We start from the raw sequence: 55804 nt of genomic DNA on the forward strand, positions 1-55804 counted from the left end.
CGATCTACACAGAAGAGCGGGCATGCCATGGTGGACGAGGCCAAACCTGGGAACGACAGTGCAAGCCACGACTACAGGGCTGACATGTCGGCACGAGATATGGTTGAACGAGCCGTCCTGTCGATCGCCCGTTTGTTGGGTCGGCGGGTTGCTCGGGAGCATTTCGAGGAATTGCAGGCGGCCAACGATAACAAGCTTCATCCTCTTGAGAAAACACCTTCAGAAGGGGAGGATGGGGACGGCGGCGGACAATAGCAATGAGAGGCAGAGGAGCGGTCCATGACCCGTGTCGCGCTGTACGCACGTTACTCATCCGACAACCAGCGCGAAGCCTCTATCGAGGATCAGCTGCGGCTTTGCCGGGAGCACGCGGCCAGGGAGAGGTGGACTGTCGTTGGAACATATGCCGATGCCGCGATACCCGCTCAAGCATCATCCGTCGACCAGACGTCCAGCGGCTTCTCGCCGATGGTCAAAGCGGGCAATTTGAGATTGTTCTAACCGAGGCACTCGATCGCCTGTCACGCGACCAGGAAGACGTAGCCGGCCTCTTCAAGCGGCTGCGCTTTGCAGGTGTCAGGATCGTCACTCTCTCTGAGGGCGCCGTAGACGAACTGCACGTGGGCCTGAAAGGAACGATGAACGCGTTGTTCCTGCGCGATCTTGCCGCCAAGATCAGGCGGGGCCAAAGCGGTCGCATATTGAACGGCTACAACGCCGGCGGCCTCTCCTATGGCTATCGCGTGGTCAAAAAGCTCGATGAACGCGGCGAACCGATCCGCGGTCTGCGCGAGATCGATGAGGATCAAGCCGAGGTCGTGCGTCGGATTTTTCGGGAGTTCGCTGCTGGTCAATCGGCGCGCACGATAGCTGCAGGGCTCAACAAGGAAGGTATCCCATCACCCTTTGGGGGTACGTGGGGCGCCTCGACCATCAATGGCAATCTCAAGCGGAGAAGCGGCTTTCTCTACAACGAAGCCTATATCGGGCTGCTCGTCTTCAATCGTCTCCAAATGCGCAAAGATCCTGAGACTGGGAAGCGCATCTCGCGGCCGAATCTGCCGGAAACCTGGCAGGTCGTTGAAGTGCCGCATCTGCGTATCATCGACGATGAACTGTGGGATGCGGTGCAAGCCCGCAAGAAACTTTATGGAGGCATGAAGCTCCATCACCGCCGACGGCCGAAGCACATGTTCTCGGGGCTTGTGCGGTGCGGCCGCTGTGGCGCTTCCTATACGGTGAAGAACAGAGACCAGCTTGCTTGTGCCGCGCACCGTGAGAAAGGCACTTGTACCAATAACAGGACGATCCGTGTTGGCGAGCTTGAGAAGCGTGTGCTTGAAGGCATCCAGCGGCGCTTGCTGGCGCCGGATGCCATTGCGGGTTTCCTTGCTGAATATCATGCTGAGCATAAGCGACTGAACGCCATGAACCGCGAGCGGCAAAGGGAAGTCGAAAGGCGGCATGCCGGCATCGACAGGCAGATCGCTAACATCGTCGATGCCATCGCTGACGGTGTCGCGACGACAAGCATGAAATCGAAGCTGCTGGACCTCGAGCGCGAAAAGGAGAATCTAGCTCGAGAACTACAGGCGATGGCGGCCGCAGAAAGCATTGTAGAGTTTCATCCGGCAGCGGTGACGGTTTACCGTCGGCAAGTATCCGAGCTCCAGGACGCGTTGCAATCCGATGAGTGTGAGCGGCACGAGGCGGCGAGGATCATCCGCTCGCTGGTCACGGGGATCGAGATCATACCGACGGAGGGTAGGGGACAGGTTGAGCTGAAAGTCCGCGGTGCGCTGGCTGAGCTTCTCAACCTGCCAAATCGCAAGCCGGGAGAGGCGCTTAACGCTGCAGTGATGGTAGCGGGAGAGGGACTTGAACCCCCGACCCCAGGATTATGATTCCCGTGCTCTAACCAACTGAGCTACCCCGCCAGGGCGGCGAAGGCCCGAAATCCAGCTTAAATCGGCAGGCATATCGGCGCGTTCGCCAAGGTCGCGCGGATATAAGGTTGCGAGGCCAAGCCTGTCAAGCATCGAAGTGGCTGCCGCGCCGGCATATTGCTGGCGCCGAAAGCTTTGCCGGGCAGACATTTGGGCGCACAGGCCGGGGTTGAGTTCAGCGAGGCACGTCGCTATGTCTCGGCCACGAAAGTCATGGTCATGAATTGATGAAACCGCGCATTGCAGTCCTCGGTTGCGGATACTGGGGCAGCAACCACATCCGCACCCTAAAGGCGCTCGGCGCGCTGCATGCGGTTTCGGACGTCAACCCCGCGCGCGCGGAGGGTTTTGCCAGCGAGCAGGATTGCCTGGCGATAGAGCCGGAGGCGCTGTTTGCCCGCGACGATGTCGACGCCATCGTCATGGCGCTGCCGCCGCAGTTCCATGCCGACATGGCGGTGCGCGCCGTGCTCGGCGGCAAGGACGTGCTGGTGGAGAAGCCGATCGCGCTGACGGTGGCCGATGCCGAACGCTCGGTGCAGGCGGCCGCCGATAATGGCCGTGTCTTCATGGTCGGCCACGTACTGCGCTTTCATCCCGCCTTCGAGACGCTGAAGGCGCTGATCGACAATGGCGAACTCGGCGAAGTCCGCTACATCCATTCGCATCGGCTCGGCCTCGGCAAGTTCCACACCGAAAACGACGCGCTATGGGACCTGGCGCCGCACGATCTGTCGATGATCCTGGCCATCACCGGCACCGAACCGGTCGAAGTGCGCGGCGAAGGCGCCGCTCTTCTCGACAATCTCAGCGACTTTGCGCATCTGCACATGCGCTTTCCCAACGGCCTGCGCGGCCATCTGTTCGCCTCGCGGCTCAATCCTTACCGCGAACGGCGGCTGACCGTTGTCGGCACCAAGGCGATGGCGGTGTTCGACGATGTCGAGCCGTGGGAGCGCAAGCTTGCCGTCTATCGCCACGCGGTGTGGCAGGATAGCGGCCGATGGGCGTTCACCGCCAACGAGCCGTCCTATGTCGCGGTCGGTGAGGGCATGCCGCTGACGCGCGAGCTGGAGCATTTCATCCACTGCATCGAGACGCGGGCCGAACCGCGCACCAGCGGCGAGGAGGCCATCCGCGTGCTGCGCATCCTGACCGCGGGCACCGTCGCCCATACAAGGCCCTAAGAGAAAACGCCGTCTATTCGGCGGGAACCCGCGCCGGCTGGACGGCAAGCCGCGTCAGCATCGCCTCGGCCTCCGCGCCGCGCTCGGAGCGCTCGATGAAGCCGCCGCCGAACACGCGCGCCTCGTTGCCATCGTCGGAATAGAGCACGCAAGCCTGACCGGGCGCGATGCCGGATTCGCCGTCTACCAGTTCCACCGAAGTGACACCGGCGCGGTGATGCAGCACGGCCGGGCGCGGCGGCCGCGTCGAGCGCACCTTGGCGAAAAGCTCAAGCCCGGCCGCCGGGATAGCGGTCAGCGGGCCATCGCCCAGCCAGTTCATGTTGCGCAAGAAGATCTTGTGGGTCTCCAGCGCCTCGCGCGGGCCGACGACGACGCGGGCCCGGTCGGCGTCGAGATGAACGACGTAGAGCGGCTCGCCCGAGGCGATGCCGATGCCGCGGCGCTGACCGACGGTGTAGCGCAAAATGCCCTCGTGGCGGCCAAGCACGCGCCCGTCTATATGGACGATGTCGCCCGGATTGGCGGCAGCCGGCTTCAGCTTGGCGATGATGCCGGAATACTTGCCCTGCGGCACGAAGCAGATGTCCTGGCTGTCCTGCTTGGCCGCAACCGTCAGTCCCATCTCCTCGGCGATGGCGCGAACCTCAGGCTTCGACAGGCCGCCGAGCGGAAAACGCAGATAGTCGATCTGTGCCTGGGTGGTGGCGAACAGGAAGTAGCTCTGGTCGCGGTCGGCGTCGACCGGCCGGTAAAGAGCGCGGTGGGCGCCATTGGCGCCGGAACGGATGTAGTGGCCGGTCGCCAGCGCGTCGGCGCCGAGTTCCTTGGCGGTCGCAAGAAGGTCGGCGAATTTCACCGTCTGATTGCAGGAAACGCAAGGGATCGGCGTTTCGCCGGCGACATAGCTCTCGGCGAACGGGTCGATCACCGCCTTGCGGAAGCGCTCCTCGTAATCGAGGACGTAATGCGGGATGGCGAGCGTCTCGGAGACGCGGCGGGCATCGTCGATGTCCTGGCCGGCGCAGCATGAGCCGGCCCGGTGCGTTGCCGCGCCGTGGTCATAAAGCTGCAGCGTGACACCGACGACGTCGTAGCCCTCGCGCTTCAGGAGGCCGGCAACGACCGACGAATCGACACCGCCCGACATGGCGACGACGACGCGGGTGTTTTCGGGGCGTCCGGGAAGATCGAGGCTGTTCATGGTTCTTTCGTTCTGCGCGGCGCTTCAATGCCAATGGCCGGAATATAGGTCAAGCGTCTCGGCTGCGCCAGCTTTGCCGGGCCGGCTCATTTTTCCTGCCGGGTTCAATGCGCTTGCCGGCAGATGTTTCAAATGCCGATGAAAAGGCTAACGCCGCGTTCATGATCCTTACCTAACCATTAGGGTCTGCTTAGGCAAATTTTAAAGCTGTGGCGGTAATGTGGTGGGGATTGGGTCTTTGAGTTTTTTGTAGAGAGTACGATGACCGATCTAATTAGACCGCGAGTCAAATATGTTATCGGGCCGGACGGCAGCCCACTTACCATCGCCGATCTGCCGCCGACGAACACACGTCGCTGGGTTATCCGGCGCAAGGCGGAAGTGGTGGCGGCGGTGCGTGGCGGGCTTTTGAGCCTCGAAGAGGCATGCCAGCGCTACAAGCTCACCACCGAGGAATTCCTGTCCTGGCAAGCGTCGATCGACGAATACGGCCTTGCCGGCCTGCGCACCACGCGCATCCAGCAATACCGGCATTAGGCCGATAAGGGCGCTGATCAGCGCCCTTACGTCTGCGAGGGTCGACGATCTGCAATTTCAGACCGTCAGCACCACCTTGCCGATCGGCCTGGTGGCGAGAAAGGCATGGGCGGCACCGGCCTGTTCGAGCGGAAACGCCTTTGCCACGTGGACGGCCAGCTTTTTCGCGTCGATCAATTTGCCGAGCTCCACCAGAGCGGCACGGTCGGGCACTACGGACATGCGCTCGACGCGGATGCCTCGCGTCCTGGCCTTTGCCTTGGTGGCATCGCTGACATCGAGCAGCGACACCAGAACGCCGCCGGCCGTGAGCACTTTCAGTGATTGCTCCGCATGCACGCCGCCGAACGGGTCCAGAACCAGATCGATGTCGCGGGCCTTCGCGGTGAAATCGTCCCTTGTGTAGTCGATCACCTCGTCGGCGCCGAGCGAGCGGACGAAATCGAGCTTTTCCGGGCTGGCGGTCGCGACGACGTAAGCGCCGTGCGCCTTGGCGATCTGCACCGCCAGGTGGCCGACGCCGCCGGCTCCGGCGTGGATCAGCACGCGCTTGCCAGAATCGAGCCGGCCATGGCGGACAAGGCCTTGCCAGGCCGTCAGGCCGGCCAGCGGCAGCGCGGCGGCTTGCGCGTGATCTATGCCTTCAGGTTTCGGCGCAAGCTCATCAGCCGGGACAGCGGCGAGTTCGGCGTAGGCTGCCGCCTGTTTGGGAAAGCGCGGCATGCCGAACACGGCATCGCCGACCTTGAGGCCGGAGACGCCGGAGCCCAGCGCCTCGACAGTCCCCGAAACATCCCAGCCAAGGACAAAAGGCGGCTCGCCAAGCAGCGGATAGTGGCCGCCGCGCACTGCGCCATCGACCGGGTTGATGCCGGCCGCCTCGATGCGGACGAGCACTTCGCCGGCCTCGGGGCGGGGCGATCGGCAATGACGAGGACGTCGGGTCCGCCGAAGGAATTCTGGATAATGGCACGCATGGAAGGCTCTCCTGCTGGTTTTGATGTGACACTATCATTTGGATAGTTATTTTCTCTTGTCTAGTATGTACCTTTTTGATATATACGCACCTCATGGATAGTGAAGATGTTTCCCCTTTTGGCTATGACGCCTTTCGGCGGTCGTGCCCGTCACACGCCGTGCTCGAGACGCTCGCCAGCAAATGGGTCTACCTGGTGATCTGTGCGCTGCGCCGGGGCCGGCTCCGCAACGGCGAATTGGCGCGCAAGCTCGAAGGCATCACGCCGAAAATGCTGACGCAGACGCTGCGTATCCTGGAACGCGACGGGCTTGTGCGGCGCGAGGTTTTCCCGGTCATTCCGCCGCGTGTCGAATATGAGCTGACCGAACTTGGCCAGAACCTGGCAGGACTGCTCAATCAGATCAGAGCCTGGTCGGAGCAGCATGTGCCCGACATCAAAAATGCGCGCGCACGGGCGGCGGAACAGCAAGTAGATCTGGATGCCTGAGGCGGGCACAGTCGGTGCGCAGCAATAGCGCACAAGCGCGACGCGCGTTAGAGTCTTGTTTTCAGCCGATCATGGCGCTGCGGCCGCCGGCTTCCGTGTCGCGCGCCTTGGTGTCGCGCGATTCCAGCATCTCGGCCTTGGAAAGCTCCGCTTCGGCTTCGCTCAGCAATGATTCGGCGACATTTCGCTGCTGGGCGAGGTCGCTTTGCGAATTTCTAAGGTTGTCGCGGCGCAGACGTGCCGCCTTGGCGAAGGTCGGATAAGCAAAGTGATTGATGTCGGTGATGCCGGCCTTCTTCTCTTCGGCAGCAATCTGAAGTTCCAGCTCGACGGCCATGCGCTCGAATTCGGCGATCATCATGTCGAGCTGCAGCAGCTGCCGCCGCTTCTCGCTCACCTGAAATTGCTTCAGCCGAACGAGGTTTTCACGTGACTTCATGATTCGGTACTCCCGGAAACGCACACCTGCACATATCGTCCAATTCACCCGGCAAGGCCCAGGCTTGACCCGTTTCCACCGGCTTTCCCCGAACTATGGGAAACAAACTCCTAAAGTTTTTTGCCGGCGGTAACCATTCGTTTACGGGCATTGTTAATCATACGGCTCAGGACTTAAGGGCGGGTAAAAATTCTGCTTCTCGTCGGGAAACCCGGCCAACGAGTCCGAAGAGTCGCTTAGTCTGGCTTATTAATGTGCTGCATTAACGGTTTGGGTCTGTGATTCGTTATTGGATTCAACAAGGTGTAGAAAGGGGTTAAAAAATCTGATACCGTCATGGACGGGGAATTAGGTTTTATTAACCATTCGATGGCAGCCTCTGCTCAGGCAATCACTGCTCCGGTCCTGGACGGGTCGTGAAATGGTCCGGCAGCAGAAAAGGGGAATGAAATGCGCGTTCTGCTGATAGAAGACGACAGTGCAACCGCACAAAGCATCGAGCTGATGCTGAAATCGGAAAGTTTCAATGTCTATACGACCGACCTTGGCGAAGAGGGCGTCGATCTAGGCAAGCTTTACGATTACGACATCATTCTCCTCGACCTCAATCTCCCCGACATGTCGGGCTATGAAGTTTTGAGAACACTTCGCCTGTCCAAGGTGAAGACGCCGATCCTCATCCTCTCCGGCATGGCCGGCATCGAGGACAAGGTGCGCGGCCTCGGCTTCGGCGCCGACGATTACATGACCAAGCCCTTTCACAAGGACGAACTGGTCGCCCGCATCCATGCCATCGTGCGGCGTTCCAAGGGCCACGCCCAGTCGGTCATCACCACCGGCGACCTGGTGGTCAATCTCGATGCCAAGACCGTTGAGGTCGGTGGCCAGCGCGTGCATCTGACCGGCAAGGAATATCAGATGCTGGAACTGCTCTCGCTGCGCAAGGGCACCACGCTGACCAAGGAAATGTTCCTCAACCATCTCTATGGCGGCATGGATGAGCCGGAGCTGAAGATCATCGACGTCTTCATCTGCAAGCTGCGCAAGAAGCTTGACGCCGCGTCTGGCGGGCAGAATTACATCGAGACCGTCTGGGGCCGCGGCTATGTGCTGCGTGAGCCCGAAGATATCCGCGTCAGCGCCTGAACTAGGGGCGTGATCCCAAGGTGGGCGCCGATTTTTTCGGAAAAGAACCCGGCAAAACAACAAGATAGAGCCGATCCGATTTTCGTCGGAATGGAACAGCTCTGATCAGGCGGCAATCTTCAAGGCGCGGAAGCACTCGAGCAGTTGCGGCCGGTTGAACGGCTTCAGCAGGTAGCCCTGGGCGCCGGCTCGTTTTGCCCGCATGATCGCCCCGACATCGACCTCGACCAGCGAAATCAAAACCTGCGGCAATACCGGGCTTTCCATGGCGCGCAGGCGGCGGATGAGGTCCTGCGCCTGCATGTCCGGCAAGGCGCCGTCGATGACGATGATATCAGGCATGTCGGCCGCGCACATCTCGATCGCCTCGTGGCCGCTGGCGGCTTCGATCACCATCATGCCGGAACCGCCCAGGATACGCCTTGCGACCTTCCTGATGACGCTCGAATTGTCGACGAACATGCAGCGTTTCATTCCGGGACCCTCTTTGCCATGCGGCGAACCGGCAGCGTCGTGGCATCTGCCGGGGAACATAGGCCGATCTGGTAAAGAAGCCGAAAAGCCGTTAGGTAAAATTTTCCTGAAGGTGTTTTAAGTGAAATCTTCTTTCGCAATGCTTCACGCAATCAATCCGCAAGCCCGCCCACAGATGTTAGGACAACGCCGCAAATATGACTTGAGAAAAATACTTTCCCCGCTCTTTAGGAGAACTTCAGGCTGCGGAAAGGACGATCTCGTCGGCGGTCGCATGGATCGAAATCGTCATGTTGGCTTCGCGGGCCAGGAGCAGCGTGTAATAGGGCTGCACCGAATGCGCGTCGATCGGCTCTTCCGGCCTGTGGCCGGAATGCAATTCCAGGAATTTGGGCGGCACGCGCAGCATCGGGCCGCTCGCCGCGAGCGCAAAGCGCGGCTCGGTCTCGAGGTTCTCCAGCGTGACCACCAGCCTGCCGCCGCGCGGAATGGCGGCGTTAGCGACGAGGATGAGATTGAGCAGCAGCTTGACCTTGTTCTTGGGCAACAGTGCGCGGGTTCCGTTCCAGATCAGTTCCGGCTTCTCGTTCTTCAGGAAGGCGATGGCCACGGCCTCGGCGTCCCCGGTGTCGATCAGCATGCCGGCGGAACCGGCGGCACCGAAGGCGATGCGGGCGAATTGCAGGCGGGCGGAGGCGTTTTTGGCGCTTTGGCGGATCAGCTTCATGGCGTCTTCGTCGGCGCCGCCTTCGTCGAGCAGCTCAAGCCCGTTGTTTATGGCACCGACCGGCGAAATGATGTCGTGGCAGACCCGGCTGCACAGCAGCGCTGCCAGATCGGGTGCGGAAAGGGTGAAAAGCTCGGCCATCGGCAAAAATCCCTGCAAATTTCACAACACAATGACCGGGCGATCATGATCACGCCTGTCCACACGAATCACGCTCTCTCCCAAGCATTCTGAATACACAGCGCTTGTGCGTGCAGCAACAAATCCGAAATCATGATTGTCGAAAATGGCGTGTTCACGCAGCAGGGTGCTGCGCGGGCGATGTGAAAACAGCCTTCGAACCGCCATCTTCATGTGGGAGTTTAATGGTTGAAAAAGGATTACGGCATAGTTTGCCCCTAACAGTCATCCTTAACGGCCGCCAAAGAGCCGTACGGGTGCGAGGCGTCGGCGAAAGTGCTCCCTGACGGAGATTGGAAGCATGGTTTCCCGATTCTACGACCGGACTTTTTTCCGTGTCATCTCAATGACGATCGCGCTCATCGGCCTTGTCGCCTTTTCGGCATCGGCGGCGCGGGCGCAGGAATACACCGCGCAGGAGATCGTCGATTCCGGTCATAAATTCTTCGGCGCTACATCGGGCGGGCTCGCCACCGTCGTCGAGAAGATTTTCGCCACCTATGGCCTGCCGAACGGCTATCTGCTCGGCGAAGAGGGGTCCGGGGCGCTGATCGGTGGCCTGACCTATGGCGAAGGCACGCTCTACACCAAGAATGCCGGCGACCACAAAGTGTTCTGGCAAGGCCCGTCGCTCGGCTGGGATTTCGGCGGCGAGGGCTCGCGCGTCATGATGCTGGTCTACAATCTCGACGATGTGAGCAGCCTCTATAATCGTTTTGGCGGCGTCGCCGGCTCCGCCTATGTCGTCGCCGGCGTCGGCTTCAACGTGCTGAAGAACAACAATGTGCTGCTCGTGCCGATCCGTACCGGCGTCGGCGCTCGTCTCGGCGTCAATCTCGGCTACCTCAAGCTCACCCAGCGCGCGACCTGGAATCCGTTCTGACCTGCATGATGGCGCCACTGCGATTGGAGCTGTGATCCCACGGTCTGAGCTTTGCCGCGGCATACTCTTGCCGTGGCGCCGGATTTCCGTCATGCGAAGATGGCAAAGTCGACCTTTGGCGGTTGCCATGCACAACGGATAGTCATCTTGGTCCAGTCGATCCTGTTCTTTGTTCTCGGCTTTCTCTGCGCGGGCTTTCTGGCGCTGATGATTGCTCCGGCCGTGTGGCGGCGGGCGGTGGCGCTGACGCGCAAGCGCGTCGAGGGCTCGATGCCGTTGACGCTGGCCGAGATCCAGGCGGACAAGGATCGCGTCCGCGCCGAGTTCGCCGTTTCGGTGCGCCGGCTTGAAATGACCGTCAAATCATTGCGCGAGAAGGCCGCCGAGCAGCTGGTCGAGATCGGCCGCGACCGCGAAGCCCTGAAGGAATTGGCGGCCGAGCGACAGGACAAGAACCGGGTCGTCGCCGATCTTACAGCCAGGGGCGAGGAGCTTCGCAAGCGCGATGAGCAGCTGCAGCAGCTGTCGGAACGGCTTGCGGAGACCGAGCGCGCCCTCGAAAAGCGCGGGCTCGAACTGCGGAAACTGGAGCACATGTATGACGACGCCAGTTTTTCATCCAGCAGCCGGCAGATCGAGCTGGTGGCGCGCGAATCCGAGCTGCAGAAGTTGGCAAGCGACATTTCGCTGCTGCGCGGCCAGCGCAAGGAGGCGGACAGGCGCAGCCAGGAATTGGCAGCCGAAAGCAAGGTTTTGCGGGACGCGCTGAAGGCCGAGAAGAAAAGAACCGGCGACCTGGAAAAGAAGGTCGAACGCCTGCTCGCCTCGCTGGCCGATCGCGAGGACAGGCTGGAGCGCCGCGAAAAGGAACTGGTGCGCCTTCGCGAAAAGCCGAAAGGAGCTGAAAGCCCGCCTGCGGTGCGCCTTGCCGGGGTGCGAGGCAGCCAGGTCAGCGGGACCGCCAACGGCGACGAGATCGAAAAGGCAACCGCCAAGCTCGATGCCGAACGCGAGCGGCTGGAGGCCAGGCTGACATCGCTGGCACGCGAGAACAGGCGGCTGAAGGCGGACCTTGCCGCCTCTGAAACGCCGAAATCACAGGCCGGAGACGATACCGGCCGCGCCAGCGCGGCATTGCGTGAAGAGATGAACGATCTGGCGGCGCAAGTCGTGGCCTTGACGGCAAAGCTCGACGGGCCGGATTCACCGATCGCCCGGGCGCTTGCAGCGCCTGAGGATACGCGGCAGGGGAGCGGCGGACGCAGCCTTGCCGATCGGGTGCGGGCGCTGCAGAAGGCCGCTTCGACCGACTGAGATTCCGCAAGCGCAAGCGCGGGGCGCCCCGGCTCTAAAGCACGTCGCATTCGACCGGCCTCATCGGACGCGCTTTAAGTTCTTGTTTGATGCATGTCGTTATCGCAAAACCGCTGCACACTTTTGCGCGACATGCATTAGGCTCCGGAAAAATGATGAAGCGCGATGGCTGACGCGGCGGCGACGTTCAGGCTGTCGAAGCCCTGCGCCATACCGATCCGCAGCGTCTGCAGGCGGGCAAGCAGGCTTTCCGGCAGGCCTTCGCCCTCGGTGCCGAGATAGAGCGCCAGCCGCTCGTTTCTCTTGGCATCGCGAATGTCGATCTGCCCGCGCGGCGACAAGGCGAATTGACTGAAGCCTTGCCGGTCGAGCATTGCGGTGCAGCCGGCGGTATCGGCAAAGCAGGCGAAGGGGACTTTCAAGGCCGCGCCCACCGAGACGCGGATTGCCTTGCGGTACAGCGGATCGCAGCAGGTCGGATCGAGAAGCACGGCATCCGCGCCGAAGGCGGCGGCATTGCGGAAGATCGATCCCATATTGTCATGATTGGCGATACCGACCAGCACCACGATCAGCGCGCGGGCGGGCAGTGCGCCGAGCAAAGCTTCAGCGGAGACGGCCGCGCCCTTGCGGCCGATCGCCAATATGCCGCGATGCATGTGGAATCCGGCAATCCTGTCCATGACTTCGCCGGGTGCGACATAGATCGGAAGCCCGGCAGGCGCCTTGCGCAGGACGTCATCGAGGCCGGCCAGCCGGTTCTCGAGCACCAGCACCGATTCTGCCTCGAAGCGCCGGGCGGCAAGCAGCGTGTCGAGCACCACCTTGCCTTCGGCGACGAAACGGCCTTGCCGGCCGGCAAGATCTCGCTCCCGGATGTCGAGATAGGCGGCGACGCGAGGATCCTGCGGGTCGTCTATGCGGATCGGATTCATGGCTTCCTCGGCGGACCTGGCGTCGGCCGCGAATCGGGATTCGGATTCGGAAGGCATGATGCCGGATCCGAAGCTCTGACCGTATCTCAGCGTCCAAATGGATGCACGCCGTTCTAACGGTCAAATCCAATCACTAGGCGCCGGGCGGAGACGCCCTGCCTGGCCTCCTGGCGGCACGGCGATATTTGATTTCCGCGGCACGGCTCTTCGGCCAAGCCGCTTCAATGCAGAATTTCGATGGGCGAAGGAACCACACAGGGCCATGCCGCGTCATAGAAGCGGGCTCCTGCTGCGGTCCTGGGAGGACATCGATGATCAGGCTCCTCCTCGTCTTTGCCGCCACGCTTGCCCTCGCATGCGGCGTGGCTCGCGCGGCCAAGCTCGATCCAGCCACCGTCAATCAGGCCCAATTCACTATCGGCGAACCGAAGGGTGTCGATCCGATGCTGCTGAAGGCGCAGATCCTTCTGGATCGGGCCCGCTTCTCGCCGGGCCTGATCGACGGGCGCCTTTCCCAGAACTTCGCCAAGGCCGTCGCCGCGTTTCAGGCGGCAAACGGACTTCCGCCCGAGGGCAAGCTCAGTCCACAAACCTGGAGCAAACTCATCGCAACCTCCGCCAGGCCGGTGCTGGTGACCTATGAGGTGATGCGCAAGGATGTGCGCGGACCTTTCACCAGGCGTATTCCGGCTCGCTTGGAGAGGATGGCCCGCTTGCGGCGGCTCGGCTACCGCAATGCGGTGGAGAGGTTGGCCGAGCGCTTCCACGTCAGCGACCAATTGCTGCGAATGCTCAATGCGGGCACCAGCCTCAGGAAACCAGGCAGGACGTTGGTGGTGCCTGACGTCGGCAGAGGCGACCCTCCCGCCGGCGTCGCCACCGTCGAGGTCGACAAGGGCGCTCGCCTGGTGCGTGTGCTCGACCGTGCCGGCAAATGGCTGGCGGTCTACCCCGCCTCGATTGGGAGCGAGGAGAAGCCGGCGCCAAGCGGCATGGCGGAGGTCAGGCGGGTGGTGCACAACCCTACCTATCATTACGATCCGGACTTCGCTTTCAAGGGAGTCAAGACCAAGCGGCCCTTCACCATCGCTGCCGGGCCGAACAACCCCGTGGGATCGGTCTGGATCGATCTCTCCATCGAAAGCTACGGCATCCACGGCACGCCCGAACCGGGCAAGATCGGCACGACCTTTTCGCATGGCTGCATCCGGTTGACCAATTGGGATGCCGAAGACCTTGCCTCCATGGTGCAGCCGGGCACGAAGGTCGAGTTCAAGGACGAGATTGCGCAGGCCGCCGACGAGCGCGTTCAGTAGCAAAGCGGACTTGGCAGCAAAGCGGACTTGGCAGCAAAGCGGATTTGGCGGGGCATTCTCCGCCTCGGCCGCTCAGGTCCCGGCGCGACGCAGCCGGTGAGCCATCTGCGACAGTTCACCTTCGCCGAAAATGCCGTCCAGCATGTGCAGCAATTCGCGCACGGCCGCGGACTTGCAGGAATAATAGATCATTTGCCGGTCGCGGCGGGTCTCGACAAGGTCGGAAGCCCTGAGCTTGGCCAGATGCTGTGACAGGGCGGATTGGCTGAGCGATACCTTCTCGGCTATGGCGCCGACCGACATCTCGCCCTCGGCCAGATAGCTCATGATCAACAAACGTTTTTCGTTGCCCATCAGCGTCAGAAACGCAGCCGCGGTTCCGGCGTTGGCGACTAGTTTGTTCGAGACCATAGATCCCCCATGCCTTCTTGCTCATCCGCCGCTATGGGGGCAATAGCGTCGGATTCCATAGACTTTCCCTATAGATGCACGCCAGCGATTCAGCGTCACTCGCAAAGGTAGAACATTTCGCTCAAATCTCAAGGCTTGCTTTCCACGCAAGCCGATTAACTGTGCGGCTGTGATTAATTTGCCGATCGGGCCGCCTTGGCCATGTCAACCAGGACAGGCCTGAGGTCGCGCGCCGCTCTCAGCGGCTCGGGGAAGAAAACCCGACAGACATTGTCGCCCGATATGAGATCCATCCCGTCGGCGTCGAACCCGGTGACGATCCAGCCGTCACTCTCGGCCCCGCCGAAATGACTTGCGTAGAGGGCAATCGCATCGAGATGGTCGGCGTTCATGTGGTCGAGCGCCGATTGCTCCCCGGCGGCAAGCTCTTCGACGATCGCTCCCGTCGCGACCAGATCGGTGCGGTCGAGCAGATAGGCCTTGCCGAAGCCGCCGTTCAGGCTGGCGCGCTCCGGTTCGAGCCGGAAGATCGAGAAGTCGCCGAGCCCGGCATAGAGTTTTGCCTTGGGGTTGCGGTTGAGGTAGCGCCGCTCGGCGCGGGCGCGTTCGTTCGATCTGCGTTCGAGCCGCACGGCGCGGCAGACGAGCGTCAATCGCGGATGCGCCAGCGGATCGCCCTTGCCGGGTTCGCCGACGAGCAACGAGCAGCGCGGGTCGGCAAGGATGGCGCCGGTATGGGCGGACAGCATCGATACCAGGATCAATGGCGTGCCGTCGATGTCTGTGGCGACGCCGACCCGGCTGGCCAGCGGCGAACCGGTTCCTGGTTCGAGCACTGCCAACGCGCCGAAACGGGCGCTGCGGATCAGCGTCTTTGCCAGCCTGATCGCCTCGGTATCGGTCGCGCGGATCACGTCTTTCCTGGGTTCGTCCAAGGCATCACCGTCGCATTTATTTCGGCGCCATGCGGATGGCGCCGTCGAGGCGAATGGTCTCGCCGTTGAGCATCTGGTTCTCGATGATGTGCAAGGCAAGTGCCGCGTATTCCGAAGGCTCGCCCAAACGGGAAGGGAAGGGCACAGCGGCGCCGAGCGAATCCTGCACCTCCTGCGGCATGCCGGCCATCATCGGCGTCCTGAAGATGCCGGGTGCGATGGTGCAGACGCGAATGCCGGAGCGGGCGAGATCGCGCGCCACCGGCAGCGTCATGCCGACGACGCCGGCCTTGGACGCGGAATAGGCGGCCTGGCCGATCTGGCCGTCATAGGCTGCGACCGATGCGGTGTTGATAATGACGCCGCGCTCGCCGCCCTGCAGCGGTTCGAGCCTGGCGGTCCGGTCGGCGACTAGGCGGATCATGTTGAAGGTGCCGATCAGATTGACCTCGATCACCTTGCGGTATTGATCGAGCGGATGCGGTCCGTCCTTGCCGATCGTCTTCATGCCGACAACGGTGCCGGCGCAATTGACCAGGATGCGCGGTCCGCCAAGTTTTGCCGCGACTTCCGCGACTGCGGCGGCACCGCTCTCGGCGTCGCTCACATCGCATCGGACGGCGATGCCGCCGATGTCAGCCGCCACCTTGGCCGCACGCTCGATACCGAGATCGAGGACGGCAACCCTGGCGCCGCCGGCGGCAAGAGCGCGCGCCGTCGCCTCGCCAAGGCCGGAGCCGCCACCGGTGACGATCGCAATCTGGCCGTTCGGGTTCATCTCGACGTCCTCCTCCGTGCCCAGACTATGCCGCCAAGCCACCGTGCGACAGCACCGGCACGGTCATGCCATCGCGGCGATGTGCGCGGCAACCCTTGCCTGGTCGGCGTGGCAAACCTCGCCCGCCAGCCTCGCCAACGCGCCAGGCACGATCTCGTGCGCCAAAAGCCGGTCGGGGTCGACCGGACGCGGCATCGAGATCTGTCCGCGCCCCAGCCTTATGAAGCCGAGCGGGCCGTAGTAGGGTTCGTCGCCGACCAGCATCACCGCCGGCGCGCCGGCCTTGGCGGCGGCTTCCAGCGCGATTGCCACCAGCCGGCGGCCGATGCCGAAATTTTTGAAGGCCGGCCGAACAGCGAGCGGCCCGAGCATCAGCGCGCGGCCAGCGCCGGCGGCGATGCGCGTCATCCGTACCGAGGCGACGACGATTGTGCCATCGACGGCCACGAAGGACAAAGCCCGTTCATGCGGGCCACCTTGGCGGATCTTGTAGGCGGCGAGCACGAAACGACCTGGCCCGAAGGCCTCGTCATTGATGGCTTCGATTTCAGGATCGTGCGCCGGAGTTTCCGGCAGGTATTTCACGTCGGCCAGGTATTTCAAGTCGGCAAGGCTCATGGTCTTTGCGTTCCGGTATGCGAGGAAAGGTTTGCTGCAAGCGGCAGCGTTCGCCAGTCAGCGCTTCATCAAGCGCGGGCGCTCTTTCGTCGTCGGTCGAACCGGATCATGGCAAAGTCGAACATGCGGATGTCCGCTAGCACCAATTTTCAGCCGCCGCAATCGGCCCGCGCAGCCGACGCGCACTCGACGACGCAGCCGTTGACGATCTGTTCAGCATCGGGGATTTCCGCGGCGCCGCTTGGTGCCCTACATCGAGCAGGAACGCGAAAGGATATTGCATGGGATTGCTAGTCGAAGGCCAATGGCAGGACCGCTGGCACGATAGCGGGGAGAGCGGCGGCAGGTTCGTGCGGGCACAGTCGCAGTGGCGCGACTGGGTGACCCGCGACGGCACGCCGGCCGAAGGGCGAAAACGCGGCTTCAAGGCCGAGCCCGGCCGCTATCACCTCTATGTCTCGCTCGCCTGCCCGTGGGCGCATCGGACGCTGATCTTTCGCGTGCTCAAAAAACTCGAGGACGTGATTTCCGTCTCGGTCGTCCATCATTTCATGGGCGCCGACGGCTGGACGTTCGTGGCCGAGGACGGCGCCACCGGCGATACGCTGTACGGCCTCGATTTCCTGCACCAGATCTACACCAGGGCCGATCCCGGCTATTCGGGCCGGGTCACCGTTCCGGTGCTGTGGGACAAACGCGAGCAGACCATCGTTTCCAACGAATCCTCCGAGATCATCCGCATGCTCAATTCGGCCTTCGACGAATGGGGCGATGCCAGGCTCGATTTTTATCCGCAACCGTTGCGCGGCGAGATCGATGCGATCAATGCGCTGGTCTATCCCGCGGTCAACAATGGCGTCTACCGTGCCGGCTTCGCCACCACGCAGGCAGCCTACGAGGAGGCGTTCGGCGAATTGTTCTCGGCGCTCGACACGCTGGAGAACCGTCTGTCAAGGCAGCGCTATCTCGTCGGCGGCCGCATCACCGAGGCGGACTGGCGGCTGTTCACGACACTGGTCCGCTTCGACCCGGTCTATGTCAGCCATTTCAAGTGCAATCTGCGCCGCATCGCCGACTATCCGAACCTGTCGAATTACCTGCGCGATCTCTACCAGGTGCCGGGCGTCGCCGGCACGGTGAATTTGCACCACATCAAGGCGCATTATTACGGCAGCCACGAGACCATCAACCCGACGCGCATCGTGCCGGTCGGGCCGGAGCTGGACTACGGCGCGCCGCATGACCGGGACAGGTTCAGGGAGGCGGCGTGATCTACCAGTAGGGCGATATCGCCGCGCCATCAAAAACCTCGGCAATCCGCCGCAAAGTTGCCGGTGTCGTGCCCACCGGCAAGCGGTCGAGCGAGAAGAAGCCGGCTTCGGCGATCTCGCGGTCGGGCAGCTTAGGGCTTGGCTGGTCGAACTCCTCGACCAGATAGAGGCCGACATGGTCGCGGCGGCTGGCGCGGCGGTTGAAATGCAGGGATTTCAGCACCGGCGGTCCGGTCAGCGCGATGTTGCCTTCCTCGAAGAGTTCGCGTGTCAGCGCTTCGATCATCGTCTCGCCCAACTCGACGCCACCGCCGGGCAGGTGCCAGCCCGGGACATAGGTGTGGCGGATGAGGAAGACGGAATTGGAGGGGCGGTCGTGGATCAAGCCGCGCACGCCGAGCGTCATCGGCCGCCGCAGTACGAAATACAGGTGAAACAGCCTTGCCCTGAAGCCCGGCCAGCCGGTCTGACGCAGGGCTTGCTCCGGATCTGGCGTCGTCATCGTCAGCGAAACCGTGAGTGGAAAGCCGCGCGCGCCTCGCCTATGAAGAAAAGATGTTCAGGCTCGCGCATATTTCCGATGTCCATCTGGGGCCGCTTCCCGATGTAACCTATCGCGATCTCGCCTCCAAGCGCGTGGTCGGTTACGTCAATTGGCAGCGCAACCGCCGCCGCTACATGCATGATGCCGTCATCGACACGATCGTCGCCGACATGAAGGCCAGCGGGCCGGACCATCTCGCCATCACCGGCGACCTGGTCAATCTGGCGCTCGACGGTGAGCTCGAGATGGCCAAGCACTGGCTGGAGACGTTGGGCTCGCCCAACGACGTGTCGGTCGTGCCGGGAAACCATGATGCCTATGTGCCGGGCGCCTTCGACAAGACCTGCCGGTCGTGGGCGGCCTGGATGACCGGCGACGGCGTCAATACGCCGGTCGACCGCAACACCTTTCCGTATCTGCGCGTACGCGGCAATGTTGCGTTGGTCGGCGTCTCGACGGCGCGCGCCACGGCTCCGTTCATGGCCAACGGCTTCTTTCTGGAGGGCCAGGCGGAACGGCTGCGCGGCATGCTCGACGCCACGGGCAAACGCGGCCTGTTCCGGGTGATCATGATCCACCACCCGCCGGTGCGCGGCGCCGTTTCGCAGAACAAGCGGCTGTTCGGCATCTCGCGCTTCCACAAGGTTCTTCACCGGCATGGTGCCGAGCTTGTGCTGCACGGCCATTCGCATGTGCCGTCGATGTTCTTCATCGGCGCCCGCAAGATCAAAATTCCGGTGGTCGGGGTCGCCGCGGCGGGGCAGGCGCCCGGCAGTTCGCATGCGCCGGCGCAATACAATCTGCTCGACATCGACGGTGAAAAGGACAATTGGCGGATCAGGCTGACGCGCCGCGGCCTGACCGGGCCGGCATTGCCGCCCAGCGACCTGCAGACAATGGAGCTTGGCGTGGGGGCCGAGGCGTCGATGGCCAGAGCAGTTCCAGGAAAAGTGTGAAGCGGTTTTCGGTCCGGAGTTGCGTCAAAACATAGAGATAGAGCGGTTCAGCGTCTCCGTGAAACGCTGAACGGCTTTTTAGAAGCTGATTTTCATCGCGACGATGCGGTCCCAGAACAGTACGAGCGAAATCGCCAGGCCGACCAGGGCGCCGGCGGCGATCAGGCCGAGGCCGGAAAAGAACGCCGACCAGCCGTTGCTGCGCGCAGCGATCTGCAGCGGCGGCTCGGCCTCCGCCACCAGGGCGCGTTTCAGGCCGGCGACGGCTTGCTCGATGCCGCCTTCCATCATTCTCTGGCGTTCGACAACGCGCTCGGCGACATAGCGCGTCACCTGGTCGGCAACGACCTTCATGTCGGTCGATTCGGCGAGGACGACGCGGCCAATGCGCGTGTCCTTGAGAAAGCGGTAGGTGCGACGGTCGCGTCCCATGGCGACATGGCTGACGGCGTCGATCCACAGCCGTGGCTGCAGGCCGGACGAGACGGCGAAGTCGAAACTGTCCATGTCGGTGGGCACGTCGGCGAAGACCGACGCGAGTTCGGCGGCAAGCAGATCGAGCCGCATGCGATGCGCTTCGCGCATGTCGACGACGACGTCGTCGCGGTCGGCGAAGGCGTTTTTGACGTCGCGAATGGCATCGGACAGTTTTCGCGACTGATCGATCTGGGTGATGTTCTCGCCTGCGTCCTTCATCGGCGTTGCCTCGCGGGTTTGGTTAACACCGAATTAACACAGCCGCCGGCAAAATGCACTTGCGAGATCGATGGGCCGGCAAGGGGTTCGCTGGATGAGCACAAGCGCCGCCGCCGTGCCTGCGCCAAGACCGATCAGCTCGCCGCAGCGGCGAATCCTGGACGAAGTCGCCTGCTGCGGCGCCGCATATTGCGACGGACGGCCTCGACGACCAGGCCGGGCGCTTCCTGGACCAGCATATGGCCGGCTTCCAGCACGTGGTGCAGATGAAAATGCTTCGGCACGCTGTCCGCCTGGCTGACGGGCAGCATCGCGTCGTCGGTTCCCCAAACCACCATGATTGGCATATTCAGCGTTTCAAGCCGCTCGTTCGGGATGACGCCTTGCCGATCATCCCTGGTCATGGCGGCTGCGAGCTCGACAAGTGTACGCAACTGGCCGGGCCGCCGGCGCATCTCGCTGACGAGTTCGACCCTATGCTGCGGCAGCCGGCTTTGCGGTCCCGACATGGCGGCAAGACAGGCGCGGATTTCATCCATGCCGGCAGCGGCGGCGTAGCGACGCAGCAGCGGACCATTGATCTCAGGACCGAAACCGCCCGGCGCCAGCAGCGTCAGCGACGCCATTCTTTCGGGCTCGCTCAATGCCATCAGGGCGGCCACCGCGCCGCCCATCGAATGACCGACGAGATGGGCCCGCTTTATCCCGCGAGCGGAAAGATCCGCAAGGACGGCACTGGCTGCAATCCTGGCCGGACCGCCGCCCGGAAAATCGAGCGACAGCCCATGTCCCGGCAGATCATAGGCCAGGGTCCGCGCGCCGGGCGCCAGAGACTCGGCCATATCGCGCCAGTCGTCGTGGCAGCCACCGAAACCATGCAGGAAGGCAATCGTTGTCGGGCCGGTGCCCCGTTCGGCGGCGTAAAGGGAAGGGATCATGCAAACTTTATGGCTTGGTGCCGGAATCAATCAGGATGCCGGGGCGGTCTTATGCGGGGATCAGTCTTTTGCGGGGGTCAGACTTATGTGGAGATCAGCCTATGCGGGATCAGACCTATGGGGCATCAGATTGGCCGGTTCAAATTGTGTCTGAATTGCGCTTTGGCCGTCCGGATGGCCAGTAAAATCTTCGCGATCACCTGACGTCGTGCACGCGCCGGGAGACGTCAGCTGGCGCCGCCAAGCCCGGCGGCACGCAGGGCCTCCACCAGCCGGTTGGTCAGATCGGCGGGATATCTTCGCTCGACGAAGGTTGTGCGCGGATCGGCTGCGAATTTCGGAAATTTGGTGGTCAGTTCCTGCAGCAGCCTGCTCGCCAGCTTCTCGCGGCCGGCAGCCTTGGCGCCGATCAGCCGCGCCGCCAGATAATGCGATTTCATTTCAGTCGTTCGCAAGCCGTCGCTGGCAAGCGTGGCCCTGTTCATGTCGCCCATCATGAACTCTCCGGCGAACAGCCCGTAATCCCACCATGTCGGATGGGCGCTGGCGATGTCCACCGCGTGAGCAAGGATCGGGGCGCCCTCGCTGTACTTGCCGGCGAAAACCAGCCCGTAGCCGAAGGCGGCGGCCATTGCGAGATCGTAGGGATTGAGCTCATAGGCCTTGCGCATCCAGCGGATCGATTCCGCGGAATCGCCCATGCGCGAATTGAGGTAACCAAGGGCGCGGTGCGCGTAGGGGCTGGTCGGGCCCATCTGGATGGCGCGATGGGCAAACGTCATGGCTTTGTCGATCGTCGCGTCGGCGGGGTAGGGATAGTGGTCGGTGACCGCTTCGAGATGCAAGGACGCGAGTTCCGAATAGACGAGCGACGACTTCGCCTCCCGGTTGGCAAGATCTTCGAGGCAGCGGTAGGCGGCTTCGTGCGTCTGGGCATTCTGGTCGAGATAATATTTGCCGTTGAGCACCAGACACGCCGTCAGCCCGGTCTGGATGCCGCTCTGCTCGATGTAGTTGTAGATCGTGCCCGAGGCGGGAAGAGCCGAGGTCAAAATGCCGGAGATCTGGTCCTCGATGGCGGTGTTCGCGCTGTCGCCGGCGGTCAGGTTGCGTGAGAGCAGCACGCGGCCGGTCGCCACGCTTTGCAGCTCGAGCATGATGTCGCCGCTACGCGGCCCGGGCAGGACATCGAATACGAAGCTGGCGGCGTCGGTTACTGGATCGGGCGGGCTGTCGGCATCACGGCCGATGAAATTGATGGTATCGAAGCCGCTGAGGCCGGCGCGCAGCGATGCGGCGACACGGCGAGCCAGGTCGCTGTCGGCCTTGATGGCGATGTAGACCTGGGGGAGGTTTTCAACCGGAGGCGCTGCTATGCTGCCGGTCGCCACCGCGGTCTCGACCGCCGTGTCGCCACCGGTCAGCAATACCACGCTACCCTGGCGAAGGATCAGCACACCCATCATGAGGATGACCAGCGCGATCGCCAGCCAGAAGAACTGCAAATGGCGTTGCAGCGAAGGAGCAGCAGGGGCGACGGCTGGAACGCTCAGCAATGCGGCCGGATGTGCCCGGTTGCGGGCGTCCTCCAGCGATCCGGGCGGGGCGGTCGTCGCCGCTTCCTCTGTTGCCAGCTCCGGCTTGCTTTCTGCCTTGGGCTCCACCTCCGCCGGCAAGCGAATGGCGTTGAGTTCGTAGGACGGAACATAGCCGCCGCGCGGAATGGCGATGCGGACCGGTTCGGCAACGCCCTCATTGGCGAAATACTGCTGCAGAAGCTCGCGCAGCCTGCCGGCCTGCACCCGCACCACCGCATCGGTCGACGGATCGAAATCGCCGTCCTTGCCGAACACGTCCATCGCGATGGAGAAGCCCTTGAGCCTGTCGGCTTCGCCTGCCTGCTCGCGCTCGACCAGGTAGCGGAGCAGCTTGCGCGCGCGCTCGGATCGTCCGAACGTTTCGCTGGCAAGCAATCGCTCCAGCGTTTCGCGCACTGCGGGGGCGGCAGGCGTGGTATGCTGCAAGTGTCGATCCCTTCGAATTCGGCACAGGTTGAGGTACAATCATATCGCGCTGGCGGCGCCTTACAAGCATGTGCTTATGGTGCGATAGCGTACCCACCGGATAAAATTTCCGGTGGGCTGATGCGCGGGCCTGGCAGTCCCGGCTAGCCGCCCTTTCGGCCGACGATGCGGTTGGCGGCCGAAACCACGGCTTCGAGCGACGCGGCGACGATGTTGGTGTTGATGCCGGCGCCGAACAGCTTGCCGCCCGGATGTTCCATCTCGACATAGGAAATGGCCGAGGCATTCGAGCCGCGCTGCATGGAATGCTCGGAATAATCGAGCACCGACATCGGCACCCCGACATGGCGCGACAGCGCATCGACGAAGCCGTCGATCGGGCCGGTGCCGGTGCCCGATATGGTCACCTCCTTGCCCCTGTCGAGGATCACCGCTTCAACCACGCGCCGGCCCCTGACCTCGGTGTCGGGGTAGGTGTGGTGGTCGAGGAACTTCAGCCGCGCGCCGGGCTGGTCGACATAGGTGTCGAGGAAGCGCTCGTAGATGCGCCTGGCCGGCACCTCCTTGCCTTCGGCGTCGGTGATCGCCTGGATGGCCTGGCTGAACTCGATCTGCAGGTTGCGCGGCAGGTTGAGGCCGTAATCCGCATGCAGCACATAGGCGATGCCGCCCTTGCCGGACTGCGAGTTGATGCGGATGATGGCTTCATAGCTGCGGCCGACATCGGCCGGGTCGATCGGCAGATAGGGCACCTCCCAGTGCGGCGTGTTGGCCTTGCGCAGCGCCTTCATGCCCTTGTTGATAGCGTCCTGGTGCGAGCCGGAAAAGGCGGTGTAGACGAGCTCGCCGACATAGGGATGGCGCTCGGGGATCTTCAGCTGGTTGGAGTATTCGTAGACGTCCTTCATGCGGTTGATGTCGGAGCAGTCGAGCCCGGGATCGACGCCTTGCGTGTACATGTTGAGCGCCAGCGTCACGATGTCGACATTGCCGGTGCGCTCGCCATTGCCGAACAGCGTGCCTTCGACGCGGTCGGCGCCCGCCATCAGGCCGAGTTCGGTGGTGGCGATGCCGGTGCCGCGGTCATTGTGCGGATGCAGCGAGATCAACAGGTTCTCGCGGTTGTCGAGCTTGCGGCACATCCATTCGATGCGGTCGGCGTAGATGTTGGGCGTTGACATCTCGACCGTGGAGGGCAGGTTGATGATCAGCTTGTTCTCCGCCGTCGGCTTGACGATCTCGGTGACCGCGTTGCAGATCTCCAGCGCCACTTCGAGCTCGGTGCCGGTAAAGCTCTCCGGCGAATATTCGAAACGGTAGCCGCCGCCGGCCTTGGCCGCCATGTCGGTGATCATCTTGGCCGCATCGGTGGCGATGCGCTTGATGCCGGCGACGTCCTTCTCGAAGACGACGCGGCGCTGCAATTCGCTGGTCGAGTTATAGAAATGGACGATCGGGTTGGTGGCGCCCTTCAGCGCCTCGAAAGTGCGGGTGATCAGTTCCGGCCGGCACTGCACCAGCACCTGCAGCGAGACGTCGGCGGGCACGTTGCCTTGTTCGATGCACCAGCGGGCGAAATCGAAGTCGGTCTGCGAGGCCGACGGGAAGCCGATCTCGATCTCCTTGAAGCCCATGTCGAGCAGCAGGGCGAACATGCGCGCCTTGCGTTCCTGGCCCATCGGATCGATCAGCGCCTGGTTGCCGTCGCGCAGGTCGACCGAGCACCAGATCGGCGCCTTGTCGATCACTTTCGAAGGCCAGGTGCGATCGGCAAGACCGACGGTCGGATAGGGCTGGTACTTGCGGGCAGCATCCGGCATGCCCCGCGCGGGCTTGGCGGTTTCCTCTACATTCAGACGGATATCTTCTCGTGCGTTCATCGTCTTTTCTCCCGGCGGCTCGCGGATCCAGCTTCAGGCGGATTGGTGGCGAGCGGCGCCTTTACCAGAATTTCGTTCGCTTGATGTGACGTGCCAATTTGTGACTGGCCAAGGAGCGTGCGCGTGAGCGGCGAATTCGACCGCCGGGCGCTCCTTCAGCGAACCCGGCGATCGCCGATAAGGCCGAGAAGCAGCAGGGAGGAGGCAAGCGCGCGAACGGTCTGACCGGCAATGCCGGTCGGACGGGACGCAAAAGAGGTGGCGCGCGGGCTCATGGCGGATTTCATACAGGAGCGGGCAAAGCGAGGCAAGTGGGGGCCTCGCTGTCGCAGAAGCTGCCGATCCAGCCTCAAGACCGGGGTTCCGCGCCGTCGCGAAATGGGAGAGAGGTGGTCGCCCACGGGTCTTGCCTTCGGCAAGCCCGAAGACAGGCTCCGCGGCCGGAGAGGGGGCCTTCGTAGGGCGCAGTCCCCTCTCCGTCTCGGCTTCGCCGAGCCACCTATCCCGATTTTTCCTGATTACAGCAACTTTGTTCTTGCTTTGTGCCGGCAGCTATGCTACTAACTTGCGTATGGTGCTGACTGGCGCCGAGGACCCGCTGTCGAGGCGGGTTTTTTATTTCACGGTTTTGGCGTCACCTTTCGCGGACCCAGCCGCTCACCTGATCCAGTTGCTCTTCCCCGAGCCCGGCAAATGCGCCAGAGTCGATTGTCGGCGGGGTGCGATGGCTCGCCGCCGGGAGGGATCGTCCATGAACTTCGTGTTCTTCTCGCCGCATTTTCCAGCCAATGGCGCCGATTTCTGCGACCGGCTGAAGAAGGCCGGCGCCACCGTGCTCGGCATTGGCGACGCCCCGTTCGATGCGCTGGACGGCAAATTGAAGGCAGCCCTTTCGGAATATTACCGCATCGACGACATGGAGGAGTACGATCCGGTGTTCCGGGCGATCGGCCACTTCATCCACAAATGGGGCCGCGTCGACCGGTTCGAATCGCTCAACGAGCATTGGCTGGAGCTGGAAGCCAATATCCGCACCGACTTCAACATCTTCGGCACCAAGCTCGACTTCGTCAAGAATTTGAAACGCAAGAGCCGCATGCGGGCGTTCTTCCGCAAGAGCGGCGTCGAAACCATCCCGCAACGCAAATGCTCCGACCGCGCCGGCGCCATGACCTTCATCCGACGTGTCGGCTATCCCGTGGTGGTGAAGCCGGATTCCGGCTCCGGCGCCTCGAACACTTTCAAAATCTCCAACGCCGGCGAACTCGACAGCTTCTTCAGGGACAAGCCGGAAGGCGTCAGCTTCGTCATGGAGCAATTCATCGAAGGACTGGTGGTGACCTATGACGGGCTGGTCAACCGCGACGGCGAGGTGGTGCTGGCCGCCAGCCACCGCTACGACCAGAGCGTCATGGAGGTGGTCAACCGCGACCGCCATATGAGCTATGTCTGTTTTCCCGAGATCAGCCGGGCGGTCGAGGAGGCCGGCAGGAAAATCCTCAAGGCGTTCGACGTGCGCGAGCGCTTCTTCCACATCGAGCTGTTCGAAACCAGGGACGACCGGGTCATCGCGCTGGAGGTCAACATGCGGCCGCCTGGCGCCTGGATGACCGATGCCATCAATTACACCTTCGATATCGATGTTTATGCCGCCTGGGCCGACATGGTGGTCAAGGACGCCGCCGGCGGCCCTTACAGGGGCAAGTATTTCACCGCCTATGCCAGCCGCAAGCGGCACCTCAACTATGTGCACAGCCATGCCGACGTGCTGGCCACCCATGGCGACATGATCGTCCATCATCACGCCATCGAGGAGGTTTTCAGCCGCGCCATGGGAAACTACGCCTATCAGCTGCGCTCCACCGACCCGAAGGCGCTGCGCCGGGCGGTCGACTACATCCATGCGGAAAAGGCGTGAGGCGATGGACGTTTCCTACCACAAGGGTTTTGGCCGCAACCTCGGCCGCGACATGGAATACAAGCGCTACGGCCATGCCGGCCGACCCGTGGTTGTGTTCCCGACTTCGCAAGGGCGGTTCTACCAGTTCGAGGATTCCGGCGCCGTCTCGGCTCTCGCCGAGTTCGTCGACACCGGTCGCATCCAGTTGTTCACGCTGGACGGCATCGATGCGGAATCCTTCTTCGACCGCCATGCCGAGCCGGCCCATCGCATCGCCCGGCATGAAGCGTATTTCCGCTATGTGCGCGAGGAGGCGCTGCCGGAACTCCTGTCTGTCGCAGCCGAGGCCAATGGCGGGCGTACGCTGAAGCCGCTGTTTTGCGGCTGCTCGATGGGCGGCTACCATTCGTCGAATTTCGTCTTCCGCTTTCCGGAACTGGCCAGCGGCGTCATCGCGCTGTCGGGGGTTTACTCGACCCACGATTTCTTCGGCAATGCGCTCGACGGACAGATTTTCTTCAACTCGCCGCTCGACTACCTGCCGGGTATCGTCGATCCGGGGCTGCTCGTCAGGCTGAAGGCGCTGCGGCTGATCTTCTGCTGCGGGCAGGGTGCCTGGGAGGAACGGATGCTGGCCGATACGCAGGCGCTGGAACAGATCCTGCGTGACAAGTCGATTCCGGCCTGGGTCGACTATTGGGGCGGCGATGTCGCGCATGACTGGCCGTGGTGGCACAAGCAACTGGTCTATTTCTTCGCTCGCTGGCTGGACGACGATCTGATGCACCGGCTGGATTAGATTACCGTAGACTCATAAGCGCAGCCACAGTCGCCTTGAGAAGATGTCGTTCAGCACGCGGCGATCATCCACACGCGGCACGCCTGGCGGCTTGTTGGGCAGGAGCGGCTCGATCACGCCACTCGAAGTCGGGCAGGTCGTATCGGCTCATGCCGACGCTGAATCGGCTCGGACGCCACAAGAGAAGCCTCGAATGGCAATCCGCGCAAATTTGCGCTACGAGGCAGGTGCCAGCGTGACGGAATTGGTAAACGTATCACCACAGTGATCCTGAGCCTCTTGGTTCAGGTGCGGGTTCGATCCCTGCCGCTGGCGACGCCCCGTTTTACGAGTTCACGACCTATTGCATGTCGATATCTAGGTGATGCGGCCTGCAAATGGACTTCCCTTCAGCCTGATTTAAAAACATGACTACACTTATCATCTTTTAGTGGAAACGCCAGGCCGGCTGTGGCATTCCGGCGTGGCGAGGACGCCGTATGGCGATCTCGAATTCAACGGCATCGAAAGGCTGAGCGATGGAGCAATTGAGTGCGCAAACCCGGATCAGCGGTGCCGCCATCCGGTCGGTGATGGACAGGCTGCGCGCCGAGCACGGCGAATCCGAGATCGATACCGGCTTTGCCGATCATTGGGAATTTCGCACGCACTACGGCTCGTTGAAGGCGACGCTCGGTGACGACAACGTGCTGATCCGCGTCGCGGCCGAGGATGAAACCTGCCTGTCCTACATGAAGATGGCGGTCGCCGGCCATTTTTCGCAACATCTCGGCACGACCAGGGGCATCGCCTGGCAGGGCGACGGCAGCGATGCCGGCACGCCGGTGTTCTTCCGCGAGATCACGGTGCTGTCCTCGACGCGGATTTCTCCGCATATGCAGCGCGTCCGCTTCACCGGCAACGATCTCGGCCGCTTTGGCCGTGGCGGCCTGCATGTGCGGCTGCTGCTGCCGCCGCGCGGCAGGCTGCCGGTGTGGCCGTCGATGGGCGCCGACGGCCTGATGGTCTGGCCGTCGGGCAAGGACGCGCTCGTCGTGCGGGTCTACACGATCCGGGCACTGGACGCCGCAAGCGGCTGGCTGGATGTCGATTTCGTCCTCCACCCCGGTATGGAGACGCCGGCGGCCGCTTTCGCCGAAAAGGCAGTTGCCGGCGAGATCATCGGCATGATCGGACCGGGCGGAGGCGGCGTGCCCGAGGCGCAAAACCTGCTGCTGCTCGGCGACGACACCGCGCTTCCGGCGATCGGCAGGATCCTGGAGCAGCTTTCGCCGTCAACCCGCGCCGAAGCGTTCATCGAGGTCGATGGTCCCGACGATCGGATGCCGCTGGCCGCGGGCGAGGCCGTTGCCGTCACCTGGCTCTATCGGCATGGGCGCGAGGCCGGTACAGCCAGGCTGTTACCGGCGGTGCTGCAGCAGCGGAGCCGGACCGCGCTTGCCGACAATCTCTATGTCTGGGCCGGATGCGAGTTCGGCGATTTCCGCGAGATCCGCAGGATCGTCCGCAAGGAATGGGGTGTGCCGCGCGACCGGCACCTGGTCACCGCCTACTGGCGCCGCGGGGCGCAAGCGGCGGACGGCAGCGAAGAATAGCGCGCGACGATGCTCCGCGGTCAGCCGCGGTCGGATACGAAGGCGATCGCCGGTGCGGCCAGAAGCGCGACGAGGCCGGCGCCTGCGAAGAACGCGCCATAGCCGAAATACTGCGCGGCGTAGCCGGCCGCGATCCCGCCGGCCATGCTCATCAGTGCGTCCATGCACTGGAACAGCGTGAAGTCGACGCCCGCCTGTCTTGGATCTGACCAGCGCATGAACTGCGCGTAAAGCGCGACGAAACCGAGAGCCATGAAGCCGGACGAGCTGAGCACCGCGATGGCCATCAAAGCGGTGGTCGAGAAGCCACCAAGAAAATCGAAGACCGAAAGGAAGAACAGCGATCCGGCCTGCAGGAAAAGCGCCAGGACGAGCACGTTGCGCGGGCCGAACCATTTGACGAGAGCGCCGCCGGCGAGTGCGGCAGCCAGGCCGACGAACATGCTGCCGACGCCGTTGACAAGTCCGACCATCGAGAGGTCGAGCCCGGCGTCGATCAGGAATGGTCCGAGCATGGCGAGTGCCGCCTTCTGGGCCAGGACATAGATGGCCGACGCTGCCAGGCCGCGCCGAATTTCGGGACGCTTCAACGCGTCGAGGAGGCTGGGAACATGCTCGCGCGTCTCCTCGCGCGCGCGGCCGGCCGCGCCGAGCAGGAAGGGGAGGCCGAGCGGCAGGAGCAGCAAGGCCATCGCCCAAACGGCGATGCGCCAGCCATAAGCGTCGACCAGAAGCAGAAACAGGCCGGCGCCGATGGCCGAGCCGAGATAGGCGCCGCCGACCTGCGCGGCATTGCCCCAACCGTGGTTTTCCCTGGCCAGGCTCTGCACGGCGAAACCATCGCAGGCAATGTCGACCGTCGAGGCGGCGAAGGCGACGATGGTCAGGCAGGCCAGGACCGGCCACCAGGCCTCCGGGCCGAGCGCGCCGACGGCCCACAGCCCGGCGATGGACGCAAGCCCACCGGCGGCGACGATCGTGCCGGTGCGGTTCTTGCCGACCGGCGGCAGCCGATAGCGCTCGACGGCCGGCGCCCATAGAAACTTGAGCGCCCATGGCAGCGCGATCAGCGAAACCAGGCCGATCCGGTCGAGCGGCAGGCCCTGGTCGCGCATCACCGCCGGCAGGCCCGCCCAGGTGATGCCGCCGATTACGCTCTGCGCGACGTAGAGCCCGCCGATCGCCAGGACGATCGCGACAGGCGTCGATGCCCGGCTGGAAACGGCGATCGACATTAGAAGCGGTAGCGCAGGCTGGCGAACAGCGAGCGGCCCTCGTCGCGGTAGCAATAGCCGGCCGAGCAGATGGGTTTTTGAGTGTCGAACACGTTCTTGGCGTTGACCTGCAGCTTCACGCCCTCGAGTTTGGGATTGCGGTAGCCGAAATCGTAGGAGAGCGAGGCGTCGACGAAGGCGCGCGCATCGTTCTTGAAGGTGTTGGTGTCATCGCCATAGCTCGAGCCGGCGACGCGAACGCCGCTGCCCAGCCCGAGCCCCTGCAGCGTGCCGTCCTCGAACTGGTACTGCCCCCAGAGCGACAGGATGTGATTTGGCGTCGCCGACAGTTCCTTGCCTGCGGTTCCCGTGGCGCCGCGTTCGATTTTCACGCGCAGATAGGTGTAGGAGGAGAGTATGCTGAGACCGTTGTCGAGCGAAGCGCTGGCTTCCAGCTCGACGCCGCGCGAGTTCAGGTCGAGCTGGCGCTGCTTGTTGATGCCGGTTGAGGCGTCGAAGACGACGCCATCCTTCTGGTCGATGTCGAACAGAGCGGCGCTGACGGCGGCGTTATAGTCGGCAAATTCGTATTTGACGCCGATTTCCTTCTGCGTCGCAATGGTCGGACGGGCGACGCGACCGACAGGGCTGCTGACATCGTCATAGACGAAGCCGATATTGGGCGAGAACGACGTCGAATAGTTGACATAGGGCGTGATGCCCCATTCGGTCTGGTAGGACAGGCCGAGCCGGCCGGAAAGGGCACTGTCGTCCTGCTTGGACCTGGTGAAGTCGGCGGCGGTCGAGGTGGTGTCGGCCCAGTCGTAGCGACCGCTGGCGAACAGGGTGAAATCGTTCCACTCCATCTGGTCATGCAGATAGGCGCCGAGCTGGTTCATCTCCTGCCCGCCAGAGTAAGGAACCGGAGCGGCCTTGATGTCGTCGACGGAGACATAGGAGATACCGCTGCCGGCGTCATAGTTCGACCAGGCGTAGTCGATGCCGGCTACCGCCGTGTGCCTGACCTGGCCGGTATCGAATTCGAACTGCGCCATGTTGTCGACGACGAAGTTCTTCATGGTCTCGGTGTAGTGACCCCAATAGCGTTTCAGATCCACGCCGTCCGGGTAATGACCGCTATATTCGATGTCGCTGTCGACGGCGCTGTAGCGAAGGTTCTGCCGGACCGTCAGCACGTCGTTGAAACGGTGCTCGAACTCGTAGCCGATGCGGCCCTGGGTCTGGTCGAAGTCGTTCCAGGCGGGATCGCCCTCGTAGAGGTTCGTCAGAGCGCCGCCTGAATTGTAGAAGGCAGCGGTGCCGCCGGTGACGGATTTCGAATATTCGCCGAGGATGGTCAGCCTGGTATCCTCGTCCGGCTTGAAGGTGACGGCCGGCGCCAGATAGATCTTGTCGTCGGGATAACCGGGCAGGTCGGTGTCGCTGGTGCGGCCGAGGCTGGTGAAGCGGTAGAGAATGCTGCCGTCGTCGTTCACCGGGCCGGAAGCGTCGAGTGCGGCCTGGAAGCGATTGTGTTCGCCTAGCAGCATTTCGATTTCGCGGAACTGTTCTTCCTTGGGGCGCTTGGTGACCAGATTGACGATGCCGCCCGGACCGCTGATGCCGTAAAGCGAGGAGGCCGGACCCTTCAGGATGGTGACGCCCTCGATGCCGTAGGGCTCGGTCTTGAACCAGGCCGAGGGGCCGTTGTACTGGCGCAGCCCGTCGCGGAACATGCCGTTGTAAAAGGCCTGGAAGCCGCGCAGGAAGAAGGCGTCGTAGCGGGTGTCGAAGCCGAAGCTGTTGGGATTGGCGCTTGCGACATAGCCGAGCGATTCGTTCAGCGTGCGTGGCTTCTGGTCCTCGATCTGCTTTTGCGTCACAACCGAAACGGCTTGTGGAACCTTGACCATCGGCGTGTCAGTCTTGGTGCCGATGCGGTCCTTCTTGGCGACATAGCCGTCCTGCACGAGGATCTCGTCGCTCTCGGCATCGACCTCGATCTTGTTGAGAACCGTGACGCCGCCCTGGTCCTGAGCGTGAGCCGGCCCGGACAGGCCGAGCAGGGCAACGCTGCCCGGCAGTGATAACCCCAGGAGCCATGTCATCGTCCGTTTCCGCATCAACTCGTCTCCACTCTTCCGTACATTGACGGAAGGGGCTCTCAAATCTGAGTATTTGAGTCAAGTTATTTTTTGAGCTCGTGCGGGTGCTGGCCCGATACGGTCGGCGACAGCAAAGTGCGACCGGTTTCAAGAAAAGGCTACCAATCAGGGAGAGGCGAGCTGCTATGGTTTGAGGCTTCTCGCCACCAGCCGCGCCACGCTTGGGCCGACCAGAAGCACGATCAGGAAGCGTGCCGATTGCAGCGCCATGACGAAGGAGATGTCGACATGCTGTGCGGCGGCGGCGATGATGGCGACGCTGTCCATGCCGCCGGGGCTGGTTGCCAGATAGGCGGTCAGCGGATCGATGCCGAGCAGGCGGCTGATCAGGAAGGCGAGGCCGCCGCAAAAGACGATCAGGGCAATGATCGAGCCGACGATCTGCGGCAGCGCGCGGGCCGCGTGGCGCAGAATGGCCCTGGTGAAATTCAGGCCGATGCTCCAGCCGATCATCGTATAGCTCAAGGCAAGCAGCCAGGGCGGCAACTGCATGGTCACGCCGAGCCCGAGATGGATCACGGTGCCGAAAATGAAGGTGCCGAGGAATAACGGCGACGGCAGCCGGAAAAGCTTTCCGGCGAGGCCGCCAACCAGCGCCACGCCGAATGTTGCGGCCAAGCCTTGCGGGTCTATCGGCGGAAACCAGACGATGCCCGGCACCTCGATGCCCGAGGTGTCGACCCAGAGCTTGGCCACCAGGGCTGCCGTCATCGAGACGCAGATGACGCGCAGATACAGCATAAAGGCGACGAGGCGCTGGTCGGCGCCGAAGGCACCGGCCATCAGCACCATGGCGGTGGCGGCGCCCGGCGACGAGCCCCAGACCGCGGTGGTGCCGGGCAGGATGCGCCAGCGGCTGATCAGCCAGCCGAGCAGGCTGGATGCCGCGACCGTCGCCATCACGACGCCAAGGAACAGCGGCCATTCCCTGTAGAAGACGGGAAAGATATCGGCCGAGATGGAACTGGCGACCAGGCAGCCGACGACCGCCTGGGCTGAGCCGAACAGAACCCGCGGCACACGCACCGTGGCGCCGTTGGTGCCGGCAGCTATGGCCGCCAGCATCGGTCCGATCAAGAGCGCGGCGGGCAGGGCGGCGAGCTCCAGCGCGCCGGCAAACAGCACCGAGACCACCACCAGGACGGGCCACTGCCAGGCCTTGTGGATCCGCGCCAGGTGCTCGATGGCCGGCGGGTTCGGGGAGGAATCCATAGATGGGCTCTTAGACCGGTCGCGAAAAAATGCGAACCCTTTTTGCGCGGAAAAGGGCTTGGGTGGTAATGGCACCAACCATCCGCAGCGATCCTTCGCGCGCCCCTCTGGCCTACCGGCCTCTCCCTCTATCCCGCCTTCGCCGGTAAGCCGAACCCGCCAACAGGATGCGTCTCCACCTGGAACTCGAAGCCGGCGATGATCGGCCGTGCCTTGGCGATTGCCGCCTGGACTTCGGGCAGCTGCAGCGAAGCCTTGTGGCTTTCGGCGTCGGTCCACACTTCGGTCACCCAGATCGCGTCGGCATCGGCCGGGTCGGTGGCGATGATGTAGTTCAGGCAGCCGGGCATGGCACCGGTGCTGGCGAGCAGGATATCCATCATTGCGTCACGCTGGCCGCGCATCGCCCGCATCTTGCCGATCAGTCCGTACATTCGCTTTGCTCCGTTGAGATGACGCAACCGGGAGTATGCAGTTCGCCGTCTACGGCATCAACTGCCCGCCATTGACCTCGATCACCTGGCCGATGATGTAGCCGCTCAACAGATCGGAGGAGAGGAACAGATAGGCGCCGACACAGTCCTCCGCGGTGCCGGCGCGGCCCTGCGGGATGGTGGCGATCATGCCTTTCATCTGGTCGTCGGTCGAGTAGCGCTCGTGGAAAGGTGTCGCGATCGTGCCGGGCGCCACCGCGTTGACGCGGATGTTGAACCCGATCAGCTCCTTGGCCATGCCGCGCGTGACGTTGGAGACGAAGGCCTTGGCCGAGCCGTAAAGGCCGGCGCCGCCACCGGCGCCGTTGCGCGCGGCGATCGAGGAGGTGTTGACGATGAAGCCGCCCTGCCGCTTCAGCCATGGGATTGCCTTGCGCGAAGCTGTCAGCACGGAACGCGCGTTGAGGTCCATCACCGCGTCGTAATGCGCCTCGGTCTGCTCGGCATAGGGCACGCGGCCGAGCATGCCGCCGGCATTGTTGACGAGGCCGTCGAGCCGGCCGAAATGTTGCGCACTGTCCTCGACGACGCGCTCGACATCGGCGGGGATCGAGAAATCGCCCTGGGCGAGGAACACGTCGCCGCCGCCGTTGCGAATGGTCGCGGCCAGGTTTTCGGCAGCCGCGCGGCTCGAATTGTAATGCAGCGCGACGCGGCATTTCTGCGCGGCATAGGCAAGTGCAAGCGCCGCGCCGATGCCGGTCGAGGCGCCGGTGACCAGGACCGCCTTTCCGGCAAGGTCGGGGATGACCAGAGAGGGGCTGACAAGGGTGGTGGTGGCTGGCACGTCTATTCCTCCGGGGACTCTGCCTGCTCTTCGTAAGCCTTCGCAGTCCTCGCGTTCAAGTCCGTAAAAGTCTAGAGCGGTTCACCGTTTCACGGAAACGGCGAACCGCTCCCTCTTTGTCTTGGTCTTGACGCAATTCCGGACGGAAAACCGTTTCACGCTTTTCCTGGAATTGCCCTATGGCCTGAGATAGGCGTAGCCCTGGCGTTGCAATTCGGCGAGCTTGACGACGCCGCCCCTGTCGGCTGCATGGAAGCCGTCGAGCAGGTCGGCCAGGCCGATATCCATGCCGTGCATGGTATTGGCGCAAGCGTGCGGGCTGAGCCCATCCTGGACAAGGCCGGCGAACCGCCCGGAAATGGCGGCCGATATGCCCTTCGACTTGAAGGCGGCAAGTGCTGGGCCGTGCACGACAAGCGCGATGTCGACCTTGCCGTCGGTGCCTTCGAAGTGGTTCTTGATGTTGCCGAGCACGAAATTGACCTTGTCGAGATCGCTGAGGTGATAGGCGACCTTTTGCCTTTCCTCTTCGACGGCCTTGACTTCAATGGCTGCCGCCTTGGTGGGGCGCAGCCCGAAAAGCCCGGCGGCCCCGGCAAGACCGACGCGGAAAATATCGCGGCGTCGCATGGCTTCATCTCCCATTTGGCCGGCCGGCGCAAATTGCGTGGCCTCGGCCTCGATCCTAGCATAAATTGAAGCGACGTCTTGTCGGGGCAGGGGGAGCCAGCATGATATCAAGGACCGTGATGGGCGCCGGAGTTGGGGTTGCCTTGCTTGCCGCCGTCGCCGGCTCTGCTTTCGCCGATGACACGCTCAAACTCACCGAGCTCAGCCCCGACGGCAAGGACGCCTGCTTCGGCCGCGTCTATGACGCCGCGCATCTCAAGTCGCATCCGCAGCAGAAGGTGACGCGCATCTTTTTCTATTACGGCCGCGATCCGGTCAGCCGGCCGAACGAGGAGCCAAGCACCGGCGTCGATTCCTCCTACAATGGCTTCATGGCGACGACGGTGCGCGGCGCCAAGGCGCCTGAATGGCTTGGCGGCTGGTGCAGTCATGAGTCGGAGGACGGCAAGACCGGCCCGATCCGTTGCGGCATGGACTGCGACCGCACCATGGCTTCGCTGAAGGTCGACGACAAAGGCCGGCTGATCGTCTCGGACGTGCAGCCCGACCTCTATCTCGACGCCGGCTCGGAAGACGAGCTCGGCAAGGCGGAGTACGAAAGGCAGGCGCTGGGCAAGGACGATAACGGCTTCAGGCTCGACCCGATGCCGGCCGCCACCTGCAAGGCGGAGTTCGCGCGCATCGACCCGATCGACCCGGCACTTGGCCCGCCATTGCGCGAGCGGCTGAAGCCGGACCAGCCCTTCTGCTACGGACGCGACTACGACGCCGGGCATCTCGGCTCGCATCCCGACCAGCTGACCCAGTCGATCAGGGTTTTCCGCGGAGCGGTCGAGCTGGCGTCTTTCGCCAAGGAGGGCGATCCGGCCACTTGGCCAAGCGGCGCCGATATCGCTGTTTCGGTTACCACGCGGCAGAAATCGGCCAAGGTCACGCAGGTCTATAACTGTCAGGGCGAGGGCGACCAGTGGCGCTGCGCGGCGAGCGCGAAGACGGGTGCTGCGTCCTGTGGCATCGCGCAAAGGGAGGTCTTCCTTCGCCGCGGCGCCAACGGCACGATGATGCTGGCCAACCCGAACAGCGGCCTGTCGATCATCGATCTGTGCTCGAAAGCGGCGGAAGGCGACACCAGCTCCGACGACAAAGTCTACCGGCTGGAGCCGATGCCGCAGGCTGCCTGCGGGCTGTAGCAGTTCAAAGACGCGATGCCGGCGGGACAGAGGGGGTGCTGTCCCGCCGACCTCAAGGTTTTGGATGGCGGCATCCCGCTATCGCCTCACGCGAACGGCACGGCCGTCGTGCCTTTGGGCAGTTTCGCTTCGTCGTCGGGTTCGACATGGATGATGACCCGCACGGAAGGGATTTCGGCCTGCAGCGCGTCTTCGATGCGGTCGCAGATGACGTGGCTGGCGCCGACCGACATGTCGGCGTCGACGACCAGGTGGAACTCGATGAAGGTGGCGCGGCCGGCGATGCGCGTCTTCAGGTCGTGGACCTCGAGCGCGCCCTTGCAATTGGCCGAGATGATGTCGCGTATGCGGATATGTTCCTGGGTGTCGACGGCGCGGTCCATCAGCCCGTTCATCGACGAGCCGATGACGTGCCAGCCCTGCCACAGGATGTTCAGCGCCACGATCACGGCAAGAGCCGGATCGAGAACCTGCCAGCCGGTCAGCACGGCGCCGACCAGGCCGATGAACACACCGACCGAGGTCGCCACGTCGGTCATGATGTGCCTGCCGTCGGCAACGAGAGCCGGCGATTTTTCGCTTCGGCCGGTGCGGATCAGCGTCAAGGCCCAGACGGCGTTGATGACCGTTGCGACGCCATTGACGGCAAGGCCGGTCCATGGCTGTTCCAGCAGGGCGGGATGGTGCCAGGACCACCAGACCTCATTGAGGATCAGCAAGGCGGCAAGCACGATCAGCACGCCTTCGAGGACGGCCGAGAAATACTCGGCCTTGTGGTGGCCGAACGGATGGTCCTGGTCGGCTGGCTTGTAGCTGACCTGGATCGCCCAATAGGCGGCGGCAGAGGCAATGACGTTGACGATCGATTCCAGCGCGTCCGAATAAAGCGCGACCGAACCGGTGACGTACCAGGCCACCAGCTTCAGGCCGAGCACGACGCAGGCGACGACGATCGACCAGAAGGCGAGGCTGGCGACCTTCTGCCTGGCGGCGGCTTTGATTTCCGCCGCGGTCACTGGGGAAAAGATCCCAACACTGAGCCCTCGAATTAAGCGGCCTTTTCCTTGGCCTTGCGCGGCAGGTGCGCGACGATGTTCTCGATGATGCGCATGCCGGCATTGTGGCCGAGCGTCATGATCGACTCCGGGTGGAACTGCACTGCGGCGATCGGCTCCTTGCGGTGCTCGAAGGCCATGATGATGCCGTCCTCGGTCTCGGCGGTGACGACAAAACCATCGGGCAGCCGCACCGGATCTGCAAAGATCGAATGATAGCGGCCGACCGTCACCTCCTTGGGCAGGCCGGAGAAGATGATGCCCGGCTTCGACACGCGGATGCGCGACGGCTTGCCGTGCATCGGGATGTGCAGTTGGCGCAGCTCGCCGCCATAAGCCTCGGCCAGCGCCTGCAGCCCGAGGCAGACGCCGAAGATCGGCAGGTCGCGCGCACGGGCCCGCTTGATGGTGGCGGCGCAGTCGAAGTCCTTCGGTGTGCCGGGGCCGGGCGACAGCACGACCAGGTTTGGCTTCAGCCGGTCGAAGATCTCGTCCGGCACCGGCGTGCGCACCGTCGAGACGTTGGCGCCGGTCTGGCGGAAATAGTTGGCGAGCGTATGGACGAAGGAGTCCTCGTGGTCGACCAGCAGGATGTTGACGCCGTCGCCGACACGCGCGGTGCTGCGTTCGGTGCTGGCGGCATTGCCTGATTTGGCGTCGCGGATGGCGGAGAGCATGGCGGATGCCTTCAGTTCGGTTTCGGCTTCTTCTTCCTCGGGAATGCTGTCGAAGAGCAGCGTGGCGCCGGCGCGCACCTCGGCGATGCCGTCCTTGATGCGAATGGTGCGAAGCGTCAGGCCGGTGTTCATGTCACCGTTGAAATTGACCATGCCGATCGCCCCGCCATACCAGGCGCGCGGGCTCTTCTCGTTCTGCTCGATGAAGCGCATGGCCCATAATTTCGGCGCGCCGGTGACGGTGACCGCCCAGGCATGCGACAGAAAGGCGTCGAAGGCGTCCATGCCTTCGCGCAGCCGCCCCTCGATGTGGTCGACGGTGTGGATCAGGCGCGAGTACATTTCGATCTGGCGGCGGCCGATGACGCGCACCGAGCCCGGCTCGCAGACCCTCGACTTGTCGTTGCGGTCGACGTCCGAGCACATGGTGAGTTCGGATTCGTCCTTCTTCGAATTGAGCAGCTTCAGGATCTGCTCGCTGTCGGAGATGGCGTCGTCACCGCGCTTGATGGTGCCGGAGATCGGGCAGGTCTCGACGCGGCGGCCGTTGACGCGCACGAACATTTCCGGCGAGGCGCCGATCAGATATTCGCCCTCGCCGAGATTGATGAAGAAGGAATAGGGCGAAGGGTTGATGCTCTTCAGCTTGCGGGAAATCTCGGAGGGCTGGGTTTCGCAGCGTTCGTAGAACATCTGCCCCGGCACCACTTCGAACAGGTCGCCGCGCTCGAAGCTCTTCATCGCCTTGCGCACCAGCTTGGCATATTCGCCGGGCTCGTGGTCGCCGCGCGGCGGGATGCGGTCGGCGGTCCTGAACGGCTCGACGATTTCGTCGCGCGGCAGGCCTTCGGTCGAGAAGCCATCGCCGGAATAGTCGTAGCGGTCGGTCCAGGCCTTGGTCGAATAGTGGTCGACGACGAGGATCTCGTCGGGCAGGAACAGCACGAGATCGCGCTGGCTTGGCTTGCGCTCGAGCTTGTAGTCGACCGGATCGAACTGGAAGGCGAGGTCGTAGCCGAAGGCGCCATAGAGGCCGAGATTGGCGTCTTCCTCGGTCTTGAACAAAGCCGTGATGGCGCGCAGCACGGTGAAGACGGAGGGAACGCGGCTGCGTTCCTCTTCAGTGAAGATACGATCGGGCTTGGCGACCTCAAGGCGGATGAGTTTGTTGGACGTCTCGGCGATCGTGACATCGTCAAGGCCGGCAAGCACCGCGCCGATCACCGGCAAAAGCACGTCGCCGCGGCGGTTCAGCGCCTCGATGCGCATGGCGCGGCCGCGTGCCGAGATCACCACCGGCGGATCGATGATGGCGGTGTCCCAGCGCGTATAGCGGCCGGGATATTCGTAATTCGAGGAAAACACGGCGCCGCGGCGCGAATTCAGGCCATCGACATAGCCGTCGATCGCCCCCTCGTAAGGCCGGTCATGGCGCTGGCGGGTAATCGCCACGCCACCCGCCGTGACGAAGCGCTCGGCGCCATTCTCCAGAATTTTCGTCGTCATTGCCGTCTCCATCAGCGTTTTTGGGGCAACGGACCCGGGAATGGCTTGAAAAAACAAATGGCCGCCCGGACATTCCGCTGCGGCCACCCTCTATTGTCACGCGAACGCGTTCGAACAGGCCGCTGTCAGCGAGCCCACCACCAAATGGTCTTGATCGAACGCATATTCATGGCGAAATCCATAGCCGCGAAAAGCGGTATGCGCAACAGGTTTGAAAGTCTGTGGGGTGGCTGCCGCTTTCGCAACCCAGCACATGGCCAAGACCGGCAGTCCTGCCTAGACTCTGCGTTGCCCTGGCGCATGTGCCGCCGCGCCAGAGGCTTGCCGAACTCGGCGTCGCCCGCGTGAGCCATGGTCCGGTGCCGTACCGGCAGATGGCCGAATGGCTGGAGGCCAAGGCGCGACAGGCGATTTCGGGGTAGCCTGGCGGGGTGCGTCAGTCCTCCAGCGTTCCCGACCTTGCATCGGCGCTCGTCCCGTCGCCGACCAGCTTCAAGAGGTCTTCGCCGGCGCGAATGATGCGGCGGGAACGCCGCGTCAGGATGAGGCCCGCCTGCGGCGCCAACACTTCCGTGCGGCCGTCGGGCTCGCCGGGCGCGTGGACGATGGTGGCAAGGCGCGCACCCTTGGTAACGCGGTCGCCCGGCTTCACGTCGTAGAGGATCGCGCCCGAGCGGGGCGCCGGCATCATCTCGATGTTTTCGAGCGGCGCGACGAGCCCAACGAAGCTGCCAGGCGCGGGCAGCGCCTGATCCTGGATGACGCCGCGCGCCACCAGCAGCCGATAGAGCCCTTCGGCATCGGCGCCGGCGAGGGCGCCGTCGACATCGAGTATGCCGCGATATTCGACGGTGGCGGCGACGCGCCGGTCGAGGCGCGCCACGTCGGCCGGGACGTTCTGATACGGCATGATCGAAGCGCCTTCGAAGGTGCCGTCGGGATCTTCGTCCCACAGCATCACCGCATCGACGCCCATGGCCGCTGCACAATCCGCCATGGCCGGCCACAGGCTGGTGTGGACGTAGAGATAGGCGAGGCCTTCATCGTCGCAATGCAGGTCGAGCACGATGTCGTGGCCGATGGAGAGCTGCAGCAGCCGCGTCTTCAGCCGCTGGTCGACCGTGCCGTGCGCCGGCAGCAGCGTGAGGTCGGGCGCGGCGAGCCGCGGAAAGCCACGGTTGAAATTGGTGCGCGTGCCCAGATGGAAGCGGCCCTGATGGTCGCCGTAGAGATATTGCGCGCGGCCGATCGGATTGGCCCAGGGCACGATGGTCATGTTGCCGGTGATGCGGCCTTCGGCTTCCGCCTTGCTGAGCATCGGCATCAGCGTGTCGATGGCGACGACACCCGGCAATTCGCCGGCATGAAGTGCGGCCTGCAGATAGGCGGAAGGCGCCGTCTTGTCCGTTCCGGCGAAGCGGAAGACGGGGAATTCGTAGGAAACGCCTTCGCTGTCGCCGGCGACGCGTTCGATGGACTTCTGCATGGGATGGCTCCGGGAGAAGAGGCGGAACACATGCCCTTTTGCCGCTGGGCTGTCGATTGGTCCAGCCGCTGCCGCTATGGGCGCAAGATTCTACCCGGCCGTCACACCAGCGGCTTGAGTTCCTGGGCGATGGTCGGCAGAAGCTCCGAGACGTTCGGGTGGATGTGCACGGCGCGCGCCAGCGTGCTGACCGGCGCCTTGGCATACATCAGGTCGAGCACGCAGTGCACCGCCTCGTCGCCGCCCGGGCCGAGCACCGAACAGCCGAGGATCACCCTGGTGTCGGCATCGACCAGGATCTTCATGAAGCCTTGCGTCTCGCCTTTTTCGACTGCACGGCTGACGCGGGTCATTGGCCGCTGGCCGACCAGGGCGCGGCGGCCGGATTTCCTTACCGCGGCTTCGGTCATGCCGCAGCGGCCGAGTGGTGGGTCGATATAGAGCGCATAGGCCTCGATGCGGTCGCTGACCTTGCGCGGATCGTTGTCGAGCAGGTTGGCGGCGACGATCTCGTAATCGTTGTACGAGGTGTGGGTGAAGGCGCCCTTGCCGTTGCAGTCGCCCATCGCCCAGATGCCGGGCACGCTGGTGCGCAACTGGTCGTCGACGACGATGAAGCCGCGTTTGTCGACCTCGACGCCGGCTTTGTCGAGGCCGAGATCGTCGGTGTTTGGCGTGCGGCCGAGCGCCAGCAGCACATGCGAGCCGACCGCAGCCGCCTTGCCTGGCGAGAAGGTCACGGCGATTTCGTTGCCTCGCCTGGCGAAGCGGATGTCGTCGGCGCCGAGATGGACGGCAATGGCTTCGTTTTCGAGGATCGACAAAATGGCGTCCGAGACATCCTCGTCCTCGCGACCGATCAGACGCGGGCTTTTTTCGATGACCGTGACTTCGGAACCGAAGCGGCGGAACATCTGCGCGAATTCGAGCGAGACATAGCTGCCGCCGACGACGATGAGATGGCGCGGCAGCACGTCGAGATCCATCATCGAGGAATTGGTCAGGTAAGAGATGCCGTCGATGCCGGGCAGGTCGGGCACCGAGGCGCGCCCGCCGGTGTTGAGGAATATCTTTTCGGCGCTCAGCAGATCGTCGCCGACGCCCACCGTGTTGGCGCTTACGAAGCGCGCATGGCCGCGATAGAGCGTGCATTTGTCCATGCCGGCAATCCAGTCTTCGAGATTGCCGCGGGCGTCGTTCGAGACCTTGTCCTTGCGCGCCTTGATCGCCTTGTAGTTTACGCCGACGGGACCGGATAGCGTCACCCCGTAATCCGCGGCGGAGCGGGCGAGATGCACGGCATAGGCGCTTGCCACCATCGTTTTGGTCGGCGTGCAGCCGGTGTTGACGCAAGTGCCGCCGACCAGCTTTCGCTCGATCAGCGCCACGCTCATGCCGGCCGCATTCAGCCTGCCGGCGAGCGGTGGGCCGGCCTGCCCGGCACCGACGATGATGGCGTCGAATGTCTTTGCCGTCATGCCGCCGCCGCCACGATCAGAAGCCCGCCGACGATCGCCACCGCGTCCTCGATGAAGGCGGCGGGCGGGTCCTTGCCGAAGGCGGTGGCGAGGCGCTTGCGCGCCTCGGCGCCGCCCAGCGTGCCGATCACCGCGCCGATGGCGCCGGCGATCAGGCCGCCGATGGTGGCACCGCCGGTCGCGCCGATCACCGCGCCGGTGAAAGCGCCCAAGACGATGCGCGTGCCGAATTGCTGCGGCACCTTGCGGCTCGGCGCCGAGGGCAGCTGGTCGGTGACCAGTTCGGCGATGGCCAGGATGGTGAAGATGCCGACGGCGATCCAGTGGCCCATGAAGCTCGCCCACGTGTCCGCGACCGGCAACCAGCCAAGCCAGGCGCCCCAGGCGACGGCGGCGGGCGCGGTTATGGCGCGAAGCCCGGCAACGATGCCAATCAGGAGTGCAAAAATGTACAGCATGATTGATCCCCTCGATGGCCGGCTTGGGACAGGTCCGAGAGAGCAAGCTACCATAGGTCCGGTATTTGACCAGAGGTGGTGTCGCCGCTGGCGCTTCCGTATTTTCACCACTTGTGCTTTGGCAAAGTTGAAACTGGAGTTGCAGCCATGGCCGGAAGCGAACGCATGAAAATGGCGGCGGGCGAGTGGTATTGCTGCCTTGATCCGGAACTGGAGGCGTTGCGTATCACGGCGCGGGACGCGGTGTTCGAGCACAACAGCCTGCCGCCCCGGCAGCGTCGCGACATCGGGCCTGGATTGCGGACGCTGCTCGGCGCTGCGGGCGAGGGCGCCCGGATCGAGGCGCAGTTCCACTGCGCTTATGGCGTCAACATCTTTCTCGGCGACCGCGTTTTTCTCAATGCCGGCTGCATCATTCTCGATACGGCGCCAGTGCGAATCGGCAAGGGAACGCTGCTCGGCCCCAATGTGCAGATCTATTGCGCCGAGCACCACAAGGAGGCTGCCGGGCGACGGGCAGGGCTGGAGATCGCCAGGCCGGTCGAGATCGGCGACAATGCCTGGATCGGCGGCAGTGCCATCATCCTCGGCGGGGTCAGGATCGGCGATGGCGCTATCGTCGGCGCCGGTGCTGTGGTGACGCGCGACGTGGCGGCGAACACCACGGTGGTCGGCAATCCGGCACGCGTAGTCAGCTGAGCACCGTGCTTCTGTCGCCGGTCACGTCCTCGTTCTGATGGCCATGGGCGGCTGTGTCACTTGGCCGGAGGTGGATGCAACCGTGTGTCGAGTGCAAACGCCTCCTGGGTCTTCATGGCGTATGCCCCTCTGGCGAGGCTCGCGTCGAAGATCAGGTTCCAGCTATGCTGCGATACGGCGCTCGGAATCACAACGAACCGGTGCCGTTGCAGAAGATCGTCGCCAAACGCCTGTTGCCCGGAGCTCGGAATGCCCGGGCGCAACCACTTGGGGTTGGGCACGGCGGCGGGGTCGACGATATGCACATCCGCGACATCGCTGACGATCGCTGCCGTCATGACATGCGCTATCGTGTCGAGCGCCCTGAAGCCCTTATGGACCGCAACCTCGAGGATCGCTGTCGACGGATCGATCGAGCAGTAGACGGCGCGCAGGCCCTTGCTGTTCCAGCGTCCGCCCACCCTGTATGCGCCCTCGCCACTATCCCATGTAGACGCAAACGCGGCTTGATCGAGGCGCCATCCGATGAGGTCGGAGCCACCGAGCGCAGCCGGCAGCGGCGTCATGCATAAACGCCATATTCAAGCCGTTCCAGATAGTCTTCTACAAGCTCGATCCCCGCCGGCGTCGCCAGAAGGTCGATTGGACGACGCTGGTCGAGCCCAATCGCCGGGCGCTCCAGCCATTGCTCTGCCTCCGCCTGCGAACCGAACACGTCGGTAGCTTTCGACAGGATCTCCGCGAACTTCCAGGTTCGTCCGCTCTGGTCCTGATTGAGAGGCTTGGACGGAGCATCCTTGCGGCGCTGGTAGGTGCGCAGGCTCATGCCGACGGCCTTTCCCAGCGAATCGGTCTTCTGGATGAAGACGAGTTGCCCGATAAGATGGTCCAGCGCTGAAGCCGGCAGGCCGTGCAGAAGCAACTCGTGGGCATCCAAAGCGCTGCTGAGGCGCCTTGCCAGAATGCGGCTGCCGCCTAGCAATCTCGCCACCTTCTGAAGTTCATTGTTTTTTGCTGCTGGCGCAGCCTTTTCCAATGCCATCGCCACGGCGAGCCCTCTTCGCGTCATCTGTCGCTTTAATATATGACAGATGACGCAGAGCCTTTCAAGCACGACAGGATCGAGAGCAGGGCAATCGCTTCGAGAGAAAAGATAGCCTACTCGGGCCAGCTGGCAGTCCAACGTCGGCACTGAAGCGATTGCCCTGGAATCGAGCGCGAGCCGAATTTCACCTCGGCATCTGCGCCACGCGCTCCTCCTGAGCACTCCTCGAGAATTCGCGCCGGTACTGCGCCGGCGAGGTTCTGAGGCGCGCTGCGAAGTGCTGGCGCAGCGAGGTGGCGCTGCCGAAGCCGGCCTCGAAGGCAACCGTGTCCATCGATTTTTCCGTTGCTTCCAGCAGCCGTTGCGCCAGCTGGACGCGCTGGTCGGTCAGCCAGTCGCCGAAACTGGTGCCGATCGTTTTCTGGAAACGGCGCGTGAACGTCCGGCGGGTGAGGCCAGCGAGACCGGCAACGCTGTCCAGACTGTGCGGATCACCCAGGGTTTTTCGCACCGCTTCGAGAGCCTGGGTAAAGCGGTCCGCATTGCCGGTCCTGGCGATGGGACGTTCGATGAATTGCGCCTGCCCGCCCTGCCTGTGCGGAGAAAGCACGATCTGCCGGGCAAGGCGAAGTGCCGCCTCGGCGCCGTAACGAGCCCGTACGACGTGCAGGCAGCAGTCGAGCCCGGCGGCGACGCCAGCGGATGTCACGACATCGCCATTGTCGATGTAGAGCACTTCCGGTTCGACGAGAATGTCGGGATAGAGTTCCTGCAGTTGATCCGCGTAGGCCCAGTGCGTCGCCGCTCGCCGCCCCGAAAGCAGTCCGGTCGCCGCAACAGCGAACGTTCCCAAGCACAGTCCGACGATCAGCGCGCCGCGCTCGTGCGCGCCAAGCAACGCGTCGATCAATGCGGCTGGAGGCGAGCTCCCGAGATCCTTCCAGCTTGGCACGATGACGATGTCGGCGTCATCGAGCGCGGAAAGCCCGTGCGGGACGCTGATCGTCAGCCCGGCATCGGTGCGGATCGGCCCGTCCTCAATCGCGCAGACCCGGAAGTCGAAGCGCGGCAGGCCGAGCTCCGTGCGATCCGCGCCGAACACGAGACACGGCACGGAGAGATGAAACGGGCTGATGCCATCGAAGGCGATGGCGGCAACGGCAGGATCGGTCATGGGAGCTCCAGCAACGGGTGAGGCCGATTGTCCCAATTCTTTCGAATAATGTCAATCGGGACACTTTTTGCAATCCGGTGCCGAGCTTATCGTCCGCCCATCAATGTCCAACGGGAAAGGAAAACCCCATGTCGCAACCAGCCAAAGGCAAAGCTCCACGCCGCGCCCTCATCGTCATCGATGTTCAAAACGACTATGACGGCGGCAACCTCGCCATCCAGCATCCGCCGTTCCGCGACAGCGTCGTCAATGTGGCGCGAGCGATGGATGCGGCCACCGAGGCAGGCGTCAAGGTGGTGGTCATCAAACAGTTGGCGCCGGAAACCTCACCGGTCTTCGCCAAGGGCAGCCATGGCGCCGAGTTGCACCCGGAAATCGCTAGGCGAAACCGCGACCACTACATCGAAAAGAACTTGCCCAGCGCCTTCACCGGCACGGACCTCGAGGAGTGGCTGCGCGCCAACTCTATCGATACGGTCACGGTCATCGGCTACATGACGCACAATTGCGATCTGTCGACGGTCATCCACGCCGTGCATATGGGCTTCGAGGTGGAGTTCCTGTCGGACGCAACGGGGTCGTTGCCGTACGCCAACAGCGCCGGCTACGCTTCGGGGGAGGAAATCCATCGCGTGGTGACGATCGTATTGCAGTCGCGCTTCGCGGCCGTTCTCAAGACCGCCGAGTGGATCGATTGCCTGAAGACCGGCGTGGTACCCCAGCACGACACACCCTATGCCTCCAACCAGCGCGCGCTGGCGCGAAGCGCGGCGTAGGAGACTGTTGCGAACAGGCAGAAGGGCGCCGCAGCGTTGCGGCGCCCTTTGCCGTTCGAGCATTGATTATCCCTAAAACAGGCCTTCGATCTGGCCCATTTCGTTCAGGAAAATCTTTTCCGAGGATGGCGCTTTGGGCAGGCCGGGCATGGTCATCACCTCGCCGCAGATGATGACCACGAAGCCGGCGCCGGCAGACAGCCTGACCTCGCGCACCGGCACGGTGTGGCCGGTTGGCGCGCCGCGCAGATTCGGATCGGTGGAGAAGGAATATTGCGTCTTGGCCATGCAGACCGGCAAATGACCGTAGCCGGCGTGCTCCCAGGCGTGGAGCTGGTCGCGCACCGATTTGTCGGCGATCGCTTCGGAACCGCGATAGATGCGCTGGACGATGGTGTTGATCTTCTCGAACAGCGGCATGGCGTCGGGATAGAGCGGGGCGAATTGCGACGCGCCGGATTCGGCCAACGCCACGACTCTTTTGGCCAGTTCCTCGATGCCGGCCGATCCCTGGGCCCAGTGCTTGCACAGGATCGCCTCTTCGCCCATCGAGGCGACGTAGTCCTTCATCGCCTGGATCTCGGCCTCTGTGTCGGAGTAGAAATGGTTGATGGCGACCACAGCCGGCACACCGAACTGGCGGATGTTCTCGATGTGGCGGCCGAGATTCGCACATCCCTTCTTGACCGCCTCGACGTTCTCCTTGCCGAGGTCCTCCTTCTTGACGCCGCCATTCATCTTCATGGCGCGAACCGTGGCGACGATGACCGCCGCGGCGGGCCTCAGGCCGGCCTTGCGGCATTTGATGTCGAAGAACTTTTCGGCACCGAGATCGGCGCCGAAACCGGCTTCGGTGACGACGTAGTCGGCAAGCTTCAGCGCCGTCGTCGTGGCAACGACGGAGTTGCAGCCATGCGCGATGTTGGCGAAGGGGCCGCCATGCACGAAGGCCGGGTTGTTCTCCAGCGTCTGCACGAGATTGGGCTGCATGGCATCCTTCAAGAGTACGGCCATGGCGCCGTCGGCCTTGAGGTCGCGCGCATAGACGGCCGACTTGTCGCGGCGATAGGCGACGATGATGTCGCCGAGGCGCCTTTCCAGGTCCTTCAGGTCGGTCGACAGGCACAGGATGGCCATGACTTCCGAGGCGACTGTGATGTCGAAACCGGCCTCGCGCGGGAAACCGTTGGCGACGCCGCCGAGCGAACAGATGATCTCGCGCAGCGACCGGTCGTTCATGTCCATGACGCGGCGCCAGACGACGCGGCGGGTGTCGATGCCGAGCTCGTTGCCCCAGTAGATGTGGTTGTCGATCAGCGCCGACAGCAAGTTATGGGCGGTGGTGATGGCGTGGAAATCGCCGGTGAAGTGGAGGTTCATGTCCTCCATCGGCACGACCTGCGCGTAGCCACCGCCGGCGGCCCCGCCCTTGACGCCGAAATTCGGTCCGAGCGAAGCCTCACGGATGCAGACGATGGCCTTCTTGCCGATGCGGTTGAGGCCATCGCCCAAGCCCACCGTCGTCGTCGTCTTGCCTTCGCCGGCCGGTGTCGGGTTGATGGCGGTGACGAGGATCAGCTTGCCATCCTTGTTGCCCTTCACCGACTTGATGAACTCGGCCGAGATCTTCGCCTTGTCGTGGCCGTAGGGCAGAAGATGTTCGCTCGGAATGCCGATCTTCTGGCCGATCTCCTGGATCTGCTTCTTCCTGGCGCCGCGCGCGATCTCGATGTCGGACTTCACTTCGGCCATGGACGACTTCCCTCTGAATTGGACGGATTTGACTAGTGTGGTCGCAAGAATAGCCCGGCATTGCAGGCGCGGGCATGTTCTACCCCTGTCGCTGCCGCGGCGTCAACTTTCATGCAACTATGTTTCCTGCGAAGAAAATACCTCTGCGGCCGGCTGCCCTGCTACAGGTTCTTTTCGCGCCGGTTGCCGCGCCGTATAGAAGCCAGAGCAGGCGCGGTTCCGCCGTCTCAAAACAGCCGCGTAATACGCGAAAAGCGACAGAAGCAACGGCGCAAATTCACCAGCGCCGGCTGTGCGGGACGATCCGCTACTGCGTCAGCACGTTGCTGATCTCGACCATGTTCGAGCGCACCCTGAGTATGTAAAAACCCATCGTCGTCAGATGTGTCGGCAACAGCCAGCCGTCCTCGCGGCCATTGGCGATGATGAAGGGCTGGATGCGCAGCGCCGAGACGAACTGCGCGTCCATCGTATCCCACAGGTTCTGCAGGTGCTTTTCCTTGATGACGTCCTCGAAGTCGGCCTGTGCGCCCTTCATCAGCCCGTAATAGGCATAGAGCTGGCCATAGGCGAACCAGAAGCGGTCGTCGGCGCGAGTGTCGAACCAGCCATTATTGTGGTTTTCGGCACGCTCCTTGAGGATCGCCGAGGTCGAACCGATGTCGGACGAGATGCGGTCGATATACTGCTTGAGATTGTCAGCGCGGGCATCGAACGTCGCCTGGCAGGCTGCGAGGCGGGCGTTGAAGGAACGCAGCTTGCGCACCGCGTCGCGATAGTAGCTCGGCGTCGGCGTCTTGGGGCCGAACGGGTTCAAGCCGAAATACCAGGTTTCCTCGTCGAACTGCAGATTGCCGCGGGCATCCTGCAGGTCGGCGTCGATCTGCGAGGTGGTGCGGACGCGGCCGAGATTATCGGCAAGCTCGGTCGCCGTACGCCGCACCGCCTGGTTGATGCCGCGCTGGAACGAAGCCTTGTTGTCCATGAACGGCGTGTGGTCCCAGTCGATGCCGAACAGGCCGAGCTTGTAAAGAATCATCGACGACACCCAGGCATTCTGGTTGACGTTGAAGTCGGTCAGGTCGGCCGCAACCTGAGCAATGGCTGAATTTCCGCAGGTCTTGGCCGTGTCGGTGCCGGCGCCGGCGGAAACCTGTTCACCGGCGGAGCTGTTGCGTTTTTCGAAGGTGTATTTGTCGACGTAATTCGGGTCGAAATTGTTCCACCACTGGGTGGCGTAGAAGAAGTTGACATAGAGACCGATCAGCACGAGCACAGCCAGGCCGAGCACCGCCTTCAGGATCCAGCCGCGTTGCGTGTACCAGCGCCCCGCCCACAGGAACGGCCACAGGATCGCGCCGATGAGCAGGCCGATGCCGCGGCCAATCCACTGGAAAATCCGGGTGAAGAAACTCACGATCGGATCAAGCATGGCGATGTCACCCCTCAGTCAGTCAAGCCGTAGAGGCGTGTGCGAAACGCCACCTTGTCCTTCAGATATGTGGTTTTCAGAACGTCCACAACATGCGATCGCCAGGCGTCGCTGAAGCCCTCATAGTCCCTGTAGAAGCCCGGCTTGTTGAAGACGTAACGCGAAACGAAGTCCTGCGGCACGAAGTCCGAGATCAGCTGGTTGGTCAGCCAGGCGTCGGCATGGTCCGGCTTGGCGCGGATGACCAGGAAGCGCTGCTGCGGGAACACGTCCTCGATCTTGAGATGGCCGAGCTGGGCGATCTCGCGCTTGGCGGCGTTGAGGAAGGGAAAATTGCCGTCCCTGGTGATCAGATCGGTATGGCCGTGGATCCAGGTCTGCAGCCAGACCTTGTCGACGTCGGTCAGATTGCGGTCGGGATCGGCGTCGCGGATCAGCGCGCGCACCACCATTTCGGCGCGATGCTCGAGATAACCGGAGGTTTCGATCCATGAGGCGCGCGGCAGCTCGATGCGGCCGGTCGAGGCGAGGAACTTGAACACCTTGTCGGCATCGTGGATCGAAAGGTAACTCACCTGCCACGGCCGCGAGCGGCGGAAACCGGGCGCTGCCGGGTCGCTGATCACCGTCGTCACGTCGGGATCGACGAACACATAGAGCCCGCCGAAATGGCTGGTCCAATAGGCATTGTGACGGAAGATCACCTGGTCCGGCACCAGCGCATTCTCGCGGATGTCGCCGCAGATCTTCGCCAGCTCGACCATGTGGGCCAGCATGGCGTTGTCGCGCCAGGCATCCGGCTCCTGCTTCAGCCGGTCGACCAGCTTGCCGAGCTCGGCGGCCTTGCCGAGCACATCCTCGGCCGACAACACCTTGAACTCGACCTGGTTGATCGACAGCAGGTCCTCGATGTCGTCGACCTTGGGGACCGAATCCTCGATCTCGCCGTAGATGACGTCCTTGATCGTCAGCGCATCGATGGCGCGCTGGTTCTTGGACATGAACTCGTACATCAGCAGCGAGGTGTTGGAGAACGCCGTGTGCACCACCGGCAGGTCGATCTGCGACGGCGTCAGGATGATGAAGCGGCGGTTGACCTCGTTCGGATCGAGGTAGCTGTAGTCGCCGCATTCCTCGGCGACCTGCGGCGAAAAGCCGGTGCGATCGATCTCGAAGCTTTTCAGCTTGATCGGCTTTAAGCCGAACGCGACCATCGCCTTGTTGTAGCGCTGGATCAGGTGCGGCTCGTCGATCGTCAGCAGCCGGCCGTAGATCAGCTCGTTGTCGCGCAACAGATCGGGTTTCTTGGCCATTATTCCTTCTCCGCGTTCACGGGGAGACGGTGCCCGAAGGGCGGATGAGGGGCGCGAACGCTCCTTCTCCCCTTGTGGGAGAAGGTGGCCGAGCGAAGCTCGGTCGGATGAGGGGTGTTCCAGCTTGACGAATACCCCTCATCCGTCGCCTTCGACGCCACCTTCTCCCACAAGGGGAGAAGGTGGCGTCGGCGCATCTCACGCATTCCACAGCCCCTTTTTCTTCATCTCCTCGATCTCGCGCACGGCACGCTCCCGCAGACGGGTGTCGCGGATCATCTTGGTCACCGCCGCATCATCGGACTTGTCGGAATAGCGGAATTCGGAATCCGCGTAGCGGTTGATCTCCTGCATGACCATGTCCATCGAGAATGGCCCGCGCAGCTCCTCGATCATGGCTTTCTTGTCGTCGTAACCCTTGTGCATGAAGGCTTCTGGCTTTTCGAACCACTCGTCGGGCAATTCGATGTCCATGGCGCGCATCTTGATGGCATCGGTGACGTTCTTGATGGCGCGGCCGGTAAAGCGCGGCTCGGCATCCTTGATCAAGTGCAGATAGGTGCCGATGTCGGCCATCGTCTTTGGCGCGCCATTCTCCTTCATGTAGCGCTCATAGACCTTCATCAGCCCGTCTTCCTGCGGTTTTTCATGTTCCTCGTAGGCTTCCATCACCGCGCGCTGGATTTCCTGGGCAGCGTAGAGCTTGTGCTCGCCGAGCGGGATCTTGTGGTTCTTGCCGGCGAGCAGGACGAAAATGTCGATGTAGTCGTCGCGGCTCTGCGGGCCATCGACCAGCCAGCGCGCGCCGGCGCGCTGGCGCAATGCGTCGTCGACGTTCTCGGGATAGTTGGAAAACATGCCGAAAGAGCAATTGCCGCGCACCACGGTCGCCGCACCTCCAAAGGCGTCCATCAGGACGCCGGTGATTTCCTGCTGGCCGGCAGAGGCACGGTCGTCTGAGCGGCGTGCGGCGACCTGGTCGATATCGTCGATGGTGCCGAAGCCGATGACGCGCGGGTTCAGCACATTGTTGATGAACTGGCGGCAGTTCTGGCCCGACTTGCCCTGGTAGGAGGAGATCTGGTCGACGCCGAAATTCTCGTAGGCGAAGGGATAGCCGGCGACCTGGCAATAACCATTAAGAAGACCGGCGATCATCTGGATCAAGGTTGTCTTGCCGGTGCCGGGAGCGCCATCGCCGATAAAGGTGAACAGGAAGCCGCCGAGTTCGACGAACGGGTTCAGCTCGCGCTCGAAGTCGTAGGCCATCAGCATCTTGGCAAGCTTGACTGACTGGTATTTGGCGATGTGGTTGCCGACGACCTCTTCCGGTTTTTTGAAGGTCATCACCAGCGGCTTTGCCCGCTTACCCGGCGCGACGTCGAAGCCGTCAAGGGTAAAATCGTCGACGTCGATGCGGATATGCGCGTTCTCGAACGGACCGATGCCGTCGAAGCGGCCCTTTCGCGCCAACAGCCCGTCGATGGCGACGCGGGCAAAGGCGCGGGCGCGGGTCATCAGGTCGGCATCGTCCTTCGAACCTGCTATCGCCCTGTCGAGCCCGGCCACGATCGACTTCACCGCATCCTGTGGCGTGTCGAACAGAAAGTCCGGCTCGGGCGTGTCGTTCGGCGCCTCGCCGTCGCTGTCGATCAGCTGGAACAAATAGGAGGCAAGGCTGAAGGCGGAGATGTAGGCAGAGGCCGACAGCAGCTTCTTGAAGGTGGCAGCTTCATCGCCTTCGAGCGGCGAGCGGGCGTTTTTCGCCTGCAGACTTTCGAGGTCCGAGCCCTCGGCGAAGACATCCGATATGGCCAGCGCTATCGCTGTGCCGCGCCGGGCGCGAAACAACAGCGTGTGCTGCGGGATGGTCAGCAACTGGTCGTCGGAATGGACGGCGGCGACGGTTTTGGAGAGCTCGACCTCGCGCGTGCGGCGCACCGAGCCGACCGAGACGGTAGAGACGAAGCGGCGGTTGGTGCCGGCAAGCGCGGTGCCGGACTCGCGCGATGGGTCCTCCAGCACGACGATGCGGGTGATGAAACTTTGCGCAATGGCACGGTGCTTTTCAATTGCCGCTTCCGGGATGGTGGTCAGGCCGGTGTCCATGGAGGATGCTCCGCGATTTGACGGTCAGACGTCGCTGATGACCTGCCCTTTGGACAGGATGTGGACCTTGTAGCCCGAAAAGATCTTCTGCGCCTCGCCGGCGGCATAGAGCGCCTGATAGGCCTCGTGCGGAATCAGCGCATGGTTCTCGTAGTTGGACACGCCTTGCCGCGCGGCCTCGAGATCGTCGGTATTGATGAAGAATTCCTGCGTCGTCTTTTCGCTCGAAAACAGCCCCTTGCGGCCTGGCTTTTCGGCCTTGGAAAAGACCTCCTGGATGGTCCAGGTCAGCAGCCAGGCGTTTTCCGGCTTGCGCACCTTGGCCAGCACTTCGCTCACCGTCGAATTGTTGTCGGTAATCCCTGCAGAATAGAACGGGCCGAGCACGACGCGACGCAGTTGCTTGGGATGCAGCGGCTCGAAATCCTTGTCGAGGTTGACCGCGATGGTCGCCGGCGACAGCGCGTAGGCGGAATTCTTTTCGGTGAAATCGTCGAAACGGTGGGCAAGCTCGGGATTGAGCAAGCCGTCGACCGGCAGCGGAATGTCGATCCTCTCATTAAGTTTGCCGCTGGAGTCGACAAGCTGCCGGATCATGTCGTCCGAGGAATCCTCGACCGTCACCATATAGACAAGCGGCAGGTTGGCGCTGCCGTCGAAGCAGGCCCAGTGGACCAGATAATAGGGGCGCAACGTCTTCGGATTGACCGACACCTTGACCGTCTGGGCCAGCGTGAACGGGCCGAAGGTAGTCTCGCTCTTGACGTCCTCGAGGTAAAGCCGCTCGGCCATCGACTTCTGCAGTGCTTCGGGAAATTCCTTGTGGCGCAGGATGAAGTCCGCCATTTCCTCGCGCAGCTCATCGGCCAGCGGAAGGTTGGCGAGTCGCGCATCGGCCTGGAGCCGGTCGTTCTCCAACTCGAGCAGGTTCTGGAAGACCGGAAAACCGCTTTCGGCGCGCGAGATGCGGAACGTCTCGGTGAAGCCCAGCCGGTTGCGCCAGCACGAGAACGACTTGTCGAGCCGCGCAATATATTCGGCGACGACCTTGGCGACGATGCCGTGCCGGTAGAGCGGCGAGCGATCGTCGCGCATGAACACTTCGAGGCCGCCAAGTGCCGCCGCGATCGCCGAGAAATAACGCGCCGCAGCTTCGTTTTCGGGGGTCATGCTGCCAGCCCTTGGGAGCAGTGCACGTGCAGCAATTACGACTGCACGTAATTTGCCGAATTGTGCTTCTTCATCACATCGTCGAAGCGGCGGGCGAAGGCATCGTCGGCGAGCTTCTTGCGGCGCTGGATGTCGGCGGTGGCGACCATGTTTTTCTCGTGCATTTCAAGCAGATCGCCGATGTGCTTTTGCGAGGCGGCACCAATGCCGGCCATGGTCTCTTCGGCGGTGTTGTCGACCTGGCTGCCCAGCGTGTTGATCTTGTGGGCGACATCCTGTTGGGCGGCGGTCTTCAGCGAATCTTCCAGCGCCTTGTACAGAACGATGCGCTGCTCGGTATCGATGGTCAGCTTGTTGATCAGCGTCGATTGCGCCGCGATCTGGTTGTTGAGCGAATCGACGAAGGTCTGGAACATCGAGGTGTAGCGCTCCAGCGTCTGGCTTTCGGCCAGCAATTCCTGCTCCTTGGCCTGCTTCTCGTTGTATTCCGTGGCTAGTTTCGAGCGTTCGCCTTCCAGCTGCGTGCGCTCCTTCTGGCTGGTCGAGGCGGCGATCTTGTTCTCGATGTCGAGCAGCATCGGGTTGAGTTCTTCGATGCGCTTCTGCACGGTCTCGAGATTGGACATGGTGGTCTTGCGGCGCTCGATCACCTGCGACAGGCTGGCCTCGGAGGTCTTGTAGCGCGTGTCGAGAACCTGCTTCTGCGCCTTGAGGATGCCGACGATGGTGTCGGATTTCGCCAGCAGCTCCTGCAGATTGCCGGCCAGCGACATGTTGCGGACGCGGTCGGTGCGCAGGCGCTGCTTGCGCTGGCTGGAGAAGACACCGACGAAATTTTCCCAGCCGGTGTAGTTCTTCATGCTCTCGAATTCGGCGCCGAAGA

At 63.1% G+C, this 55804-nt stretch carries 52 protein-coding genes, 2 tRNA genes and 2 pseudogenes (1 of these 56 cut by a window edge); 19 read left to right on the plus strand and 37 right to left on the minus strand.

The genetic code is table 11. The annotated features are described in order from the left end of the window. The 3 genes and pseudogenes from NKI08_RS23315 to NKI08_RS23325 all read left to right on the plus strand — a co-directional run. Positions 1-255, plus strand: a pseudogene (locus NKI08_RS23315) (hypothetical protein); the annotation flags it as partial. Positions 256-279: 24 nt separating this feature from the next. Next, complete coding sequence (locus NKI08_RS23320) at positions 280-501, plus strand: recombinase family protein (RefSeq protein ID WP_352772461.1); 222 nt, start codon at positions 280-282, stop codon at positions 499-501. Further along, entirely contained in the window at positions 435-1904 is a 1470-nt protein-coding gene (locus NKI08_RS23325) for a recombinase family protein (RefSeq protein WP_352772633.1), read from the plus strand. The genes NKI08_RS23320 and NKI08_RS23325 overlap by 67 nt, the downstream gene beginning before the upstream one ends. Here NKI08_RS23325 and NKI08_RS23330 read toward each other — a convergent pair. Continuing rightward, positions 1861-1937, minus strand: a tRNA-Met gene (locus NKI08_RS23330). The genes NKI08_RS23325 and NKI08_RS23330 overlap by 44 nt on opposite strands. Positions 1938-2173: 236 nt before the next feature. Here NKI08_RS23330 and NKI08_RS23335 point away from each other — a divergent pair. Then, the gene (locus NKI08_RS23335; RefSeq protein WP_352772464.1) at positions 2174-3133 is read left to right on the plus strand and encodes a Gfo/Idh/MocA family protein; all 960 of its coding nucleotides are present in this window, start codon (positions 2174-2176) and stop codon (positions 3131-3133) included. 13 nt (positions 3134-3146) lie between these two features. On the opposite strand, the gene mnmA is transcribed toward NKI08_RS23335, so the two are convergent. After that, positions 3147-4337: a tRNA 2-thiouridine(34) synthase MnmA gene (gene mnmA, locus NKI08_RS23340; RefSeq protein ID WP_352772467.1), complete on the minus strand. Its 1191-nt coding sequence runs from the start codon at positions 4335-4337 to the stop codon at positions 3147-3149. 261 nt (positions 4338-4598) lie between these two features. Between mnmA and sciP the strand changes: the two genes are divergently transcribed. Continuing rightward, positions 4599-4874 carry a CtrA inhibitor SciP gene (sciP, locus tag NKI08_RS23345; protein ID WP_023679563.1) on the plus strand — a complete coding sequence of 92 codons (276 nt, stop codon included), beginning with the start codon at positions 4599-4601 and terminating at the stop codon, positions 4872-4874. Between the two features lie 57 nt (positions 4875-4931). Here the strand turns inward: sciP and NKI08_RS23350 are convergent, their stop codons facing one another. After that, on the minus strand, positions 4932-5771 hold the full coding sequence (locus tag NKI08_RS23350) for an NADP-dependent oxidoreductase (protein WP_502899660.1): 840 nt from the start codon (positions 5769-5771) through the stop codon (positions 4932-4934). Positions 5772-5944: 173 nt separating this feature from the next. Between NKI08_RS23350 and NKI08_RS23355 the strand changes: the two genes are divergently transcribed. Continuing rightward, entirely contained in the window at positions 5945-6340 is a 396-nt protein-coding gene (locus NKI08_RS23355; protein WP_352683855.1) for a winged helix-turn-helix transcriptional regulator, read from the plus strand. A 61-nt stretch (positions 6341-6401) separates the two neighbouring features. Here the strand turns inward: NKI08_RS23355 and NKI08_RS23360 are convergent, their stop codons facing one another. Further along, a complete protein-coding gene (locus tag NKI08_RS23360) occupies positions 6402-6779 on the minus strand; it encodes a flagellar export protein FliJ (protein ID WP_023719275.1) in 378 nt (125 codons plus the stop codon). Between the two features lie 450 nt (positions 6780-7229). Between NKI08_RS23360 and ctrA the strand changes: the two genes are divergently transcribed. Next, the gene (gene ctrA, locus NKI08_RS23365) at positions 7230-7925 is read left to right on the plus strand and encodes a response regulator transcription factor CtrA (RefSeq protein ID WP_006203583.1); all 696 of its coding nucleotides are present in this window, start codon (positions 7230-7232) and stop codon (positions 7923-7925) included. A 105-nt stretch (positions 7926-8030) separates the two neighbouring features. Here ctrA and NKI08_RS23370 read toward each other — a convergent pair whose 3' ends face one another. Together NKI08_RS23370 and chpT are read right to left on the minus strand one after the other, a co-directional pair. Continuing rightward, positions 8031-8399 (minus strand): response regulator, encoded by a 369-nt coding sequence (locus NKI08_RS23370; RefSeq protein WP_352772470.1) that lies wholly within the window; start codon positions 8397-8399, stop codon positions 8031-8033. Between the two features lie 238 nt (positions 8400-8637). Then, positions 8638-9267, minus strand: coding sequence for a histidine phosphotransferase ChpT (chpT, locus tag NKI08_RS23375; protein WP_352452917.1), 630 nt, complete (start codon positions 9265-9267; stop codon positions 8638-8640). A 340-nt stretch (positions 9268-9607) separates the two neighbouring features. Here chpT and NKI08_RS23380 point away from each other — a divergent pair, with 340 nt between their 5' ends. Both NKI08_RS23380 and NKI08_RS23385 read left to right on the plus strand, forming a co-directional pair. After that, positions 9608-10189: a DUF1134 domain-containing protein gene (locus NKI08_RS23380; protein WP_023679557.1), complete on the plus strand. Its 582-nt coding sequence runs from the start codon at positions 9608-9610 to the stop codon at positions 10187-10189. Positions 10190-10336: 147 nt separating this feature from the next. After that, positions 10337-11503: a coiled-coil domain-containing protein gene (locus tag NKI08_RS23385; protein WP_352772473.1), complete on the plus strand. Its 1167-nt coding sequence runs from the start codon at positions 10337-10339 to the stop codon at positions 11501-11503. Positions 11504-11640: 137 nt separating this feature from the next. Here NKI08_RS23385 and NKI08_RS23390 read toward each other — a convergent pair whose 3' ends face one another. After that, positions 11641-12438: a TrmH family RNA methyltransferase gene (locus tag NKI08_RS23390; RefSeq protein ID WP_352683859.1), complete on the minus strand. Its 798-nt coding sequence runs from the start codon at positions 12436-12438 to the stop codon at positions 11641-11643. 311 nt (positions 12439-12749) lie between these two features. On the opposite strand from NKI08_RS23390, the gene NKI08_RS23395 reads away from it, so the two are divergent. After that, a complete protein-coding gene (locus tag NKI08_RS23395; protein WP_352683861.1) occupies positions 12750-13754 on the plus strand; it encodes a L,D-transpeptidase in 1005 nt (334 codons plus the stop codon). 72 nt (positions 13755-13826) lie between these two features. Here NKI08_RS23395 and NKI08_RS23400 read toward each other — a convergent pair whose 3' ends face one another. From NKI08_RS23400 to NKI08_RS23415, 4 genes are all read right to left on the minus strand, one after another. After that, the gene (locus tag NKI08_RS23400) at positions 13827-14165 is read right to left on the minus strand and encodes an ArsR/SmtB family transcription factor (RefSeq protein WP_023679553.1); all 339 of its coding nucleotides are present in this window, start codon (positions 14163-14165) and stop codon (positions 13827-13829) included. A 173-nt stretch (positions 14166-14338) separates the two neighbouring features. Further along, the gene (locus NKI08_RS23405) at positions 14339-15100 is read right to left on the minus strand and encodes a HugZ family pyridoxamine 5'-phosphate oxidase (RefSeq protein WP_352772475.1); all 762 of its coding nucleotides are present in this window, start codon (positions 15098-15100) and stop codon (positions 14339-14341) included. A gap of 16 nt (positions 15101-15116) precedes the next feature. Further along, entirely contained in the window at positions 15117-15878 is a 762-nt protein-coding gene (locus tag NKI08_RS23410; RefSeq protein ID WP_352772478.1) for a 3-hydroxyacyl-CoA dehydrogenase, read from the minus strand. Between the two features lie 63 nt (positions 15879-15941). Beyond that, positions 15942-16496, minus strand: a complete 555-nt coding sequence (locus tag NKI08_RS23415) for a GNAT family N-acetyltransferase (protein ID WP_352772481.1) — start codon at positions 16494-16496, stop codon at positions 15942-15944. 281 nt (positions 16497-16777) lie between these two features. Between NKI08_RS23415 and NKI08_RS23420 the strand changes: the two genes are divergently transcribed. Beyond that, positions 16778-17767, plus strand: a complete 990-nt coding sequence (locus NKI08_RS23420) for a glutathione S-transferase family protein (RefSeq protein ID WP_352772484.1) — start codon at positions 16778-16780, stop codon at positions 17765-17767. A gap of 1 nt (position 17768) precedes the next feature. Here the strand turns inward: NKI08_RS23420 and NKI08_RS23425 are convergent, their stop codons facing one another. Beyond that, on the minus strand, positions 17769-18269 hold the full coding sequence (locus NKI08_RS23425; protein WP_352772487.1) for an NUDIX domain-containing protein: 501 nt from the start codon (positions 18267-18269) through the stop codon (positions 17769-17771). Positions 18270-18322: 53 nt separating this feature from the next. On the opposite strand from NKI08_RS23425, the gene NKI08_RS23430 reads away from it, so the two are divergent. Further along, positions 18323-19267, plus strand: a complete 945-nt coding sequence (locus tag NKI08_RS23430; protein WP_352772636.1) for a metallophosphoesterase family protein — start codon at positions 18323-18325, stop codon at positions 19265-19267. 78 nt (positions 19268-19345) lie between these two features. Here the strand turns inward: NKI08_RS23430 and NKI08_RS23435 are convergent, their stop codons facing one another. The 4 genes from NKI08_RS23435 to leuA all read right to left on the minus strand — a co-directional run bounded on the left by NKI08_RS23435 (position 19346) and on the right by leuA (position 24805). Continuing rightward, positions 19346-19963 carry a hypothetical protein gene (locus NKI08_RS23435; protein ID WP_352772490.1) on the minus strand — a complete coding sequence of 206 codons (618 nt, stop codon included), beginning with the start codon at positions 19961-19963 and terminating at the stop codon, positions 19346-19348. A gap of 134 nt (positions 19964-20097) precedes the next feature. Beyond that, the gene (locus NKI08_RS23440; RefSeq protein ID WP_352772492.1) at positions 20098-20901 is read right to left on the minus strand and encodes an alpha/beta fold hydrolase; all 804 of its coding nucleotides are present in this window, start codon (positions 20899-20901) and stop codon (positions 20098-20100) included. Between the two features lie 227 nt (positions 20902-21128). Beyond that, entirely contained in the window at positions 21129-22925 is a 1797-nt protein-coding gene (locus tag NKI08_RS23445) for a tetratricopeptide repeat protein (protein ID WP_352772495.1), read from the minus strand. 143 nt (positions 22926-23068) lie between these two features. Beyond that, positions 23069-24805, minus strand: coding sequence for a 2-isopropylmalate synthase (gene leuA, locus NKI08_RS23450; RefSeq protein ID WP_352772498.1), 1737 nt, complete (start codon positions 24803-24805; stop codon positions 23069-23071). 751 nt (positions 24806-25556) lie between these two features. On the opposite strand from leuA, the gene NKI08_RS23455 reads away from it, so the two are divergent. Both NKI08_RS23455 and NKI08_RS23460 read left to right on the plus strand, forming a co-directional pair. Continuing rightward, positions 25557-26723, plus strand: a complete 1167-nt coding sequence (locus NKI08_RS23455; RefSeq protein WP_352772501.1) for an ATP-grasp domain-containing protein — start codon at positions 25557-25559, stop codon at positions 26721-26723. Between the two features lie 4 nt (positions 26724-26727). After that, complete coding sequence (locus NKI08_RS23460) at positions 26728-27504, plus strand: esterase family protein (protein ID WP_352743330.1); 777 nt, start codon at positions 26728-26730, stop codon at positions 27502-27504. Positions 27505-27537: 33 nt separating this feature from the next. Here NKI08_RS23460 and NKI08_RS23465 read toward each other — a convergent pair. After that, positions 27538-27655: pseudogene (locus tag NKI08_RS23465) on the minus strand (IS5/IS1182 family transposase); the annotation flags it as partial. A gap of 78 nt (positions 27656-27733) precedes the next feature. On the opposite strand from NKI08_RS23465, the gene NKI08_RS23470 reads away from it, so the two are divergent. Both NKI08_RS23470 and NKI08_RS23475 read left to right on the plus strand, forming a co-directional pair. Then, a tRNA-OTHER gene (locus NKI08_RS23470) sits at positions 27734-27819 on the plus strand. A gap of 203 nt (positions 27820-28022) precedes the next feature. Then, on the plus strand, positions 28023-29099 hold the full coding sequence (locus NKI08_RS23475; RefSeq protein WP_352772504.1) for a siderophore-interacting protein: 1077 nt from the start codon (positions 28023-28025) through the stop codon (positions 29097-29099). 20 nt (positions 29100-29119) lie between these two features. Here the strand turns inward: NKI08_RS23475 and NKI08_RS23480 are convergent, their stop codons facing one another. From NKI08_RS23480 to NKI08_RS23505, 6 genes are all read right to left on the minus strand, one after another. Then, positions 29120-30334, minus strand: coding sequence for an MFS transporter (locus NKI08_RS23480; RefSeq protein WP_352540976.1), 1215 nt, complete (start codon positions 30332-30334; stop codon positions 29120-29122). Beyond that, positions 30334-32421 carry a TonB-dependent siderophore receptor gene (locus tag NKI08_RS23485; RefSeq protein WP_352772507.1) on the minus strand — a complete coding sequence of 696 codons (2088 nt, stop codon included), beginning with the start codon at positions 32419-32421 and terminating at the stop codon, positions 30334-30336. Before NKI08_RS23485 ends, NKI08_RS23480 begins: the two co-directional genes overlap by 1 nt. A 180-nt stretch (positions 32422-32601) precedes the next feature. After that, on the minus strand, positions 32602-33690 hold the full coding sequence (locus NKI08_RS23490) for an AbrB family transcriptional regulator (protein WP_352540978.1): 1089 nt from the start codon (positions 33688-33690) through the stop codon (positions 32602-32604). Between the two features lie 128 nt (positions 33691-33818). Further along, on the minus strand, positions 33819-34124 hold the full coding sequence (locus tag NKI08_RS23495; protein WP_352683881.1) for a putative quinol monooxygenase: 306 nt from the start codon (positions 34122-34124) through the stop codon (positions 33819-33821). Positions 34125-34173: 49 nt separating this feature from the next. Further along, positions 34174-34971 (minus strand): SDR family NAD(P)-dependent oxidoreductase, encoded by a 798-nt coding sequence (locus NKI08_RS23500; protein ID WP_352478045.1) that lies wholly within the window; start codon positions 34969-34971, stop codon positions 34174-34176. Positions 34972-35148: 177 nt separating this feature from the next. Then, positions 35149-35601 (minus strand): DsrE family protein, encoded by a 453-nt coding sequence (locus tag NKI08_RS23505; RefSeq protein ID WP_352450551.1) that lies wholly within the window; start codon positions 35599-35601, stop codon positions 35149-35151. A gap of 101 nt (positions 35602-35702) precedes the next feature. On the opposite strand from NKI08_RS23505, the gene NKI08_RS23510 reads away from it, so the two are divergent. Next, a complete protein-coding gene (locus NKI08_RS23510; RefSeq protein ID WP_352772512.1) occupies positions 35703-36791 on the plus strand; it encodes a hypothetical protein in 1089 nt (362 codons plus the stop codon). A gap of 86 nt (positions 36792-36877) precedes the next feature. Here NKI08_RS23510 and NKI08_RS23515 read toward each other — a convergent pair whose 3' ends face one another. From NKI08_RS23515 to NKI08_RS23535, 5 genes are all read right to left on the minus strand, one after another. Further along, complete coding sequence (locus NKI08_RS23515; RefSeq protein WP_502899661.1) at positions 36878-37807, minus strand: cation diffusion facilitator family transporter; 930 nt, start codon at positions 37805-37807, stop codon at positions 36878-36880. A 32-nt stretch (positions 37808-37839) separates the two neighbouring features. After that, positions 37840-40029, minus strand: a complete 2190-nt coding sequence (locus tag NKI08_RS23520) for an anthranilate synthase (RefSeq protein ID WP_352450549.1) — start codon at positions 40027-40029, stop codon at positions 37840-37842. Between the two features lie 436 nt (positions 40030-40465). Further along, positions 40466-41515: a M14 family metallopeptidase gene (locus NKI08_RS23525; RefSeq protein ID WP_352772516.1), complete on the minus strand. Its 1050-nt coding sequence runs from the start codon at positions 41513-41515 to the stop codon at positions 40466-40468. Between the two features lie 101 nt (positions 41516-41616). Next, positions 41617-42993: an FAD-containing oxidoreductase gene (locus NKI08_RS23530; RefSeq protein ID WP_352772519.1), complete on the minus strand. Its 1377-nt coding sequence runs from the start codon at positions 42991-42993 to the stop codon at positions 41617-41619. Beyond that, positions 42990-43451, minus strand: coding sequence for a DUF4126 domain-containing protein (locus NKI08_RS23535; protein WP_352469707.1), 462 nt, complete (start codon positions 43449-43451; stop codon positions 42990-42992). The genes NKI08_RS23530 and NKI08_RS23535 overlap by 4 nt, the downstream gene beginning before the upstream one ends. Before the next feature lie 147 nt (positions 43452-43598). Between NKI08_RS23535 and NKI08_RS23540 the strand changes: the two genes are divergently transcribed. After that, on the plus strand, positions 43599-44150 hold the full coding sequence (locus NKI08_RS23540) for a sugar O-acetyltransferase (RefSeq protein WP_352772522.1): 552 nt from the start codon (positions 43599-43601) through the stop codon (positions 44148-44150). Positions 44151-44206: 56 nt separating this feature from the next. Here NKI08_RS23540 and NKI08_RS23545 read toward each other — a convergent pair whose 3' ends face one another. The 3 genes from NKI08_RS23545 to NKI08_RS23555 form a co-directional block, all read right to left on the minus strand. Continuing rightward, complete coding sequence (locus NKI08_RS23545) at positions 44207-44716, minus strand: RES family NAD+ phosphorylase (RefSeq protein ID WP_352772525.1); 510 nt, start codon at positions 44714-44716, stop codon at positions 44207-44209. Next, entirely contained in the window at positions 44713-45192 is a 480-nt protein-coding gene (gene parS, locus NKI08_RS23550; RefSeq protein WP_502899662.1) for a type II RES/Xre toxin-antitoxin system antitoxin, read from the minus strand. The genes NKI08_RS23545 and parS overlap by 4 nt, the downstream gene beginning before the upstream one ends. Before the next feature lie 187 nt (positions 45193-45379). Continuing rightward, complete coding sequence (locus tag NKI08_RS23555) at positions 45380-46369, minus strand: helix-turn-helix domain-containing protein (protein WP_352772528.1); 990 nt, start codon at positions 46367-46369, stop codon at positions 45380-45382. A 128-nt stretch (positions 46370-46497) separates the two neighbouring features. Here NKI08_RS23555 and NKI08_RS23560 point away from each other — a divergent pair, with 128 nt between their 5' ends. Beyond that, positions 46498-47145: a cysteine hydrolase family protein gene (locus NKI08_RS23560; protein ID WP_352450542.1), complete on the plus strand. Its 648-nt coding sequence runs from the start codon at positions 46498-46500 to the stop codon at positions 47143-47145. Positions 47146-47217: 72 nt separating this feature from the next. Here the strand turns inward: NKI08_RS23560 and NKI08_RS23565 are convergent, their stop codons facing one another. The 6 genes from NKI08_RS23565 to NKI08_RS23590 form a co-directional block, all read right to left on the minus strand. Next, positions 47218-48897, minus strand: coding sequence for a formate--tetrahydrofolate ligase (locus NKI08_RS23565; protein ID WP_352772531.1), 1680 nt, complete (start codon positions 48895-48897; stop codon positions 47218-47220). A 307-nt stretch (positions 48898-49204) separates the two neighbouring features. Then, positions 49205-50329, minus strand: coding sequence for a DUF2333 family protein (locus NKI08_RS23570; RefSeq protein ID WP_352450540.1), 1125 nt, complete (start codon positions 50327-50329; stop codon positions 49205-49207). A gap of 14 nt (positions 50330-50343) precedes the next feature. Next, positions 50344-51642: a DUF6638 family protein gene (locus NKI08_RS23575; protein WP_352772534.1), complete on the minus strand. Its 1299-nt coding sequence runs from the start codon at positions 51640-51642 to the stop codon at positions 50344-50346. Between the two features lie 198 nt (positions 51643-51840). Further along, positions 51841-53751, minus strand: a complete 1911-nt coding sequence (locus NKI08_RS23580; protein WP_352772537.1) for an AAA family ATPase — start codon at positions 53749-53751, stop codon at positions 51841-51843. Between the two features lie 24 nt (positions 53752-53775). Further along, complete coding sequence (locus tag NKI08_RS23585) at positions 53776-54921, minus strand: hypothetical protein (RefSeq protein ID WP_352772540.1); 1146 nt, start codon at positions 54919-54921, stop codon at positions 53776-53778. A 35-nt stretch (positions 54922-54956) separates the two neighbouring features. Beyond that, a protein-coding gene (locus NKI08_RS23590) for a hypothetical protein (protein WP_352540990.1) crosses the window boundary here: on the minus strand, positions 54957-55804 show its 3' portion. Its footprint extends 241 nt past the window's final position; 848 of the gene's 1089 nt are visible here — the last part of the coding sequence; its start codon lies beyond the right edge, outside the window; its stop codon occupies positions 54957-54959.

The organism is Mesorhizobium sp. M0768 (genome assembly GCF_040320195.1).
GTDB lineage: Bacteria > Pseudomonadota > Alphaproteobacteria > Rhizobiales > Rhizobiaceae > Mesorhizobium.

What these genes read in the sequence shown, in the direction of transcription:
- NKI08_RS23320 (WP_352772461.1), top strand. Translation starts at nt 280, where the DNA reads ATGACCCGTGTCGCGCTGTACGCACGTTACTCATCCGACAACCAGCGC.
- NKI08_RS23335 (WP_352772464.1), top strand. Translation starts at nt 2,174, where the DNA reads ATGAAACCGCGCATTGCAGTCCTCGGTTGCGGATACTGGGGCAGCAAC.
- mnmA (WP_352772467.1), bottom strand. Translation starts at nt 4,337, where the DNA reads ATGAACAGCCTCGATCTTCCCGGACGCCCCGAAAACACCCGCGTCGTC.
- sciP (WP_023679563.1), top strand. Translation starts at nt 4,599, where the DNA reads ATGACCGATCTAATTAGACCGCGAGTCAAATATGTTATCGGGCCGGAC.
- NKI08_RS23355 (WP_352683855.1), top strand. Translation starts at nt 5,945, where the DNA reads ATGGATAGTGAAGATGTTTCCCCTTTTGGCTATGACGCCTTTCGGCGG.
- NKI08_RS23360 (WP_023719275.1), bottom strand. Translation starts at nt 6,779, where the DNA reads ATGAAGTCACGTGAAAACCTCGTTCGGCTGAAGCAATTTCAGGTGAGC.
- ctrA (WP_006203583.1), top strand. Translation starts at nt 7,230, where the DNA reads ATGCGCGTTCTGCTGATAGAAGACGACAGTGCAACCGCACAAAGCATC.
- NKI08_RS23370 (WP_352772470.1), bottom strand. Translation starts at nt 8,399, where the DNA reads ATGAAACGCTGCATGTTCGTCGACAATTCGAGCGTCATCAGGAAGGTC.
- chpT (WP_352452917.1), bottom strand. Translation starts at nt 9,267, where the DNA reads ATGGCCGAGCTTTTCACCCTTTCCGCACCCGATCTGGCAGCGCTGCTG.
- NKI08_RS23380 (WP_023679557.1), top strand. Translation starts at nt 9,608, where the DNA reads ATGGTTTCCCGATTCTACGACCGGACTTTTTTCCGTGTCATCTCAATG.
- NKI08_RS23390 (WP_352683859.1), bottom strand. Translation starts at nt 12,438, where the DNA reads ATGAATCCGATCCGCATAGACGACCCGCAGGATCCTCGCGTCGCCGCC.
- NKI08_RS23395 (WP_352683861.1), top strand. Translation starts at nt 12,750, where the DNA reads ATGATCAGGCTCCTCCTCGTCTTTGCCGCCACGCTTGCCCTCGCATGC.
- NKI08_RS23400 (WP_023679553.1), bottom strand. Translation starts at nt 14,165, where the DNA reads ATGGTCTCGAACAAACTAGTCGCCAACGCCGGAACCGCGGCTGCGTTT.
- NKI08_RS23410 (WP_352772478.1), bottom strand. Translation starts at nt 15,878, where the DNA reads ATGAACCCGAACGGCCAGATTGCGATCGTCACCGGTGGCGGCTCCGGC.
- NKI08_RS23415 (WP_352772481.1), bottom strand. Translation starts at nt 16,496, where the DNA reads ATGAGCCTTGCCGACTTGAAATACCTGGCCGACGTGAAATACCTGCCG.
- NKI08_RS23420 (WP_352772484.1), top strand. Translation starts at nt 16,778, where the DNA reads ATGGGATTGCTAGTCGAAGGCCAATGGCAGGACCGCTGGCACGATAGC.
- NKI08_RS23425 (WP_352772487.1), bottom strand. Translation starts at nt 18,269, where the DNA reads ATGACGACGCCAGATCCGGAGCAAGCCCTGCGTCAGACCGGCTGGCCG.
- NKI08_RS23430 (WP_352772636.1), top strand. Translation starts at nt 18,323, where the DNA reads ATGTTCAGGCTCGCGCATATTTCCGATGTCCATCTGGGGCCGCTTCCC.
- NKI08_RS23435 (WP_352772490.1), bottom strand. Translation starts at nt 19,963, where the DNA reads ATGAAGGACGCAGGCGAGAACATCACCCAGATCGATCAGTCGCGAAAA.
- NKI08_RS23440 (WP_352772492.1), bottom strand. Translation starts at nt 20,901, where the DNA reads ATGATCCCTTCCCTTTACGCCGCCGAACGGGGCACCGGCCCGACAACG.
- leuA (WP_352772498.1), bottom strand. Translation starts at nt 24,805, where the DNA reads ATGAACGCACGAGAAGATATCCGTCTGAATGTAGAGGAAACCGCCAAG.
- NKI08_RS23455 (WP_352772501.1), top strand. Translation starts at nt 25,557, where the DNA reads ATGAACTTCGTGTTCTTCTCGCCGCATTTTCCAGCCAATGGCGCCGAT.
- NKI08_RS23460 (WP_352743330.1), top strand. Translation starts at nt 26,728, where the DNA reads ATGGACGTTTCCTACCACAAGGGTTTTGGCCGCAACCTCGGCCGCGAC.
- NKI08_RS23475 (WP_352772504.1), top strand. Translation starts at nt 28,023, where the DNA reads ATGGAGCAATTGAGTGCGCAAACCCGGATCAGCGGTGCCGCCATCCGG.
- NKI08_RS23480 (WP_352540976.1), bottom strand. Translation starts at nt 30,334, where the DNA reads ATGTCGATCGCCGTTTCCAGCCGGGCATCGACGCCTGTCGCGATCGTC.
- NKI08_RS23485 (WP_352772507.1), bottom strand. Translation starts at nt 32,421, where the DNA reads ATGACATGGCTCCTGGGGTTATCACTGCCGGGCAGCGTTGCCCTGCTC.
- NKI08_RS23490 (WP_352540978.1), bottom strand. Translation starts at nt 33,690, where the DNA reads ATGGATTCCTCCCCGAACCCGCCGGCCATCGAGCACCTGGCGCGGATC.
- NKI08_RS23495 (WP_352683881.1), bottom strand. Translation starts at nt 34,124, where the DNA reads ATGTACGGACTGATCGGCAAGATGCGGGCGATGCGCGGCCAGCGTGAC.
- NKI08_RS23505 (WP_352450551.1), bottom strand. Translation starts at nt 35,601, where the DNA reads ATGCGACGCCGCGATATTTTCCGCGTCGGTCTTGCCGGGGCCGCCGGG.
- NKI08_RS23510 (WP_352772512.1), top strand. Translation starts at nt 35,703, where the DNA reads ATGATATCAAGGACCGTGATGGGCGCCGGAGTTGGGGTTGCCTTGCTT.
- NKI08_RS23520 (WP_352450549.1), bottom strand. Translation starts at nt 40,029, where the DNA reads ATGACGACGAAAATTCTGGAGAATGGCGCCGAGCGCTTCGTCACGGCG.
- NKI08_RS23525 (WP_352772516.1), bottom strand. Translation starts at nt 41,515, where the DNA reads ATGCAGAAGTCCATCGAACGCGTCGCCGGCGACAGCGAAGGCGTTTCC.
- NKI08_RS23530 (WP_352772519.1), bottom strand. Translation starts at nt 42,993, where the DNA reads ATGACGGCAAAGACATTCGACGCCATCATCGTCGGTGCCGGGCAGGCC.
- NKI08_RS23535 (WP_352469707.1), bottom strand. Translation starts at nt 43,451, where the DNA reads ATGCTGTACATTTTTGCACTCCTGATTGGCATCGTTGCCGGGCTTCGC.
- NKI08_RS23540 (WP_352772522.1), top strand. Translation starts at nt 43,599, where the DNA reads ATGGCCGGAAGCGAACGCATGAAAATGGCGGCGGGCGAGTGGTATTGC.
- NKI08_RS23545 (WP_352772525.1), bottom strand. Translation starts at nt 44,716, where the DNA reads ATGACGCCGCTGCCGGCTGCGCTCGGTGGCTCCGACCTCATCGGATGG.
- parS (WP_502899662.1), bottom strand. Translation starts at nt 45,192, where the DNA reads ATGGCATTGGAAAAGGCTGCGCCAGCAGCAAAAAACAATGAACTTCAG.
- NKI08_RS23555 (WP_352772528.1), bottom strand. Translation starts at nt 46,369, where the DNA reads ATGACCGATCCTGCCGTTGCCGCCATCGCCTTCGATGGCATCAGCCCG.
- NKI08_RS23560 (WP_352450542.1), top strand. Translation starts at nt 46,498, where the DNA reads ATGTCGCAACCAGCCAAAGGCAAAGCTCCACGCCGCGCCCTCATCGTC.
- NKI08_RS23565 (WP_352772531.1), bottom strand. Translation starts at nt 48,897, where the DNA reads ATGGCCGAAGTGAAGTCCGACATCGAGATCGCGCGCGGCGCCAGGAAG.
- NKI08_RS23570 (WP_352450540.1), bottom strand. Translation starts at nt 50,329, where the DNA reads ATGCTTGATCCGATCGTGAGTTTCTTCACCCGGATTTTCCAGTGGATT.
- NKI08_RS23575 (WP_352772534.1), bottom strand. Translation starts at nt 51,642, where the DNA reads ATGGCCAAGAAACCCGATCTGTTGCGCGACAACGAGCTGATCTACGGC.
- NKI08_RS23580 (WP_352772537.1), bottom strand. Translation starts at nt 53,751, where the DNA reads ATGGACACCGGCCTGACCACCATCCCGGAAGCGGCAATTGAAAAGCAC.
- NKI08_RS23585 (WP_352772540.1), bottom strand. Translation starts at nt 54,921, where the DNA reads ATGACCCCCGAAAACGAAGCTGCGGCGCGTTATTTCTCGGCGATCGCG.